The 57,671-nt window shown below is 44.5% G+C and carries 40 protein-coding genes (2 of these 40 running past the window's edge); 11 read left to right on the top strand and 29 right to left on the bottom strand.

What is annotated here, in order from left to right; genetic code table 11:
• The 4 genes in view from glgX to GWR56_RS15420 are tightly spaced (at most 59 nt apart) and all read left to right on the top strand, a layout consistent with a single transcriptional unit that may run on beyond the window.
• A protein-coding gene (gene glgX, locus GWR56_RS15435; RefSeq protein WP_162432118.1) for a glycogen debranching protein GlgX crosses the window boundary here: on the top strand, window positions 1–339 show its final stretch. 1,791 nt of this gene lie to the left of the window's left edge; only the last 339 of its 2,130 coding nucleotides appear in the window; the start codon falls outside the window, past its left edge; the stop codon is at window positions 337–339.
• Entirely contained in the window at window positions 332–2,128 is a 1,797-nt protein-coding gene (treZ, locus tag GWR56_RS15430) for a malto-oligosyltrehalose trehalohydrolase (RefSeq protein ID WP_162432117.1), read from the top strand. The genes glgX and treZ overlap by 8 nt, the downstream gene beginning before the upstream one ends.
• Window positions 2,121–6,068, top strand: coding sequence for a malto-oligosyltrehalose synthase (gene treY / locus GWR56_RS15425; protein ID WP_162432116.1), 3,948 nt, complete (start codon window positions 2,121–2,123; stop codon window positions 6,066–6,068). Before treZ ends, treY begins: the two co-directional genes overlap by 8 nt.
• A 59-nt stretch (window positions 6,069–6,127) precedes the next feature.
• Complete coding sequence (locus GWR56_RS15420) at window positions 6,128–7,186, top strand: PAS domain-containing sensor histidine kinase (RefSeq protein WP_162432115.1); 1,059 nt, start codon at window positions 6,128–6,130, stop codon at window positions 7,184–7,186.
• A 64-nt stretch (window positions 7,187–7,250) separates the two neighbouring features.
• Here the strand turns inward: GWR56_RS15420 and GWR56_RS15415 are convergent, their stop codons facing one another.
• On the bottom strand, window positions 7,251–7,718 hold the full coding sequence (locus GWR56_RS15415; protein ID WP_162432114.1) for a hypothetical protein: 468 nt from the start codon (window positions 7,716–7,718) through the stop codon (window positions 7,251–7,253).
• 224 nt (window positions 7,719–7,942) lie between these two features.
• Here GWR56_RS15415 and GWR56_RS15410 point away from each other — a divergent pair, with 224 nt between their 5' ends.
• The 4 genes from GWR56_RS15410 to GWR56_RS15395 all read left to right on the top strand — a co-directional run bounded on the left by GWR56_RS15410 (window position 7,943) and on the right by GWR56_RS15395 (window position 10,110).
• Window positions 7,943–8,887 (top strand): manganese catalase family protein, encoded by a 945-nt coding sequence (locus GWR56_RS15410; RefSeq protein WP_162432113.1) that lies wholly within the window; start codon window positions 7,943–7,945, stop codon window positions 8,885–8,887.
• Window positions 8,888–9,100: 213 nt separating this feature from the next.
• Window positions 9,101–9,349, top strand: coding sequence for a hypothetical protein (locus GWR56_RS15405; protein WP_162432112.1), 249 nt, complete (start codon window positions 9,101–9,103; stop codon window positions 9,347–9,349).
• Window positions 9,346–9,732, top strand: a complete 387-nt coding sequence (locus GWR56_RS15400) for a YidH family protein (RefSeq protein WP_162432111.1) — start codon at window positions 9,346–9,348, stop codon at window positions 9,730–9,732. The genes GWR56_RS15405 and GWR56_RS15400 overlap by 4 nt, the downstream gene beginning before the upstream one ends.
• Window positions 9,733–9,735: 3 nt before the next feature.
• A complete protein-coding gene (locus GWR56_RS15395; protein ID WP_162432110.1) occupies window positions 9,736–10,110 on the top strand; it encodes a hypothetical protein in 375 nt (124 codons plus the stop codon).
• Window positions 10,111–10,185: 75 nt separating this feature from the next.
• On the opposite strand, the gene GWR56_RS15390 is transcribed toward GWR56_RS15395, so the two are convergent.
• The 4 genes from GWR56_RS15390 to GWR56_RS15375 form a co-directional block, all read right to left on the bottom strand.
• Window positions 10,186–10,956 carry a Ku protein gene (locus tag GWR56_RS15390; protein WP_162432109.1) on the bottom strand — a complete coding sequence of 257 codons (771 nt, stop codon included), beginning with the start codon at window positions 10,954–10,956 and terminating at the stop codon, window positions 10,186–10,188.
• Window positions 10,957–10,968: 12 nt separating this feature from the next.
• Window positions 10,969–11,220: a hypothetical protein gene (locus GWR56_RS15385; protein WP_162432108.1), complete on the bottom strand. Its 252-nt coding sequence runs from the start codon at window positions 11,218–11,220 to the stop codon at window positions 10,969–10,971.
• Window positions 11,221–11,286: 66 nt separating this feature from the next.
• Window positions 11,287–11,874 (bottom strand): alpha-ketoglutarate-dependent dioxygenase AlkB, encoded by a 588-nt coding sequence (locus GWR56_RS15380; protein WP_162432107.1) that lies wholly within the window; start codon window positions 11,872–11,874, stop codon window positions 11,287–11,289.
• Window positions 11,862–12,107 (bottom strand): hypothetical protein, encoded by a 246-nt coding sequence (locus tag GWR56_RS15375; protein WP_162432106.1) that lies wholly within the window; start codon window positions 12,105–12,107, stop codon window positions 11,862–11,864. The genes GWR56_RS15380 and GWR56_RS15375 overlap by 13 nt, the downstream gene beginning before the upstream one ends.
• A gap of 280 nt (window positions 12,108–12,387) precedes the next feature.
• Here GWR56_RS15375 and GWR56_RS15370 point away from each other — a divergent pair, with 280 nt between their 5' ends.
• On the top strand, window positions 12,388–13,425 hold the full coding sequence (locus GWR56_RS15370) for a heme-binding protein (protein WP_162432105.1): 1,038 nt from the start codon (window positions 12,388–12,390) through the stop codon (window positions 13,423–13,425).
• Between the two features lie 53 nt (window positions 13,426–13,478).
• Here GWR56_RS15370 and GWR56_RS15365 read toward each other — a convergent pair whose 3' ends face one another.
• From GWR56_RS15365 to GWR56_RS15350, 4 genes are read right to left on the bottom strand one after another with little or no spacing between them, the layout of a single operon-like run.
• On the bottom strand, window positions 13,479–16,817 hold the full coding sequence (locus GWR56_RS15365) for a DUF5107 domain-containing protein (protein WP_162432104.1): 3,339 nt from the start codon (window positions 16,815–16,817) through the stop codon (window positions 13,479–13,481).
• A gap of 15 nt (window positions 16,818–16,832) precedes the next feature.
• Complete coding sequence (locus tag GWR56_RS15360) at window positions 16,833–18,188, bottom strand: sugar porter family MFS transporter (RefSeq protein WP_162432103.1); 1,356 nt, start codon at window positions 18,186–18,188, stop codon at window positions 16,833–16,835.
• A gap of 15 nt (window positions 18,189–18,203) precedes the next feature.
• Complete coding sequence (locus tag GWR56_RS15355) at window positions 18,204–20,165, bottom strand: glycoside hydrolase family 97 protein (RefSeq protein ID WP_162432102.1); 1,962 nt, start codon at window positions 20,163–20,165, stop codon at window positions 18,204–18,206.
• Window positions 20,162–21,196 (bottom strand): aldose epimerase family protein, encoded by a 1,035-nt coding sequence (locus GWR56_RS15350; RefSeq protein ID WP_162432101.1) that lies wholly within the window; start codon window positions 21,194–21,196, stop codon window positions 20,162–20,164. Before GWR56_RS15350 ends, GWR56_RS15355 begins: the two co-directional genes overlap by 4 nt.
• Window positions 21,197–21,440: 244 nt before the next feature.
• Between GWR56_RS15350 and GWR56_RS15345 the strand changes: the two genes are divergently transcribed.
• Window positions 21,441–22,337 (top strand): AraC family transcriptional regulator, encoded by an 897-nt coding sequence (locus tag GWR56_RS15345; protein WP_162432100.1) that lies wholly within the window; start codon window positions 21,441–21,443, stop codon window positions 22,335–22,337.
• Between the two features lie 50 nt (window positions 22,338–22,387).
• Here GWR56_RS15345 and GWR56_RS15340 read toward each other — a convergent pair whose 3' ends face one another.
• The 19 genes from GWR56_RS15340 to GWR56_RS15250 form a co-directional block, all read right to left on the bottom strand.
• Window positions 22,388–23,602 (bottom strand): DUF4998 domain-containing protein, encoded by a 1,215-nt coding sequence (locus tag GWR56_RS15340; RefSeq protein WP_162432099.1) that lies wholly within the window; start codon window positions 23,600–23,602, stop codon window positions 22,388–22,390.
• Between the two features lie 14 nt (window positions 23,603–23,616).
• Window positions 23,617–24,846 (bottom strand): DUF4959 domain-containing protein, encoded by a 1,230-nt coding sequence (locus GWR56_RS15335; RefSeq protein WP_162432098.1) that lies wholly within the window; start codon window positions 24,844–24,846, stop codon window positions 23,617–23,619.
• A 33-nt stretch (window positions 24,847–24,879) separates the two neighbouring features.
• Window positions 24,880–26,796: a RagB/SusD family nutrient uptake outer membrane protein gene (locus GWR56_RS15330; protein ID WP_162432097.1), complete on the bottom strand. Its 1,917-nt coding sequence runs from the start codon at window positions 26,794–26,796 to the stop codon at window positions 24,880–24,882.
• An 18-nt stretch (window positions 26,797–26,814) separates the two neighbouring features.
• Window positions 26,815–30,102, bottom strand: coding sequence for a TonB-dependent receptor (locus GWR56_RS15325; RefSeq protein WP_238395247.1), 3,288 nt, complete (start codon window positions 30,100–30,102; stop codon window positions 26,815–26,817).
• Window positions 30,103–30,731: 629 nt separating this feature from the next.
• Window positions 30,732–32,621, bottom strand: coding sequence for an alpha-amylase family glycosyl hydrolase (locus tag GWR56_RS15320; protein ID WP_162432096.1), 1,890 nt, complete (start codon window positions 32,619–32,621; stop codon window positions 30,732–30,734).
• A gap of 54 nt (window positions 32,622–32,675) precedes the next feature.
• On the bottom strand, window positions 32,676–34,046 hold the full coding sequence (locus GWR56_RS15315; protein WP_162432095.1) for an MFS transporter: 1,371 nt from the start codon (window positions 34,044–34,046) through the stop codon (window positions 32,676–32,678).
• 33 nt (window positions 34,047–34,079) lie between these two features.
• Window positions 34,080–35,942: an alpha-amylase family protein gene (locus GWR56_RS15310; protein ID WP_238395246.1), complete on the bottom strand. Its 1,863-nt coding sequence runs from the start codon at window positions 35,940–35,942 to the stop codon at window positions 34,080–34,082.
• Window positions 35,939–38,257 (bottom strand): glycoside hydrolase family 65 protein, encoded by a 2,319-nt coding sequence (locus GWR56_RS15305; protein ID WP_162432094.1) that lies wholly within the window; start codon window positions 38,255–38,257, stop codon window positions 35,939–35,941. The genes GWR56_RS15310 and GWR56_RS15305 overlap by 4 nt, the downstream gene beginning before the upstream one ends.
• A 100-nt stretch (window positions 38,258–38,357) precedes the next feature.
• Window positions 38,358–39,038: a beta-phosphoglucomutase gene (gene pgmB, locus GWR56_RS15300; RefSeq protein WP_162432093.1), complete on the bottom strand. Its 681-nt coding sequence runs from the start codon at window positions 39,036–39,038 to the stop codon at window positions 38,358–38,360.
• A gap of 32 nt (window positions 39,039–39,070) precedes the next feature.
• A complete protein-coding gene (locus GWR56_RS15295) occupies window positions 39,071–40,912 on the bottom strand; it encodes a glycoside hydrolase family 13 protein (protein ID WP_162432092.1) in 1,842 nt (613 codons plus the stop codon).
• 209 nt (window positions 40,913–41,121) lie between these two features.
• On the bottom strand, window positions 41,122–42,132 hold the full coding sequence (locus tag GWR56_RS15290; protein WP_162432091.1) for a SusE domain-containing protein: 1,011 nt from the start codon (window positions 42,130–42,132) through the stop codon (window positions 41,122–41,124).
• 16 nt (window positions 42,133–42,148) lie between these two features.
• The gene (locus GWR56_RS15285) at window positions 42,149–43,738 is read right to left on the bottom strand and encodes a RagB/SusD family nutrient uptake outer membrane protein (RefSeq protein ID WP_202925331.1); all 1,590 of its coding nucleotides are present in this window, start codon (window positions 43,736–43,738) and stop codon (window positions 42,149–42,151) included.
• A gap of 11 nt (window positions 43,739–43,749) precedes the next feature.
• The gene (locus tag GWR56_RS15280) at window positions 43,750–46,722 is read right to left on the bottom strand and encodes a TonB-dependent receptor (protein WP_162432090.1); all 2,973 of its coding nucleotides are present in this window, start codon (window positions 46,720–46,722) and stop codon (window positions 43,750–43,752) included.
• 443 nt (window positions 46,723–47,165) lie between these two features.
• Window positions 47,166–48,191 (bottom strand): LacI family DNA-binding transcriptional regulator, encoded by a 1,026-nt coding sequence (locus GWR56_RS15275; RefSeq protein WP_162432089.1) that lies wholly within the window; start codon window positions 48,189–48,191, stop codon window positions 47,166–47,168.
• Between the two features lie 343 nt (window positions 48,192–48,534).
• On the bottom strand, window positions 48,535–51,729 hold the full coding sequence (locus GWR56_RS15270) for an error-prone DNA polymerase (protein ID WP_162432088.1): 3,195 nt from the start codon (window positions 51,727–51,729) through the stop codon (window positions 48,535–48,537).
• 11 nt (window positions 51,730–51,740) lie between these two features.
• Window positions 51,741–53,222 carry a DNA polymerase Y family protein gene (locus tag GWR56_RS15265; protein WP_238395245.1) on the bottom strand — a complete coding sequence of 494 codons (1,482 nt, stop codon included), beginning with the start codon at window positions 53,220–53,222 and terminating at the stop codon, window positions 51,741–51,743.
• A gap of 18 nt (window positions 53,223–53,240) precedes the next feature.
• Window positions 53,241–53,969 (bottom strand): ImuA family protein, encoded by a 729-nt coding sequence (locus GWR56_RS15260; protein ID WP_162432087.1) that lies wholly within the window; start codon window positions 53,967–53,969, stop codon window positions 53,241–53,243.
• A 5-nt stretch (window positions 53,970–53,974) separates the two neighbouring features.
• Window positions 53,975–54,331 carry a hypothetical protein gene (locus tag GWR56_RS15255; RefSeq protein WP_162432086.1) on the bottom strand — a complete coding sequence of 119 codons (357 nt, stop codon included), beginning with the start codon at window positions 54,329–54,331 and terminating at the stop codon, window positions 53,975–53,977.
• A gap of 259 nt (window positions 54,332–54,590) precedes the next feature.
• A complete protein-coding gene (locus GWR56_RS15250) occupies window positions 54,591–55,859 on the bottom strand; it encodes an NRAMP family divalent metal transporter (RefSeq protein ID WP_162432085.1) in 1,269 nt (422 codons plus the stop codon).
• Between the two features lie 197 nt (window positions 55,860–56,056).
• On the opposite strand from GWR56_RS15250, the gene GWR56_RS15245 reads away from it, so the two are divergent.
• A complete protein-coding gene (locus GWR56_RS15245; protein WP_162432084.1) occupies window positions 56,057–56,896 on the top strand; it encodes a universal stress protein in 840 nt (279 codons plus the stop codon).
• Between the two features lie 182 nt (window positions 56,897–57,078).
• Here the strand turns inward: GWR56_RS15245 and GWR56_RS15240 are convergent, their stop codons facing one another.
• Window positions 57,079–57,671: the 3' portion of a DUF3179 domain-containing (seleno)protein gene (locus GWR56_RS15240; protein ID WP_162432083.1), read on the bottom strand. 658 nt of this gene lie beyond the right edge of the window; 593 of the gene's 1,251 nt are visible here — the last part of the coding sequence; its start codon lies off the right edge, out of view; the stop codon is at window positions 57,079–57,081.

The following is a 57,671-nucleotide window of genomic DNA, read 5'->3' as shown; positions in this document are numbered from 1 at the left end:
GATATTGCGTGGTTTTTGCCAGAGGGTGGCGAAATGGAAGATCATAACTGGGACCACGACTTTGCCCGCTCGCTTGGCATTTATTTGAACGGACTGGGCCTGCATTCGATAGATGCCTATGGCGAACACATTAAAGATGATAATTTTTATATCATGTTTAACGCCCATCACGAAGCCATAGAGTACACCTTACCCGGGGTATTGGCCCATAAAACCTGGCAAATAGTTTTGGACACGAACAATGACGAAGTGTTGGAGCAAACCCTAAACAAGGATGAAAAGATAAGTGTTGAAGGGAGATCAGTGGTGGTATTGCGTAACAAACTTTTTAATGAATAACGTAGATAAACCGGAGTTAATGCCGGGTGTCAGCTTCTTAACGGATGGCAGGGCGGCTTTCTTGCTTTGGGCGCCAAAAGCCTATAGCGCTGCTATCGTTTTTGAAGATGGCGGCGAACTTGATTTAACAAAACGAGAAAAAGGTTATTGGACGATAATCACTGATCGGCTAAAACCACACGGCCGTTACCAGGTTCGGTTAAACGGCGAAAAGTTACTGCCCGATCCTGCCTCCAAATCGCAACCCGATGGTGTTCACGGGCCATCGCAGGCTATCGATCTTAACAGCTTTGAATGGAAGGCCGGCCATTCGCCTGCCGTCCCGCTAAAAGAGTACATTATTTATGAATTGCATACGGGCACTTTTAGTGCCGCCGGCACATTTGACGGCATTGAAACCAAACTGGAATATTTAAAAGAGCTGGGCGTAACCGCTATCGAGATCATGCCGGTTGCCCAGTTTCCCGGCGAACGCAACTGGGGTTATGACGGGGCGTTCCCTTACGCGGTGCAAAATTCATATGGGGGTGCCGAAGGTTTAATGAAGCTGGTGGATGCCTGCCATAAGCATGGGCTTGCCGTTATTTTAGATGTAGTGTATAACCACATTGGCCCCGAAGGAAATTACTTTAACGAGTTTGGCCCCTATTTTACAGGGAAGTACAACACCCCCTGGGGCGATGCGATCAATTTTGACGATGCCGGAAGTGATGAAGTGCGGCGGTATTTTGTGCAGAACGCGTTAATGTGGTTCCGCGATTTTAGAATTGATGCCTTGCGTTTGGATGCTGTGCATGCCATAAAAGACTTTGGTCCGAAACATATATTGCAGGAGATCCGCGAGGCGGTAGACGCACTCATGGCCGAAACGGGACGTACGCATTACCTTATCATTGAGTTCGACCTTAATGATAACCGGTTCATCAACCCGGTAAATAAAAATGGGTATGGTATGGATGCGCAGTGGATAGACGAATTTCACCACGCCCTGCGCGTAACAGCGGGCGAAGAACGAAATGGCTATTACTCGGATTTTAAAGGTGTAAAGCACCTGGCCAAAGCCTATCGCGACGCGTATGTCTATGACGGCATTTATTCCTCGGGCCGACAAAAAACCTTTGGCGTTAAAACAGATAACCCCGGCGAGCAATTTGTAGTATTTTCTCAAAACCACGATCATGTAGGCAACCGCATGCTTGGCGAACGCAGCAGCATACTGTTCAGTTTCGAAATGCAAAAACTAATGGCAGCGGCGGTAATGGTAAGCCCTTACTTGCCAATGCTTTTTATGGGTGAGGAATATGGCGAGAAAAACCCGTTTTTATATTTTGTAAGCCATACTGATGAGCAGCTTGTTGAAGCAGTAAGACAAGGGCGCCGGGACGAATTTAAATCGTTCCATTCGGAAGGGGAAACACCAGATCCGCAGGCGGTCGATACATTTGAAAGATCGAAGCTAAATTGGCAAAGCCAGGGCAACACGCAACAGCAAGCCATGCTTCATTACTATAAAAAACTCATAAGGCTTCGTAAGGAGCTTGCCGCGTTGCGCAGTCTTAACCGCGATAACTTATCCGTAAGCTTTAACGAAGAACAACAAACCTTGCAATTGCACCGGTGGGAGGGCAATAACCATGTTTATTGCTTCCTGAACTTCTCAAAGCACGAGCAACCGTTTGACAGGCCCGCCACCGATCTGACGGTTGTTCTGAATTCCCACGGGGATGACCAGGCCCCAAACATGCTTCAACCAGAGTCGATAATAATTTATATCAATAACCATGTTTAACCCGGTTTCAACATATCGTATTCAATTCCATAAAGATTTTACATTTATACATCTGGAGGAGATACTCCCCTATTTAGCCGAATTGGGTATAAAAACAATTTATGCCTCCCCCATATTCAGCGCTGTGCCGGGCAGTACCCACGGTTATGATGGTGTAGACCCGCTTACGATAAACCCCGAGATAGGTACACTTGAACAATTAAAAGCGATCAGCGGTAAATTAAAGCAGTTGGGCATCAGCTGGCTGCAGGATATAGTGCCGAACCATATGGCGTTTCATCACCACAATAAATGGCTGATGGACTTGCTAAAAAACGGGCCATCTTCACCTTACCGCAACTACTTTGACCAGAGCCTGGCAGATGGAAGCTTTTTTGAAGGCCCCATCATGGTACCCTTTTTAGGGGATGACCTGGACACGGTGATTACAAACGGCCAATTAAAGCTCATTGCTGAAGAAAAGGGTATGTATTTTAGTTATGCGGATCAAAAGTGGCCGATCAATACAGCGTCATCTGCCGGGCTTGCAGTTACCGACCTGGAAAAACTAACGACCGATAAAATCAAAGCCATTGCCGACCAGCAGTACTACAGGCTGTGTAGCTGGAAAGAAACGGACCAAACTATCAATTTCAGGCGCTTTTTTACAGTTAACGGCCTTATCTGTATTAATATACAGCACCCCGAGGTATTTGACCATTTCCACAGGTTGATAGCAACGCTGCTGAAAGACGATATCATACAAGGCCTTCGCATCGACCATATTGATGGTTTATATGATCCTGAACAATATCTGCAGCGCCTGCGTAAACTGGCCGGTGACGAAACTTACATCGTTGTAGAAAAAATATTAGAGCCCGGGGAAGAGTTGCCCCCTTGGCCCATACAGGGAACTACGGGGTACGATTTTCTGGCCCAGGTAAATAACCTGTTTACCAACCGTAAAAGCGAAAAAGCGTTCACGCGCTTTTACCAGGACCTTACGGGCAAGAACAAACCCGTACATGAACAGATCAGGGAAAAGAAGGAGCTGATACTGACCACTCACATGAACGGCGAACTGGAAAACCTGACCAACTTTTATTTAACGTTGAAGTTAGGGGAACAGCAAGACCGTGAAGCGGTTAAACAGGCCATTTCAGAATTACTCATTAACTTTCCGGTTTATCGCTTTTACGGCAATAGCTGGCCCCTTTCCGGGGGCGAAATGGAACAAGTAGACCAAATATTACAGGAAGCGAAAAACAACACCGTACAACTTTTTAAGCTGGATGCAGGCGATGACTATAATCAAAGGGCGTTAAAGTTTTACCAGCGCTGCATGCAGTTTAGCGGCCCGCTAATGGCCAAGGGTGTAGAGGATACCCTGATGTACACCTACAATCGCTTCATCGACCATAACGAAGTGGGCGATTCGCCGGATGTATTTGGGTTGCCGGTAGATGAATTTCACACTCTCATGTTGCAACGCCAACTGCAATGGCCCCTGGCGTTAAATGCAACCTCTACACACGATACCAAACGCGGCGAAGATGTAAGGGCACGGCTTAATGTACTCACCGCCCTTAGCGACGAATGGCTTTCCAAAATCACAGAGTGGCAAGGCTTAAATGCGGATATCAAACAAAAGGGCGCTCCTGATAAAAATGATGAATACTTTATTTACCAAACTCTTATCGGCACTTACCCGATGCCGGGGGAGGATAACGGTAATTTCATTACCCGCTTGGAAGAATATTTGGAAAAAACGCTCCGTGAAGCAAAAAGGCATTCAAACTGGGCCGAACCAAATGAAGAGTATGAAAATGGTGTAAAAGCCTTTGTTAGCAGTTTGCTCGACACCAGCCGTTCCTTTTGGAAAAGCTTCACCGGGTTTCATCAAAAAGTGAGCGAACTCGGGATTATCAATTCACTCGGTCAGGTAACCCTTAAATTAACTTGCCCAGGCGTACCCGATATTTATCAGGGTTGCGAACTTTGGGACCTAAGCATGGTAGACCCCGACAACCGCAGGCCTGTAGACTATAAAAAACGACAGCAATTTCTCGGAAAAAACTTAAAAAATTTCAAGAATTTTCAGGAAAAAGAGGTAGACGGGCAGAGCAAAAGCTGGCTGTTGCAAAAGCTCTTAAAATTACGGTCAGCGCTTCCGCAGCTTTTTGAAAAAGGCGATTACCTGCCTCTTACCGTTAGCGGTAAGCATGCCGAGGGCGCCATTGCTTTTGCCAGAATTTACGATGAGGAGTGGGTGGTTACTATTGTCCCCATCCGCCCCCAAACAGACTGGAGCCATACTTATATTCATATACCTTACGAGGCACCGGTATTGGCCAAAAACATCCTTACAGGCAAAACAAGCGTACTAAGCGGCAAAACACAGATACAAAATGTTTTAGATGAGTTGCCGGTAGCGGTGCTGCATTTGGGCAAATCAACAAATAAGCGCAGCGCCGGAGTTTTGCTGCATATTACTTCGCTTCCTTCTAAATTCGGGCTTGGCGATTTTGGACCTGCAGCAAAGGAATTTGCCCATCTGCTTAAAAAGGGCTGCCAGCGTTACTGGCAAATATTACCGCTTAATGCCGTAAGCGCCGCCGATGCTTATTCGCCTTATAGTTCAACGTCAAGCCAGGCGGGTAACGTGTTACTGATCAGCCCTGATGTACTGGCAGAAGACGGCTTATTAACAGCAAACGATCTGAGACAACATGCTCAGCAGGACATAGATTTAGTAGAGTTTGAAAAAGCACAACAAACTAAGGATCAGTTACTCGATATAGCCTGGGAGGTTTACCGCGCCCATCCGCCTGAACTATTAGAAAATGGGTTTAGATCGTTCTGCAGGAATGAAAATTACTGGTTGAACGACTTCGCGCTTTACAGCGTACTTAAGGAACTGTATAACCAGGCCCCCTGGCACACCTGGCCTGAGCAGTACAAAAACCGGGACAACGCTGCACTGACCAAAATAGTTAAAGACGAGGCTGTTAAAATTGAAAAAGTAAAATGGCTGCAGTTCATATTCACCCGGCAATGGCTTAAGCTGAAAGAACTCTGTAATAAGCTGGATATTAAAATATTGGGCGACCTTCCCTTTTATGTTAGTTACGATTCCGCCGATATATGGGCAAACCCAGAGATTTTTAACCTGGATGAGAACCTGAAAATGATAAGCGTGTCCGGCGTGCCACCCGACTATTTTAACCAAAACGGCCAGCGCTGGGGCACCCCTGTATACAACTGGCAGAAGTTAAAAGAACAAGGATACAAATGGTGGATAGATCGAATAGCTAAGAACCTGAAATGGTACGATACGCTGAGGCTGGACCATTTCAGGGCCTTCTCGGCTTATTGGGATGTACCGGCTGATGAAGAAACAGCTATCAACGGCAAATGGTTGGACGGGCCCGGTTCGGATTTTTTTAAAACGATTAATAAAACGTTTACTGATCTGCCTTTTGTTGCGGAGGATCTTGGTGAGATAGATGAACCTGTATACGCGCTTAAAGACCAATTTTGCCTGCCGGGGATGAAGGTTTTACAATTTGCTTTTGGCCACGACATCGCAAAGTCGGGCTATGCACCGCACCATCATACACCAAACAATTTTGTTTATACCGGCACACACGATAATAATACTACTTTGGGATGGTTACAAAATGATGCGGATAAAATCACTTTTAAAACCTTAAAGAAATATACAGGGATAAAAGCCAATAAAAAAAACATCTGTAAAACCCTCATCAGGGCTGCGTTTTCATCGGTTTGTGATACAGCCATTATACCCATGCAAGATTGGCTTAACCTGCCCGAAGACGCAAGGATGAATACTCCCGCCGGCACAGCGGGTAACTGGGCCTGGAAGTTAACAGGCGACTCCTTCGATAATATACCAATCAGAAAAATGAAAGATTGGGCGGTTATGTTCGACAGAATTTAAAGTGAAGAAATGATCGGTGCTAAAATAAAACCCTATGCTATACAATGTGTTACTGATAGATGGAGTCGACTGTTTTTCATGATCTAACAGAAAAGTCATCTGTTGCGAGCTTTGTATTTAATATAAATACCGGGAAGTTTATTTACGCCAACCCGGCTTTTGCGTCCTTAGTAGGCGCCAATTACGATGAACTAACCCCCAATCACCTTTCAGAAATTATTCATCCGGAAGATCGTGTCTACGCACAAAAAGCCCTTGCCGATGTGCTTGGCCACACGTTAGCAAACTACGTTCAGTTGCGGATATTGGTAAATAACGAGATAAAATGGGTAAGGATAACCGCCTCACAGGATGAAGACAAAACCGGTGAAATGTTGCTTTACGGCAATGTGGCAGACATAACTTCGGAGCTGGAAAACCAGCTCAGCTTTGAAAAATATGCAAATAAAAAAGACGCCATTTTAAACATACTTGCGCACGATCTGGCCGGCCCGTTAAGTGTCATCAATATGTTAGGTTCGTCTCTCAGGTCATCGATCCAAGATCCGGCCGACATCACCCAGATAGATAATATAATCAATATTAATACGCAGGCGATCAACTTGATAAGAGAATTCACAGCGCGTGAATTTTTAGAAACAGCCGACATCACGTTAGCAAAAAAACGGGTCAATATCGCGCAGAAAGTCCGGGAATATGTAGAAGAATATCAAAAGTCCATTACCGACATTAAGCGGACATTTAACTTTTTCACCTCGGCGGAAAATATTTTCATAAATGTAGACGAACCAAAGTTCTTTCAGATATTAAACAACTTAACCACAAACGCATTAAAGTTTACAAGAGATAACGGCGTAATAACCGTAAGCGTAATAGATAAAGGCGATGTTGTGCAATTTTCGGTAAAGGATGATGGCATAGGTATCCCCGAAAAATATAAGGATATTTTATTTGATAAATTTACCGATGCAAGCAGAAAAGGGCTGCAAGGGGAACCTACTATTGGATTGGGAATGTATGTTATTAAAAATATTATTGATTGGCATAATGGTACGTTATGGGTAAATAGCACGGAAAATATGGGAACTACTATATTTTTCGAACTCCCTAAAATATAGGTTGCGGGGGTACAAGCTATCTGCTCCTATTACGACCAGTTGGCATATAACTTCCCTGCTTCAACTACCCTAAAATATAGCCGACAACAAGTGCCACAACTATTAACCCCCACCATAAATATTGCAATGTTTCAAGTTTTGATAACCTTTTCTTAAGGTCTGCTATCAGCGCTTCGTTTGATAGCCTAAGGTTTTGCAGGCGCATGTTTTGTTGCTGAAGTTTGGCAAGGGTGCCGCCAACTTCTACCGGTTTTTGCTGCTCCTGATGATAACGGCGTAAAAAGCCACCGCTTTTCAAAAATTTTTCGCCTTTTGGTTTCAGTACCAGCTTTTGCGGCAGATCATAGGGCCCGTGTTCACCGGTGCCTTTCACCAGTCCTTCGCGTATCAATATCTGTATCATAGCAAATGCCGCCGACTCGTCCTGATCAAAAAGTAACATCACCTGATCGCGTGTAAGACTATCCGGTACGCCAAAAGCTTCCAGCAGTGTGTCCAGCATTTCGCACTCATACTCATTCAGATCAGTCATGTGTGCAAATTTCGTAATATTTCCATTAGCTTAATAATTTTCTTAGATAAGCTGTCAGGCGTAAACGCCAGGGCAACATTAAACGGCATATTGTTAGATACAGGAAATGATCGTTGAAGACAAATCCGAAAGATGATTAATTTTTAATTAACTATTTTCAAAAATATGAAACATATAGGCTTTCTTATAAGTTGTACGTATACACCATTTAAAATGAAAAACTTATGTTTCACCACGTAAAAGACCTACAATTTAATGCACGGGTGTCGCGCCCCGACCCCTATTTCGCTAACCTGTTATTAGAGCAATTTGGCGGCGAAAATGGCGAGTTGGCTGCGGCAATGCAATATTTCACCCAGGCTTTTGGCGCTAAAATGCCGCATCCGGATAAATATGATATGCTGATGGATATAGCTACCGAAGAGTTTAGCCACCTGGAAATTGTTGGCGCAACAATTCAAATGCTGCTAAAAGGCGTAAACGGCGAATTAAAAGACGCCGCTGATCAATCAGAGATCATGCAGGTTATGGACGGTAAGGCCGCTAAAGAGAACATTATACACCAAGCACTATCGGCAAACCCGCAATTCGGCATCATCACCGGTGGCGGGGTAACGCCGCGCAATAGCCAGGGTATTCCGTGGTGCGCAAGCTACATCCACTCCAACGGCGATTTAACAGTGGACCTGCGCAGCAACCTGGCTTCAGAGTCGCGTGCTAAACTGGTTTACGAACACCTGATGAAGTTTACCGACGACCCTTACGTGCACGAAAGCTTATCGTTTTTGATGACCCGGGAGGTGGCGCATTATAAGATGTTCGAAGCCGCGCTTAATGATATTCAGCCAAACTTCCCTCCCGGTGTATTGGCATCTGACCCCCGCTTTACGCAGCAATATTTCAATTTGTCTAATGGTGCCACTGTACGTGGCCCATGGAACGAAGGAGAAATGCCTGACATGGGGAAAGAATGGAACTATATTGCTGATCCGCTGGATTATGTGCAGGACACACAAGGTATAACCGCAACGGATAAATCACTTGATAAAGAGCTGAAGCAAGCCCAAAAGCTGGATAAGGAAATGAGTGAGATGCGAAGTACTGAAGTTAAAAACAGCGAGCCTGAGGGTGTTTCGCAATGGAGCAACTACAACGCTCCCAAAAAATAATTTTGTAGTACGTTATGCCAGTATTAACCGGCTTTTAAATGGCAAGGGCCGGGTTTAATTACCCGGCCCTTGCCTATATAGGCTATTGAGCTCACTAAAACCTATGGGCTTGAGTGAAGCGCCAGTGCCCGAACAACAACACTAATTATTAATAGTTCATTGTTACACGAGTGGCGGGCTTGAGCAGGGGACATTACATTTATTGGAGTAGAAATGAAACTTGGAGCACAATTATTAGCATTATTAGCCAAGGTGTATAAACCTTCTAGTATGATTGAGACTACGTTTCAGCGGTATGATATTGCGTTTAAAACTGATGAGCAAGGCAGGCCAATTCTTTTGTATATTGGCAGAAGAGAACCCGGGGGCAAAATAAAAGGGGAACGATTTACCAGGCGACTATTAACTACCGCCGACGGCTTAATTATTAAAGATCACTGGGACAATAAAGGTAAGGCATGATAGATGAAAATAACAAACAAAAAGGCGGTGTTGGCGATCATCTGGCTAACGAGCGCACCTTTCTTGCGTGGATCCGCACAAGCATAGCGTTAATGGGCTTTGGGTTCGTAGTGGTCAAATTCTCGCTTTTTGTTCGGCAGCTTTCGTTAGTGGTTACCGGCCACAATATTACGCCGGTTAAAGGCTTTTCGGGTGTTATAGGGGTTTGCCTTGTAGCTATAGGGGCAGTAGCGGCCATTATTGGTTACCTGCGCTACCGCCGGGTGGAAAAACAGTTGCTCAACCAGGCGTTTCATCCGGAGTCGGGGTTGTTGCTTACACTTACACTGGCCGTTATCGGTGGCAGTTTGCTGCTGTTATACTATCTGTTGCCAAACTTATAGCCAATGAAGAAAAAGAGTTACAAGATAACCTTTAGTTTACAGGAGGGCTATAAACCGGGTGCAAAGGTTCACCGGATCAATTTTGCCGCACGGATAATTAAGGAATGGATGACAGAGCGGTTAGCTGATAAACAGCCGGTGGTTAGCGGTCTTTTACAAGCGGGTACGTTGTTTTTTCCTGCCAAAGATACTGCGAATGGTATGGTTACCGTATCGCCCACGGCGATATTTACCGGCGAGCTTTCTTCACCGGAGGACATTAGCCGCAAAAATAAAGAGGTGAAACAAACCCTGGAATCGCTGGCCATGGTGCTTAAAGAGGGGCTTAAACAAGAATCGGTTTTTATAGTTTACCGTGATACAAATTGGTGCGTGTAACAACACGATAAAAATGGCTAAACAGCCTGATTCGTTCAACCTTTCATTTTAGCGGCCGCGTTCGGTTGAATAATGCTAAGCTCCCTTTTTTACTTGCAAGCTGCTCATTAACTGATCGTACAGGTCATTGCTTTTTGTAGCTTTTGGTTTAAGTTTCTTTATAGTTGGGCGCTTACCTTTTGCCTTAGCTTCAATGATCTTCAACAGCTCGTTATGGTATTCATCCTTATATTTTGAAAGATCGAGCGGTTCGGCGTATTGATTTATCAGGGCCAGCCCCATATCCAGTTCTTTTTTACTAACCGTAATCTTGCTATCCAGATTTAAGTCGCTTTGGTCGCGTATCTGCTGCTGGAAACGAATACGGGTAACTACAATATCTTTTTCAACGGGGTGTACAATACATAAACTTTCTGTACTTCGCAGTACAAATCTGGCTAATCCGGCTTTACCTGATTTTTTCAGGGCCTCTAAAAGCAACGCGTAAGCCTTGTTGTTTTTTGTAGCCGGTTCAGTATAGTACGAAGTTTCGTAATACATAGGATTAACCGAGGTCAGATCTACAAAGCTTTCAATTTCTATAACCTTACTTTTTTCAGGCGCGGCGGCCTCAAAATCAGCGGCCTCTACAATTACATAGTCATCATCATACTTATATCCCTTAACTATTTTATCATAAGGGACTTCTTTCTTTGTATTTTCGTTTACCCGCTGAAATTTGATGTGTGCGTGGTCTCGGCTGTCCAGCATATCCAGGTCCAGCGAAGCTGTTTGCACTGCAGAAAATAATTTGACGGGTATGCTTACGAGTCCAAAGCCAATAGAGCCTGTCCAGATCGATCTCATAATCTAAAAAATTTAGTGATAACGCTGATGAGGATGATGAGCTTCAATCTGATCAGCCAGCAAGTGCAAGATCTCTTCGTCCAGGTTTCCGGGGTTTTGGCAAATGTGAAGGCATTGCTGTGCGTCAGGCTCAAAACTGGCTACAAATTTGCCAGCTTCAAAAATTTTGAATTTACAGCTCATCTCATCATGGTGCAGGTATTCGCCTACTTCAAAATGATGAATTTGCTTGTCCTTACTGATTGTGATCGGATAATTCTCCATAGTTCAATCCTCACACAAATAACTGTTAACATGCATTTTTGTTTTTGCAGGCAAAGCATCGCATGGTTAGATAACAAGCCTGAACGTTAAATTGATACGTGGCCTCATTGTTTTGGCGGATTTGGCTATACGGTGCTCCCACTCCTCCTGCAATCCTGCTTTCATCAACAGGAACGAGCCGTGCTCCAGCCTAACCGAATAATGTTCCTTATGATCTGCCTTTCTACGGATGTCAAAACTACGTACCTGGCCAAAACTTACAGATGCAATAACGGGTTGACTGCCCATAATACTTTCTTTATCACTATGCCAGGCAACTGAATCATTCCCATCCCGGTAATAATTAAGCAGTACGGTATTAAATTTTATGCCCGCCAGGGGTTCAACCACTTTACGGATTTCTTGTAGTTCTGGCGTCCACGGCAGTGTACCCGCAATGCGGTCAGTATCGCCATACCAGCAGGTTAAACGGGGTGTAAGGTATTCTTTGTCCCAAAGTTTTTGCGTAGTTTGCTTCCAGGGCGTTTCCTTTATAAATTTTTCCAGTAAATGGTCGCTTGTTTTACGGTCAATCAGGCACGGCTGGTATTCCAGTAATTCTTTGGGCAAACCCTTACTTTGGCCGGCATAAGTAAAAAAACTTAACTGCTCCATAACACCTCCATATTATGTACAATAAATTTACCCAATTGTTCCTGCTCTATAACGGCTAACTGCTCGCCATCATATATCCAATAACCATCCTGATCAAATAAAATGCGGCCCAGAGAGGTGTCGTCAAAGGCCGTGAATAAGTTGTAAACCAACGATGCATCAGTGCATTTAATATCCTGAATAACTTTTATCACTTCATCAGGTCCGTTCTTCCGTTTGATCCAGGCGTTCATATTACAAAAATAATAACTTTTACCAAAATACTAAAAATATTAGCATAATATTCACCGAGCAACAGTCAATAAATAGTACCATTACCTGCAGGGTTAAATCGCCCTGGCAATATGGCTATAAACACCTTTTTTTCAATCATTTAAATACAATGACAATTACTTAAGTAAATTAGGAACCTAATTCTATGGCATGCCTTCACAATTACTGTTGCCGGCTGTTGGTGTCGCCATACCATTAGTTGTTCTGCTCACAATTTTTTAACCTTAAACTGAACAATAAATGACTGAAAAACTTAACCGGTTTGGCATGGGCGCAAGCTTTGTACCTGCCGAAACCTTAAATGAAATAGACCTTGGGCCTTTAAAACAACTGGTAGGCGAATGGGAAAGCGTTGTATTAACGCAAACTGATGAAAAAGGCGTATCTAAACCACTTGCAAGCGGATGGAATGTTATTTCGGTACCCGGGGTGCCTAAATTTACCTTCGAGGTGATCCCTTATAAAGAAAACCTAAAGTTTTCTACCGTAGCGGTGCATGCCGGTAACCGGGGGCCTGTACTAAACGGAACGCAGTTTGATCAGGAAATATTCGGTTTGTTTTATGAACAGCAGATAGTGAGTATGTGCGATACCGACTTTTGCAACGGCAGGGGCTTTGGAAAAGATACGGTTATACATGCCGAAACCGGCCTTCTGCTTTATGTAAGCAATATAAATGGTGGTTATAATATCGCACGGTTGGGTACTATCCCCCATGGTAACGCCATCCTGGCGCTCGGGAAATCGGCGCAAGCAAACAACCCGGGAACCGATTTCTTTGACGTAATATCTGCTTTGGGCGTAAACCTGGATGGCAGCATACCTGCCATGCTTGGATACAATGACCAAATAAGCGGTATACCGCAATTTGCCGAATTTCAGCAGGTGCACCCCAACACATTTCTGAAATCTACTTTAGATACCATTATTGGCAGCGGTTCTGTTACAGATATGACCGTATTGAGCATGTCTACCAGCCACCCCGACGCAACAGGTGGCATCCTCAATATACCTTTCATACAATCTAATGTGACAGCTACTTCAATGGATGCGACATTTTGGATAGAAAATATTTCAGGTGGCAGCGAACCTGAAATATTACAATATTCGCAGACCATCAACCTGGTATTCCCATCCACAGGTACGGTAACACCTATCATTTGGCCGCATATTACTATTAGCACTTTAAAGCGAATGCAACCACAACCTGAAACAAACGAACCACTAACATTATCTGCCCAGGCGCAGAGCAATACACCTGGCGTACCTCAGTTATAATACAAGCAGCAAGTTTTCAAGCGGTGTGTTACAAACTTGCTTGAACACGCTTGTCATCCGGATACTTCGGTTACGTGGGGAATCATGTTCGTATGTATTTTAGCGCCCAAATGCCCGGCTTCAAGGTCGAGCACTTTTGAAAAGCATGTTTGCGCCAGATTGTATTGTTGTATACCCAAATAACCCAAACCTTGTAAAAAGTGGCAATGCACACGATTACGCATGTTAAGGTCGTCTTCAAATATCAGTAAGTTTGGTAATGACACGGCAAAGTAATCGATCTTCACATCATCATTCATATGCGCCTCGCCATAGCTTATCAGCTTTTTAAATATCCGGTTTGCCCCTTCTGTATCTGCAAGGCTTTTTTTAGCTAACGCCTGATAAAACAATTTATCGGGCTGCTGATCATTATAAAATATGGCGGCTGTTGCTTCTTCTGATCCTACAGCTGCTTTTTCAAAACATATGTTAGCCTGCTGCTTTTGCTGTAATTGTTCATAAGCGCAGCCCAACCAATACAAAATATCATTTTCGCGCGCGCCATACAACTTCCCTTCTCCCAGATTATGCGGATAAGTTTGTGCCTCGATAAGATTTTGTATAGCACCGCTGTACTCCCCTTTTTTGATTTTACTTTTAGCGATCTCTACCAACGCTAATACATATTGGCCAGATACCTTACCTTCCCCTCCCTCCCACGGGTGAAACTGCCGTTGCATGATCAAATCATAAGCCCGTTGGTGCCAACCAGAAAAATTGTATAAAGTTACCCGTTCCAGATACAGGTCGTCCCGCTGCTCTACCAGCTGCAGGTTCGCTTCTAAAAAGTCGAGCCGTGCTTTTGGCGCGCGATTCAGCTTTTTATAAAGCTGATCGAGTTCCATAAGTACGCGTGCATCCGTGGTATCCAAACTAAACGCCTTTTCAAAACAAGTAAGCGCTTTAACTGCGTTATTACGCTTATTATAATATGCTATACCCAGGTTACGAAACACTGTAGGAAACTTATCATCAAGGATTGCAGAGGTTTCCCATGCGGCAATAGCGTCGTCATATTGCAACTTATCGTAAAGCAGGTTACCCAAATAGTACGGCGCCCGGGCATCCGCCGGGTTCACTTGCGACGCTAATTTAAGCACCGTTATATCCTTTAATCGGTCCGGGAAACACAAGTAAGAGTTTGCAGCTGAAGCTTGTTTAAAATAAGCCATTGCCTGGCTGATATTACCCAACTTATAATGAAAATAGCCCAGGTAATAGTAAACCATGGGGTTAGTACTTTCTTCATTTACGGCATGTTGCAATAATTCAGTAGCCTCGCTAAATAAACCTGCAGCAGCATAATCAAGCGCATATTCAATAAAGTTTTGATCATACCCTCTGGAAAGCTTCATCAATTGTTTTAAAATAAGGCCCCTTTGCTCCTCTCTGCCCGTTTCTGCATAGCTGCAGGCTTGTTCAAACACAGCGCCCAGGTTAAACGGATCGCGCTTAAGAGCGGCTGCCGATGTGGTAATGGCTTCTTCAAATTGCTGTAATTTACGATACGCCGCTGACCTTAAAACGTAAGCTTTACTATTATTTGCGTTTCGGTCAATTGAGGCTATAGTATGATCAAGTGCCAGTTGATAATCGTTATTGATAAGGTCGATCTGTGCTACCGAAAAATAACCGCTGTCTTTCCAGGCGTTGCTCCATGTGGCTTTATAAAAAGCTTTATAAGCTTCATTTAACCGCCCCATAAATTTAAGTGCCAACCCAAGATTGTAGTAGCATTCGCCATCGTATGGATTGGGATTTCGCTGTGTGCTGGTGTCTATCGCCATACGAAAATAAGCCTCGCTTTTAGCAAATTGCCCCCGGCGTAAATACCATAGCCCCAAAGCGTTATTATTGCGTATATCCTTAGGATCGCGGCGCAATGCTTCTTCATAATAAGGGACGGCGCCGTAGGTAGCATGGCGGTACTGTTCCAAATGCTGGCCGGTTAAAAACAACTGTTCATTATTTTCAATATCCGCCGGTTGCAGCGCTGGTTTGGCCGGCTGTGGCACCTCGCTCAACTCATTATCTGCAGGATTATACGCTATCAGCATTGTACCCTTATCAGAATATATTTCAACGGCTACTTGCCGTTCATCTACACCATCGGCATTAACTTGTTTCTTATAAACCTTTTCGGGGGTAATGCTCGTTACCTCGTCAAGCAACAGCGTACTTTTATATTTTAATTTAATGCTGATATTATTTTGTATTCCTGTGGCATACACCTTAACATCTATTACATTTTCCAAAACATCAAGCGCTATCAGGATGTCCTTACTGGCATTTTTTATTACACCCAACTCGCGGTAAGGCATAAAATATTGGGTGAAATGCTTTTCCTCATTGGGCATTAGCCAGGTAAAATCGGGCTGGTTATCGGTAAACATCCCTGTCATCAGCTCAATATAAGGTCCGTCCTCGTCGGTAAGGTTCCTGTCCCAGGCCAGGCCAAAATCGCTGTGGCCCCATGTCCACTGCTTTTTCCCGGGTGATACGTGATGATTAGCTACATGCAATAAGCCTGCTTGCGTGTCGTGCTCATACCCACCCACAAAATCGTAATTAGAATTGATGGCCATGTATGAAGTGGGTACCGGTATGTTTTTGTATCGTGATATATCCGTCCCCGGCGAGTAGTCGACCTTGTAATAGGTGCCCGTAGCAATCGGGAAGGTAGAAACATCACGCTTACCGTGGTCAAAAACAGCGTTCACATCCGGGGGGAAAACCGACTGGTAATGGTCGTTAACCTTAACCGCGGGGTTTGCCCACCACAAAAAAGTTTGCGGCAGTGCAGAGCGGTTATACAATTTCGCCTTTATTTCGATGTATGCCTTATCCGGATGTAAGGTGTATCCCGCCATCCCCTTGGTATGGAACATTCGTTCCACTTCGTTAACCAAAACCGTTTTACTGCCATCAGCATTTTCTTCGATCTTGTAGTCAACTGGCTCAAATGTGCTGGGGCGGTGGTGCTGCGGCCAGTTAAATTCTATTCCGCCTGATATCCACGGCCCGGTAAGGCCCACTAATGCCGGCTTTATTACCTGGTTATAATATACAAAATATCTCTGTTTTATTTTATCGTATGCCATTTGGATACGTCCGCCCAATTCAGGTAGTATCAGCACCTTCAGGTATGTATTTTCCAGGTAGAGGCCAATATATTCCTTATCCTCTTTCTCGTCGTAAATTTTTTCGATAACCGGGTTCGGATATACTTTACCGCTGCTGCCCTGGTAAACCCTTTTTTCAAAAAACATGGGGTTCTTATCCGGTTTGCCAATACCATATGTAGGTATAATCACCTTCTCTTCCCAAACGTTCACATACAAATTGTTCATGTATATAATGTTATATTAATGCCTTATTAAATTTTCTTCAAGTTCTTCGAGCGTTTGCCCCTTAGTTTCCTTCACTTTGATTTTTATGAACAAAAACCCTGCGAAACATATCGCCGCATAAAGGTAAAATGGCCCGTAAGCTCCCAGTATTTTCGCCAGTATCGGAAACGTAAATACCAGTATAAAGTATGCTCCCCATAACGATACAATAGCCACTGACGAGGCCACACCCCGAATTTTGTTGGGGAATATCTCTGAGATGAGTACCCACGTTACAGGTGCTAACGATATGGCGTACGTACTAATGGCCAGCAAAACAAATATGGATACCAGACCCGCCGGGAAATGGTTTTGCAGCAGAAAGGCCAGTATGATATATAATACCGATAAACCAACGGACCCATACAGCATTAACGGGCGGCGCCCAAGTTTATCAACCTGCCACATAGCCAGCAGGGTAAATACCAGGTTTACTATACCAATGGCTACCGTTTCAAACAACTGGCGGTTTAAACTGGCTCCTACCGATTCAAATATGGTCGAGGTATAATTAAACACCACATTGATACCGCAAAATTGCTGGAAAACAGCCAGTGTGATACCCACCACAACCGCCGGCCGAACGGCTTTTTCAAACACCATGGCGTATGATTGTTTGGTAGCGCCAACCAACGATTTTTCTACTGCCTTAAAGGTAGCCTCGGCAAATCCGGCCGAACCAATTTTGTTGAGTATGATCTTCGCCTTTTCAGGCTGGCCTGATTTTATAAGCCACCTTGGGCTTTCGGGCAGCCAGGTAACCCCTATTAAAAATATAGCCGAGGGCACTACACCCAATCCAAACATCCACCGCCACGAATCGGCTCCGTGGTCTGCTAAAAAGTAGTTAACCAGGTTGGTCACCAAAATACCGATAACCACCGTAAGTTGATTAATGGCAACATTCCTTCCCCTTACAGCAGCAGGCGATATCTCCGCTATGTACATCGGGCAAAGCATGGATGCCATGCCCACACCAATACCGGCTGCAAACCGCAGTACCAGGAAGTAAGTTAATGTTGGCGAAAACGCTATCCCAATGGATGATACCGCGAAGATAAATGCGGCTATCATGAGTCCCGGTTTACGGCCATACCGATCGGCAATGTTACCTGCAAGCAGGCAGCCTACTATACAGCCCAACGCCAGCGAGCCTGTTAAAAAACCTTCCCACGCGGGTGTAAGGTTAAATTGGGGGCGTAAAAATGGTAGCGCGCCCGAAATTACGGCAAAATCAAACCCAAAAAGATAACCTCCTAATGCCGAGATAAAAGAAATGCCGATAATGTAGCGGCTATTGAATGTAATGGCTTTATCTGATGTTAATGTCATGCTCCTTAAAATTAATTATTTAGTATGCAGATAAACAACTGCTCCGCCACCTTGCATCAATTTCAGGTCAAGCTTATTTTGGCGGTTAATGGTTATGGTTTTGTGTTCGTATTTTGATGCGTTCTTATCGGCATCCGCAGCATCGGTATATATATCAGCAATATAATTGGTATTGGCGGGCAAAAAGGACAGGTCGAGGTTAATATCCCTTGCATCCCAGTTGGTCATGGCGCCTAGATACCAGCTATCACCTTTCTTTTTCGCTATCGCGATATATTCGCCAACGCGGGCATCCAGCACAAGTGTTTCGTCAAAGGTGGTCGGCACCGCCGAGAGATATTTCATAATATCAGGATATTTTTCATACTCGGTTGGCGAATCGCACAGCACACCCAACGGCTGATCAAAAATTACAAACATAGCCAGCTCGTGGCAGCGAGTACCTTGTGTGGAGGGCAACCCTTGGGCAATTGGCTTAAAGTTGCTTTTCGATCTATTACGCATCGATCCCGGGGTATAATCCATCGGGCCGGCCAACATCCTGATAAAAGGAATAAGGGTATGGTGTTCAGGATTGGTAGTATAATCCCACTTAGAACATTCTTGCCCGCGCACGGCCTCGTAGTTTACAATATTAGGATAAGTACGTTCCAATCCGGTTGGCTTGCTGCAGCCATGAAAATCAACCATCAGGTGCCTTTCCGCTGCCTTTTTTGCAATCAATTCGTACCAGCCTATTGCCTGCTGATCGTCGCGGTCAAAAAAATCAACCTTAAAGCCCGCGGCGCCAATATCCTTAATGTAATTTAAACTGGCATCCAGGTCCTTCAGGATCGACGATGCCACACACCACACAAAAACACCTACTTTTTTCTGCTTCGCATGCTGTATAATAGCCCTGATATCCGACCGGCCCGTGGGTTTCCGGACATCATAGTTATCAGACCAACCCGCATCTATCAGTAAATATTCCAGCTTGTTCCTGGCAGCGAAATCAACATAATAGTTATATAATTCTGTACTGCGATGGTTCATACCCGATGGGATCGGCGCCTCCGGCAACAGGGCATCATGCCACCACTCCCAGGCCGCTTTGCCAGGCTTTATCCAATCGGTATTGTGCAAAGCTGAGGGCCGCGAAAGCTTGTAGATCAGCTGATTAGTTAACAACGTCTTGTCATCATCAGTAGCAATAACTACCCGCCAGGGGTAATTTCGCTTACCATCGGTTTTTGCGATAAAATTCATGCGGGTTTGCACAACTGATACAAAATCGCCCCAGCTGCCCATTTTGGCAAACCCGGGGTAAGCCGCCCATTGGCCTTGAAGGCTGCCATTCTTTTTTTGAATGTACATTCCCGGATAATCAAACAGATCTGCTTCGGCCACCACTACTTTCACCCCGTTTGGATAAGCGAATAATGCCGGGGTAATGGCCCGTTTCCCGTCTTTGATCTGGCTGATGGCTTTATATTGAACATACGGCAGTTCCCAGGCAGTGTAATTATCGGTTTCGGCCATAATGGCGGCAGCGGTTGGGCTAATATTAAAAGTAGCCTGCTCATTTACCACCGTTACCGGGTTGGCAAAATTTGTTACAAACCTATAAGCCCCCCCTTCGTTGTAAGCCCGGAGTACCAGTTGATAATCGCCGTTAAAGGTTAAGGTTAACTCGTTATAACAATCATCAATAGTGGCTTGCTTGCCGTTTATCGGGTGTATCAGCTTTTTTACCACCGCTTTTTTGGTGCCGGAAACCTTTGCTGCCATCCCTAATACACGGGTATCAAGCTTCATGGAAATAGCCGACGGCAATACCGCAGCAGTACCTTTATAAGTAACTGCATACGTTATACTGTCGTTTACCTTTAAATCCATTTTCAGGTTATTATCAGGCGATGTTACGGTATAATGCTGCGCAAAGGCACGGCTAATGAATGCGGAAAAAATTAAAAAAGCGAGGATAGGTTTCTTCATAACAAGCCGAACTTGAACCGGATATTTTGGTTATAGGTTTCGCCGGGGCGCAATACCGCCTGCGGAAAATTCTGGTGATTGATACTATCGGGATAATGCTGGCATTCCAGGCAAAGTGCATCAAAAGGTTTTGCCGGCTCGCCGGTATGCGTTGGTGCGGTGCTGGTTAAAAAATCGCCGGTATATAAAAAAATACCCGGGTAATCGGTATAAACCTCTAATGTACGGCCCGATGCACCATCTATTAACCTGGCCGTTGGCGTCATGGTTCCGGCACTGTTATCTTTATCGGTAACGTAGAACAGGTTTAAGCCTTTTATGCCGGCATCGCTAACCTGGAATTTATCGCTTAGCCTGTTATTATTAAAAGCTCTTGGCCCGGCCGGAATAACTGCGCCACTAACGGAATGGTCGGACCACGCGTGCAACACCAGCCCACTATTTATGGTAAGCTCATGATCTTGTATATCATGCTTAAATCCCGAAAGATTAAAATATGCATGATTGGTAAAGTTCGCTATGGTATCTTTATCTGTAGTTGCCTGGTAATTTACCAGCAACTCGTTATCGTCGTTCCAGGTGTAGGTAACCGTTAAAGCAAGGTTACCCGGGAAACCGCCATCGCCATCGGGGCTGGTAATAGCCATTTGAACGCCATTATCCGTAACCGATGATTCGAACACCCGGCAGTTTAATCCACTTTTACCGCCATGGTTACAATTTCCACCATCATTATTATCCAAATGATAAATATGACCATTAATACTAAACTTCGCTCCGCTAATTCGGTTAGCGTAACGCCCGATAGTTGAACCTATATAACAGGTATTGCTAAGATAGCCCTGCAAGCTGGGGAAGCCTACCACTACATGCCCCAAAATGTGCTGCCTGTCGGGCACTACAACAGATACCAGGGTGGCGCCATAATTGGTTAGTTCTACATACGCCCCATTGTTGTTCTGTAACCGATATAAAAATACAGGGACATTATTAAGCTGACCCCAAGAGCGGGACGAAATTTTAACAGCCATAATATATCCGTAGTGTTTTCAATACTTAACAATTAAACAACCATGTTATCATCTCAGCGTGTAAGCAGGCAGATGGGGTTTGGATATTCCCCGCTATTGGTTTTGGTAAACCTACCATGAATTGCCGTTAAAAAAAATGGATAAACTTTAAATTTTGATGGATAATATTATCATTTAACAAATGCCAAAAATATTATTACGCTCTCTTTTAATTAATAACTTAGCAACCGTAAACTGTTCGCTTATGAGTACCCTCGCCGAACCTAAGAAGCGTATAAAGGAAGGCTTTATTGGCCAAAGAATGATTGTTTTGCCACCAAATATAAAACGGGCAATAACAAGCAACGCTTTAATAAAGGATTTTTACCTTACGGCTATAGGCTATTATCCTAAAGCTGCGTATCACGACCGCGAACGGCGCAATGGCAGTAACGAGTATATTTTACTTTATTGCATTGATGGTGAAGGCCATGTTTATTTAAACGGATATGAACACAATCTTAAGCCCAACACCTTTTTTATTATTCCCCATAATGTGGCGCACCGTTACAAAAGTTCTGAAACAAACCCATGGAGTATTTATTGGGTACACTTTAGCGGCCCGAATGCCGGGCTTATCTACAACCGATCGTTAGAGAACAACTTGCCGGTTGTACAGCCGGTGCCTTACGATGCCAGCCGGATAAAATTATATGAACAGATTTACACGGTGCTTGAACACAGTTACCACGAAAAGGAAATGGAGATCGTAAATATCAACTTGCTGCACTTTATTTCGTCGTTAGTTTATTACAAACAAACTAACCCTGTTGATTATGATAACGATTTTGTGAGTAACTCCATCGCGTACATGAAAAAGCACTTGAGCGCGAAAGTGGAGGTTGAGCAGTTAGCCAGGCAGCAAGGTATATCAGCATCACATTACCTGCGGTTGTTTAAACAAAAAACAGGTACCTCGCCTATCAATTATTTCAATTTGCTAAAAATACAGACATCTTGCCAGTACCTGTATTTTACCGATCGAAGTATAAAAGAGATCTGCGCTGATATTGGTTTTGATGATCCTTATTATTTTTCGAGATTATTTTCAAAGCTTATCGGTATATCGCCCTCTAAATACCGTAAAACACATAAGCGATAACAAAAAAGCCCGCGTATTACCGGCGGGCTTTTGTATAATAAAATATTCAATTACTTAACAGGTGCAAACAGTGTTATTTCGAGCGCGTGAAAGTAATTTGTATTACCCCAGGTTTGGAATATTTTAAACCTTATATACCTCACCGGCGCACCTCCCGGCGGAAAAGTAAACGATTCGCCCTGTGCCGCAAAATTCGCATCTTCAGTCGAATTTTGCCCGGTTGGCAACCCCGACGGCTTTACAGAAGTGAAACTGGCAAGCTTTGTCCATCCGCTATAGTCGCCGTTACTGTTCGGATTGTTTGTGCCCCATATTTCAAAAACCTTTGGGTTGCCGTAGTTGTACAAACCCGAAGTTCTTTGCCAAAGTTTTAACCTTGCCAGTTCAGTAGGGTTACCCAGATCTATGGTAAACCAGATGGGGAAGTTTTGACCCGGGGTATGAAAGCCGGGCTCGTTGGTACTTTTATCCCATAGATATGGCAGTTCCCAGCCATAAGCCGAGCTTACATCTGACGGCAGATGGACAGCTGTCATTTTACTCTTGTTAACTTCAGCAATTTCATAAATGATAGGAAAATCATCCGCATCCGGCACAAAAAAATCATCGATGGCGTTTTTTACAGGAACGTAAGTCGACTGATATGTTATGGGCGTACCGAATTTAAGGTCGCTGATCATTACGGAATTGTCTTTTGCGGCAACCGTTTTCTGCCGGGCGGCGCCCGTATTATCGGTATATTTTATAACAGTGCTAACATTATTGCTATCGGCTTTAATAAAGTTGATTGATACCGACCCATCATTGTTGTAAACGTAGGGTTTAGCAGGATCAGGCGGCCTGTTTGAAAGGTTTGCGGCAAAGGCATTACCATACACCCTTACATTATCAATAGATTGACCTATTGACGAATTTCCATCCTTATCCTTAGCTATCAGCTTAAAGCTATATACATATTCCTTTAAGTTGGGGATAACCACACTGATACTGTCAGCAGGGTTTTGGGTAGTTGCCGGCACTATTGTTGAATCCATACCGTTATTCCATTTTACCACGTAATTAGATATGGTAGGATCAGGACTTGGGTGCCACACCAGTTCTACGCGTAAATTACCGGGATAATAATGCAGATTTGACGCCAGCCCGGGATACACATTCTCTTTATTTTTAAGAAAATCGGATTTATAATCCTGATCGTACCTTTTACAGCCCATCAAAGCGAGGCCCATGAACAGAACTATGATAATATTATTTGGTTGTTTCATTTTGATACTTGTTACTACAATGGGTTACCGTATAAGGATATTTCGAGAGCATTTACATAATCAAGCCCGCCCCAGGTTTCGGTACACATAAACCTGATGTATTTGGTAGCCGGTGCCGATATTGGTATCTTAAAATTAACCCCTTCAGACACGAACTTCTGGTCGGCAGCGTTTGCCTGATTAGGCGGTAAACCCGAGGGCGGGTTAGGGAATACGAAATTACCCATATTTACCCAATCGCCTACCACAGTGCCTGGTGCCGAATTTTTGGGCAGTTCTGCATCGGCCGGGTTATCTTTATCTGTGCCCCATAAGGTCATTTTCTTGATATTTTGATAAGCGTACACGCCGCCATTTATCCTTTCCCAAAGCACAAAGCGGCTAAGCTTAGCATTTACACCCAATTTAAATGTACACTGCATACGCGGAGCCGATAACGTGTGCCACCCGGGTTCGCCGGTATTGCCGTCAAAAAAATACTGCAGTTCCCAGCCATAACCAATAGGGCTGTCGCTTGGCTGGCGGTATACCGAAAACTTGCTTTTGTCGAGCATGGTCTCGAAAAGCGGCGTAAGGGTTTTATATATAGTATCAGACATGTTTCCAAACCTGTCGGTTGTATACACTCCAAACTTTCTTTCTGTGGCATCATAGCCACGCACCGAAAAATTAACCGTATCGGTACTTATGTATTGCGGCATCTCTTCTATGTATTTTTTTGCTGCTTCGTCATAAGCTATAACGTGTACAGCTATGGGCGCCTTATCGGGATTAAGTGTATAAAAATTAGCGCCGCCAAAATCAGCGGTGATATCAATGCTTGTATTTATGCGTTGATAATTTGGCGTTAGCGGGTTAACCTTTACTACAACAGGATCTGACTTAACGTTGGCACGACTAACTGCATACAGGGTAACCTCATACTCCTGGGCACGGGCAAAACCATCTGCTACAATGGTATCTACATAGTAGCTGGCCTTTGTTTCGCGGGTACGGGTGTCGTTTATTTTATAGCTTGCCAAAACGTACAACAGGTTCTTTGAATTCGGCAGTTTATAGGTTATACGGGCACTACCATTCAGGTTATCTACATGTACATCGGTAACAATGCCCGGTTTGGTTTTATCGTCAGATATCACACCAATGTTAGGCTCGCTTTTTTTACACGAGAGGCCAAGCATGATAAGCATCCCTGCTATTATGCTTACGAAAGCTATGCCCCTTAGTTTATTTATATTCTTCATATAATTCAATTTTGTTTTACCGGATATGTTATCCTACCAGTAAGGGTTTTGTGTAAGATTATCGTTTATAATAATACTGTTGGTACTAATAGGCCATAAGTAATCGCGTATGCTAAAAACGGGTTGATAAACCGTTTGCGGTCGATAAAAATTAACCGGGTTCGATTCATAAATATTCCAGCCCTGTACAGGTTTGCTTAAAACATCCTGCAACTCTTTCCATCTCCGTAAATCCCATCCACTCTGGCCTTCAAAGCAAAGCTCAATCCTGCGTTCCTGATGAATTATTTGACGCAATCCATCCTTGCTGTTAGGCTTTGCAGCGTTTTTTGCATACAACGACCAAGCTTCCTGCACTCCTTTCAGCCCGGCCCTTGCGCGCACTTTATCAATATAAGTATAAACCTCCGCCGAAGGCCCTTCGGCCTCGTTTAAAGTTTCGGCATACAGCAGGTACAGCCCCGCCAGGCGTATCAACGGTAATTTATAATCAGCCGTAGTGAATACATTGTCGTAAACAGTAAGGTAGTTGGCCAGCTTTTTTGGCCAGTAGGCCGTAGCATTGGTAGCATATAAACTTTTAGGTCCCGCAAGTGCTTCGGGGCCGCGCGCCTGGATGTAATAAGCGTCGCTTTCGTTTATTTTCCCATTGCCAAACCACACCCCACCATCAAATCCTATATTAGCATAAAACCTTCTCTCGCGACGAAAATGCAACTTAACCGTAGTGTAACCCGATTTGATGTAAGATGCATCGGCATCGCCGGCTACCTGCAGGTTATACCTGTTACTATAATCCCAGGTTTTATCTTCATTAATTGGTACGCCGTTATCCGTATAATACAGGTCAGTTGTACCGATCGGAACGGAAAAGTTTGAAGGCGCAGACGACGCCAGGCCGGTGGCCGCGCTCGTAAATCTCGGCACCGTAAAGTTTTGATACGGGAAACCATAGTTTAATGCCCATATCAGTTCGGGATTCTGTTCCCATCTATCCGTAATAAGGCCTTGTAATTTAAGCACCTCCTTCATTTTATCAGAAACGTTACCTACGCTTGCCGCCGGTACTTTGTTGTATAATTGCAGGCCTTGCGCTTCGCATTCCATTATGGCTTCTTTACAGGCATTCGCCGCTTTTTTCCACAAGGTCTCATCGTATGTTGTCGAGAACAGGTTTTTCCCATCTTTATCTTTAAATCCGGCATAGTCGGGATTGCCGTTAAACAACGGGCTTGCCTGTGTAGCCATAATCTCGGCTTTAAAGGCCATGGCTATAAATTTTGTTATGCGCCCGTACTCAAGCGTTTGGTTTTCAATAGCCGCTGGTAAATCTGGTATCGCTTCATCCATTAAGGATAGTACGTAACTGAATCCCTCATCTACCGATGATCTTTTACGTTTTATGGCGTCGGCTGAAGCATCAATGGGATTGTTATCCTTTATCAATACGATAGGCCCGTACATCCTTATCAGATAATAATGGTAAAATGCTTTCAGGAATTTTGTTTCGGCAATCCACCTCTTCTTTTCGCTTTCGCTAAGATCAATGGGTTTATCGATATTTTCAAGCATAATATTGCACCGCCTGATGGCCTGATAAATAGCGGGTATGCCATGACCGCCGTCACCATCCCAATAGTTAAGGCTTGGGCCCGAGGCTGTTTGTAAACCCTTGGGCAGGTTAAAGCCCGATTCTTCAAAAAAATGAAAATCTGTGGGGTTGGTGTAAACAATTTCTGTAGAGTAAACAAACCCCGGGCTTTTTACCACCTCGTTCAGGTGCTGCATAGTTGAGTAGCAGGTAAAAAGATAATCCTCGGTTTCGTTACGGTTCCTGAAAGTGTAATCAAGTGTAGCTACGTTATCAGGTACTATGTCCAGATACTTTTTGCACGACTGGCCCAGTAAACAAACCATGGTCAGTGCAATTATTTTAATATATGATCTCATATCGGTTACCTTTAATCGTTATAAATTGGCTAAAATACCCAGGTTAAATACTTTTTGTATCGGATACGCAAACCCGTTCCCTCCAAGTTCCGGATCCCACATCTTGAAAGGGCTCCAGGTTAACAGGTTTAAGCCATTAAAATAGATGCGCAAACTTTTAAGTTTCATTGATTTTGATAATCGAGATGGCAGTGTGTACCCAATCTCGGCCTGTTTAAGCCTCATAAAGCTACCATCCCTAAGCCACCATGTACTTGGCTGCAGGTTGTTGGTTACCGAGTTGCGCGTGGTACCCAACCTGGGGTAAAGCGCGTAAAGATTTTGATTTTCTTCAGACCAGTGGTCGTTTGCAAAATCAGAAAGCACCTGGGTATTACCGTATATGTAAGCCTCGTCGCTTGGTATGAACGGGCTCACCTTATTTGGGTTGATAAAGAATGATACCCTGGCTTGCCCCTGAAAGAAGGCGGATATATCAAACCCTTTATAAACAGTTGAGAAACCGAAACCATAAACAATTTCGGGCGTCGTCGGGTAACCGATAAACGCCTGGTCGAGGTAATCTATTTTACCATCGTTATTTAAATCCCGGTACTTAATATCACCGCCGCGTGGTAAATTGGCCGAACTGCTGCTGGCATCAAATATCTGTGTTGGGGAATTGCGCGCTTCCTGATCGTCAACAAATAGACGCTCGGCAATGTAACCATATCCGCGACTTATTGGCTGGCCGATAAAATGCCTCCATGATTCAGCGTAGTTAGGCTCAAGCAGATATTCGTACTTATTGGTTGAGTAAGTAAAGTTGCCCCTGATTGATGCCGACAGGTCCTTGCTGAATATCTGCTTATAGTCAAGCGATAGATCCACCCCTTTCGAATTAACTTTACCCAGGTTAGAACTGATACCTGCCTCTAAACCTTCTGATGACGGAATACGCGTGCCATCAAGGCTTTGCAAAATATCATAGCGGTGGTTTTTGTAAAACTCTGCAATGATATTAAAGTTCCTAAACAGCGTTGCTTCTATTGCAATATTGGTTTGCCGTGATGTTTCCCAGGTAACATTAGGATTTTCATAATTCCGTATTACTACCCCTTTGCGTTCGTATTGATTGTTTATACCAAACTGGGCATAGTTTCCGCCATCGTTCAGCAACACGTCCGATTGGTAGAAAAACCTTTGTGAGCCTATAGCGTCGTTACCCACTAAACCGTAGCTAGCACGTATTTTAAGCCTGTCGACAAAGCTAACATTCCAAAACGATTCGTTTGATGCCACCCAGGAGGCACCGATAGTTGGGAAAAAACCATACCTGTGCTGAACATTAAATCTTTCGGAACCGTTTAGCCCAAAATTTAATTCAGTAAAATACTTGCTCTTATACGAATATGTTAAACGGCCGGCCAACCCCAAGTTACGATAAGGAAGCGAATATTGTAATGTGGTAGTATTGGTACGTGGGTCAATGGCGCTTGAATATACCGTTTGCTGGGCAGTACCAATAAGTGTTGAACTGATGTTATGATCGCCAAATGCCTTATTATATTCTAAAGCGGTTTGCAGATACATAAATGTGTTGGCGTTAGGCTCGCTGCGGTTATACTGCAGATATTCAGTTGCTCCTGAACGGCCTGATGCTGCCGGTTGATTATTTATCCAGTTAAGTTTATAGTCCTCGCTTGTTTTGTCAATTGAATAATAAAAAGGGTTGTAAGCAAGTTGCGACTGAAAATACGAATAGCGGTTTGTGCTAAAGATGCTTTTAAACTTCAATCCATCGGTAATGAACCTTAGGTCCTGATTGAGTTCAAATTGAGCAGACATCCTCGATTCTGACGAATTTTTATGTCCCCGTAATAAATTAGCGTAAGGATTGTTATAAAGCACGCTGTTATCATTGTTTGAGGTTGCAGTAGCTACGTTACCAAACAAAATATGCTGGGCGTTGGCATTAGCCGCATCGGGCTCAAAATAAGCCGGAAATAGCACAGGGCTGGTGTGTATCGCTACATTGTATAAATCAGAAGCGAAAGAACCATCGGTTGTAACGGGGCCATTATACTCGTTAAACAGCCCGGACAACCTGACAACCACTTCGGTAGTAGGCGTTACGTTAACATTAACATTGGCACGTAACTGATAGTTCCTGAATTTAACATTGTTATTATTGTTGTTGCGGATATCTTCGTTTAAAACACCGTTGTCCAAATTATAAGCACCGGCTATATAATAGCGCGCGGCCTTACCACCACCGCTTATATTAAGATTATTACGTTGTGTGCTGGCCCGTTTTTTAAACAACAGGCCCAGCCAGTCTACCGCCGGGTACAAATACGGGTTGTATCCGGGGGCTTTGTCCAGCGTAGCCTTAACCCCGTTAATATCAGTTTGGGTAAAAGGCAGCGGCAACCGCGGGTCTCGGGTTAACGATGCCTCGTTATACAAGGTCATGTATTGTATTGGATCAACCAAATTAAGTGTTTGGGTTGACTGCGAGGTGGAATATTCAGACCTGAAGCTGACATTTACAGGCCCCTCTTTCCCCTCTTTTGTGCTTACCAAAATAACACCGTTTGCGCCCCGCGCACCATATAAAGCTGTAGCGCTGGCATCTTTCAGGATCGAAAAACTTGCTATATCATCAACATTAAGTCGTGCAAGGTCATTGGCCGACAGTTCCACGTTATCAATCAATATAAGTGGGTCGCGTTTATAACCAAAGGTTGTTACCCCCCTTATGAAAAACTGCGCGTTATCCTGCCCTGGTTGCCCGCTGGGCTGATACGCGATAACGCCTGCAGCCTGGCCAGCTAAGGCGCTGGTGAGGTTACTCGCCGGTATTTTAAGTTCGGCAGGCTTAACAGAAGTAACCGAGCCTACAATAGCCTCCTTTCGTTCTTTTTTACCAAAGGCTGTAATAACTACCTCGTCGGTTATTAGTTTCTGCTCCTTAAGAACAATCGTAAGCGATCTGTTTTCGGACGTTACGGTTACCTGCTGCGCAACGAAGCCGACAAAAGAAATACGGAGCACTGTTCCAGGCGTTACGTCTAAAACAAAACGGCCGTTCTCATCGGCGGATGTCGCAACATTTTTTATACCTTCTGCAACAATACTGGCACCAGGTAATTTAATACCAAGGGTATCAGTAACCTTACCCGTTACGGTAATTTTTGATTGTGACCAGGCATTACTAAATACCAACATCAGCAACAGCAGCATTGCCAGCCCCGTTACCGGCATACCGGCATAACGATTATTGCTTTTTGCAGGTATTTCACTGTATGTAAAGTTTAGCTTCATAAAATTAGGTTCATATATATTATCGTGTTAATTGGTTCGTATTAGTTACCGTATAAGCATTTTGGGCTGCTGTGTAAGCATAGGTATGTCCCTGCAGTTATTTTTGTTAACTACTAAATCATTCACCCCGAATGTCAGTGTTATGTTTCCCTGCTTTTTAAAATGATAGCCTATATTATCATTTATCGTTGCAGGTATGATAGATTTTCAGGCAATTATAACCTAAGTATATTGCCCGTACGAATACAGCACTTGTTGGCTTGTAATGCAGCGTAATTTTCGTTCATGCTTATCAGGGTTTAAACTTTACAATTGGTATTGTAAATGTATAGGGCGGTGCCAAAATTAAAAATGGATAAAACCTATAAAAAGATGGATAATATTATCAATAAGATATATAGCTATTAAATATATCCGGCTATATTTAACATACACAGCCACTACACTACACCCGTATCAATAAAGCGTTAACCGTGGAATTAGAAATACATTTGTGTAACAGTATCCGTTAGCGAAGTGAACGGCCATTACAGAGTTACTTGAACGGTTGTCAAGTAAGGGTTAATACAGTAAAAATAATGATAGTGTAACCCCACTTATCAGTAGAGGTTACACTACCCTACTCGATACTATTTTAGCGCCACTTTAGTGAATATATGATATTCACCGGGTGCCAATGTTGCATTATAATTGTTTGAAGATAAGGTTACGCTGCCGTTGCCCGAAGCATCTATCCATGAACCTGAACTTCCAAAATCAATGTTTGCGGTTTGGCCCACAACATCAAAGTTTCCCACTACCACAACGGTGTTACCGGCATCAGTTAGTTTAATATATTTTACAGCATTGGTTAAGTTATAAGTGGAGCTTGTGGTGCTGAATATGGCGTTATTCCTTTTTAGCTTAATAAACTTCGCGTAAGCGTCGTAAAGCGCTTTTCTCTGCGGGTCGGCATAGTATTCCCACTTAATAGGCTTATCACCCGTACGGCCGTTAAAATCGATGCTGGTATCATATCCCAGTTCACCAAACTGCCAAACCATTTTGGGCCCGGGCACGCTAAATAAAAACGCCGCGGCAAGTTCCTCGCGTTTAAGCGATGTAGCCAGATTATTTTTGATAACATAGCTTCCCGACGCGTTACCATAAGATATATTTTTGAAGTTCAACCGCTCTTCGTCATGGCTTTCACCGTAGGTTACCAGGTTCTCTGAGCCCGAAAATCCATGCCTGCCATAAAATGCCCATGAAAAATCAGAATTGCCTAACCAGCCCATAGTAGCCTCGTTCAGGTTGTAATTTACATTATTCCAAAGCATCATGCCTTCGCCGGCCAACACCTGCTCTTCTGATTCTTCTGCAAAATGCTCCAAAATCACGTAAAAATTATTGGGATCGATGCTTTTAATATAATTGTTGTAATCCTTCCATATCGCTATCCTGCCGGCATCATATTTTCTAAATCCCTCGTCATCTACTGATGCGGTTTGTGTGAAACCTTTCGACAGGTCGAACCTATACCCATCTATGTGATACTGCTGCATCCAAAATTTCATCACGTTCTTTGCGAAATATTTTGTAGCCGCACTTTCGTGATTAAAATCATATCCAACATTAAACGGATGTTTGGGGTCAACATTAAACCACGGGCTTTCCGCGGTGGGCTTAGCGCCGTCAAAATACAGTTGTACCATGGGCGACTGGCCAAACGAGTGGTTCAGAACCATATCCATTATTACTGCTATGCCTTTACCGTGGCACTCATCAATAAAATTTTGCAGCGCCACTTTAGTACCATAATATTTATCTGGTGCAAAATAAAACGACGGGTTATATCCCCAGCTTAGGTTGCCTTCAAATTCAGTTACCGGCATTAGCTCTATAGCATTTATGCCCAGGGCGCTAAGGTAATCAAGCTTTTGCAGCGTAGAAGCGTAAGTATGCTCGCTGGTAAAGTCGCGAATAAGTAATTCGTAAATCACCAGGTTATTTTTCTCCGGGCGCTTAAACGATGTGTTTTTCCAGGTATAGATTGTCTGGTCGGCCTGCATTACGCTTACTATACCGGTTGTTTTACCAGTTGGGTAAGCTTTTAGGTTTGGGTACACAGTCGCTGTTATATAGGGATCGTTTGCCGGGTCCAGAACTTTTTCGCAGTAAGGGTCGGCAACTTTTAGTTTACCATCAACTAAAAACTGATAGGCATACTCCTTTTTCGGATCCAGATTATTTACCTGTACCCACCAGGTATTGCCGTCGCTGGTTTTTTCCATCGCGTTTGCCGTTGCAGACCAGTTATTGAATTCGCCGATCAACGATACCGACTTTTTGCCGGGCGCATACAGGGTCACTATTGCCGACGTGCCGTTATTTATAAAGGCGACTCCATCCTTTGCCCCCGCCGGAAGATTGGTTGAAGGCGGATCTACAATAGGATCCGGCCCTTTTTCAATACCCGACTTTTTGCAGGCAGAGCCTAAAGCAGTTATAAACAGCAATATGTAAATTACTTTTTTCATGTTCTTATAATCATAGCGCTGTTTTAACAGGCTTGTAAATAGTCAATTATGTGTTTAAAGCGATCTGTTTTCTTCTATCTCCAGTCTTGAAGTGAGCACCGCGTCGGTGTTTTTCGGTTCCTTTATCAGTATATAACATAATACTGCTGCTAGTATCATTAATACCCCGCCAAGTTGAACTGCAAGGATCCTGTCGTTATTTAAAATGTTTTTCATGAGCCACCCAAACCCTAACGAAGCAATTATCTCAGGTAAAACAATAAAGAAATTAAAGATGCCCATATAAACACCTATTTTATCTTTAGGTAACGATCCGCTTAACATGGCATACGGCATAGAAAGTATACTGGCCCAGGCAATGCCAACGCCCGTCATGCATAAAAAAAGCATGTTCTTATCATGAACCCACGCTACGCTAATGATACCTAAAGCGCCGCAGGCAAGGCATAAAGCATGTGTTGCCTTGCGGCCCAGCAAATCGGCTATTTTGGGCAAAATAAGGGCAAATAAAAATGTTACCACACTGTAATAAGCAAGCGTTAAACTGCCAAAATCGGCACCCGCAGCATACACCGGGTCGCTTGCATCCTTACCACCGAAAACGTTAACTGCTACGGCTGTGGTGTAATAAAACCACAATAAAAACAAGCCGGGCCAGGTAAAAAACTGAATAAGCGATACTATTTTCATCCGGCGTGGCATATCAGCCAAAGCGCCAAAAATTTCTTTTATTCCACCGGCCAAGCCAGTTTTATTTTTTGTTTTGTCTTTATCTGCATCTTGCGGCGGATATTCTTTACTCGTAAAAATGGTCCATAACACCGATGCGAAAAAGAAAAACGCGCCTATATAAAATGATAGCTTTACGTTTTCGGGGATATTACCTTTTTCGGCTGTATTGGTTAAATGAAAAACGTTATTCATCAGCCATGGTAACGATGACGCTATACTACCACCCAAACCTATCATCATGCTTTGCATAATAAAACCGCGGTTAACCTGGCTATCAGGCAGCTTATCGGTAACAAAAGCACGGAAAGGTTCCATCGTTATATTGCCGAAAACATCAAGCACCCAAAGCAAGCCGGCTGCCATCCACAAAGCGCTGCTATGTGGCATAAATATCAAGGCGATGCTGCTCACAAGCGCCCCTACAAAAAAGTAAGGCCTTCTGCGGCCCCATGTAGGGTGCCAGGTACGGTCGCTTAGGTAACCGATGACAGGCTGTACCAGCAGACCTGTTAACGGCGCTGCCAAAAAAAGCAGGGGAACCTGGTCCGGGTTGGCACCCAGATTTTCATAGATACGTGCCATATTAGCACGCTGCAAATCCCAGCCAAACTGGATGCCAAAGAAACCCACACTCATATTAATGATCTGCGTAATGGTTAATTTGGGGTTTTCAAATACACTCTTTAGGGTCATCTTCTCTGGTTTATTTCTTGTCGCTTTCGGCGTTTAAAATGCTATGATCTGTGCCGATACCGGTTTCACTTTAATGGCAATGCCGCCGCCTTTTACAGGATTTAATTGTTTACCTGTTAACAGATCAACAGCTGCTGCAGTTGGTTTCAGTTTCAATATATCCGCCGGGATTTCAATAGCTGTATCAAGTGTATGCGCGCGGTCAAAATTGGCCACGATAAGCAAACGCTGTTTTGCCGTATAACGGATAAACGCGAACATGCGGTTATCTGCGCCGGAGTTTATAGGCACTTCGCAAACTTTACCACTAACAATTGCGTTGCTTTGTGTGGCAATGTTGAGCAGCCGTTTATAATAAGCCCTGAGGGTTCGCCCGGCCGCGCTCAAGTGTTTACCGTCAAAAGCGCCATTATTCATCCATTGCTGATGATTAGGCACACCCCAATAATCAAATATTGTAGTACGGTTATCTTCGCCGCCAAACCCCTCAACGCCCTTGCCGGGTTCTCCTACTTCCTGGCCAAAATACAGCATCACCGGACCGCCGCTCAACGTTGCGGAAACAACCATTGCGGGTAAGGCCAGTTCGGCGCGGCCTGCAAATCCTGCCGAGGCAATACGTTCCTCATCATGATTTTCGAGAAAGCGGAGCATATGGTCGCCCAGATGGTCGGTTTGATCTTGTAACGACTGCCTGATATCTTTAACATCTGCCGATGGTTCGTTTTTGATCAGCCTTTTAAGGCCATCGTAAAGCCCAACTTTATCATATAAATAATCAAACTTACCTACGGTCAAATACTGTTCATAGGCCGCGGGGTTGTAAGCCTCGCCGATAAATATCAAGGAAGGATGCGTTTTTTTTACCTGCGGGATAACCCAGCTCCAAAACTCCACGGGCACCATTTCGGCCACATCACAACGAAAACCGTCAACGCCTTTGTTTGCCCAGTAATTTAAAATATCACGCATTTTCAGCCATACCTGCGGAATGGGATCGAAATATTTTTTTTCGCCGTTTTGGTAATCAACACCATAATTCAGTTTTATAGTTTCATACCAATCGTCAATCTTAGGCTGCGCGTTAAAAACATTATTGCCGGTTACTTTGGCGGGATCTTCGTTGAACTTTCCATCCTGTAATACCGAAATAGCGCTTTGCTTATGTTTAGTTTCTGGCACCAAAAAATGCTGGCCGGGCAAATAGTAATAATCGTTTTTTGTACTGAAGCTTTTGGTCAGGTCGTCCCCTGCACCAAAATCTGTCACGGAATCCGGTTTTGCGTATGAATGATATTCGCGCGCAACGTGATTAGGGACAAAATCAATCAATACTTTTAAGTTTTTGGCGTGCGTGCGTTTTATCAGCGCTTCAAACTCCTTCATCCGGTTTTTCACATTAACCGCCAGGTCGGGGTCAACGTCGTAATAATCGCGAATGGCATATGGCGACCCAGCGCGGCCTTTAACCACATCTGCATCGTTTACCTTAATACCGTATGCGCTGTAATCGGTGAGGCTTGCATGAGCCAGTACACCAGTGTACCATACGTAGTTAACATGAAGTTCTTTTAAACCATCCAGCGCTCGGCCGGTAATGTCGTTAAACTTCCCACAACCATTTTGACTGATGGTACCGTATGGAATATTCGCCGTTTTTTTATTGCCAAACAACCGTGACAACAACTGGTATATTACCACCTTTTGTTTAGGCGGTGCCGTAGTTTGTGACCGGCCGATGGCTGAAAACGACATCAGCAATATGATAACTAAAAAACAATCTAAGCGCCGCACGGTGGTAAACGTAATCCCGCGGGCTACTTTGCAGAAAGCTGCCCCCGCTATTAAGCTTTGGCGTTTATTCATTCCGTAATTGTTTTTATACTTGTTTATCATGCTAATTCCTTGTAAGTTGCTTCTAACAGGCTGTAGCCGGCCAATGTAAATTGCTGGTTCTTTACCGTTATTTCAAGGTTGATAGCGGTGTTGTTTTTTATGCTGATCTCACTTTCGGTTATTTTAACATTCAATACAGTACCCCTGAAACCTATAGTGAATGAAAAAGACTGCCACTTGCCCGGTAAAAACGGGTTAAACTGCAGTTTCCCATCCCGTACGCGCATTCCGGCAAAACCTTCTACCACACTCATCCAGGTTCCGGCCATTGAGGTTATATGCAGGCCGTCTTCGGTATCGTTATTATAATCATCCAAATCAAGGCGGGCGGTGCGTAAATAAAACTCATATGCGCGTGCTTCATCATTTAAGCGGGCCGCCAGTATGCTGTGCACGCAGGGCGAAAGCGAACTTTCATGAACTGTGCGCGGTTCATAAAAATCAAAATTGCGTTTTATGGTGTCGGTATCGTATTCATCTTCAAAAAAATACAGCCCCTGCAATACATCCGCCTGCTTAATATAGCATGATCTCAGTATCCTATCCCAGCTCCACTTTTGATTGATAGGCCGCTGGCTGGCTGGCAAATCCTTAACCAGTATCTGTTCCTTATCTAAATAGCCATCCTGTTGCAGAAATATTCCTTTTTCATCGTCAACCGGGTAATACATTTTATCGATAATTTGAGCCCAGTCGTTAAATTCGTTTTCGCCCAGGCTTAATTTATTTATCAGCGCCAGGTATTTTTCGGGCTGCGCGGCTTCAACAATTCCCGCGGCTTCGATAGCATATTTCATGCACCAGGCGGCCAACAAGTTGGTGTACCAGTTGTTGTTTACATTGTTTTCGTACTCATTGGGCCCGGTAACACCTAAAATCACATACTGCTTTTTAGCATCGCTCCAGTTTACACGCTGTTTCCAAAAACGGGCTATGCCAACCAATACTTCCAGGCCGTAATCGTATAAATAGCTTTCGTCGCCGGTGTAACGTATGTAGTTAAAAATCGCGTAAGCTATTGCGCCGTTCCGGTGTATTTCCTCAAAAGTGATTTCCCATTCGTTATGGCACTCTTCGCCATTAATGGTAACCATCGGGTATAGGGCAGCGCCTTTATCAAAACCAAGTTTGGCAGCGTTTTCAATTGCTTTATCCAATTGTTTATACCGATATATTAAAAGGTTTTTGCTCACCTGCTGAGGCGCCGTAGCCAGGTAAAATGGTACGCAGTATGCCTCGGTATCCCAGTAGGTAGAGCCACCGTATTTTTCGCCGGTAAAGCCTTTTGGGCCTATATTCAGCCGGCTATCCTTACCCGTGTACGTTTGAAAAAGCTGGAAAATATTAAAACGGATGGCCTGCTGCGCTGCGACGTCGCCCTCAATTACGATATCACTTTCCTCCCACTTAGCCGCCCATGCTTCTGCCTGCTGTTGCAAAAGCACATCAAAGCCTTTCTGGGCCGCCGCTTTGACCACAGCCTGCGTTTGCTGTAAAATATCTGCTTTGGTATGGTTTTCTGATGAAAGATTGGCGGCGATCTTCACCAGCGTTATCTCTTCCCCGGCGCTTACATCTAACGTAAATTGATGCCCTACGTATTTGTCTTTAATTATATGCTCTGGCGCGATATCCTCGCTTGTGCCGTTACGGTAAACTTCGATGCTGCTTCCTGTGCAAACTTCGAATCCGGTTTTTTTGGTGCGTAGTGTTAAAAACGCTTCGGTGCCGCTGATTTTATCATTTACAGCTTCCCAAAACTTTTCATCGTAGTTGCTGTCTTGATTCTTTACATCACCGTCAATAAAGGGCAGTAAGGTTAATTTACCGTCAAAATTCAGCGGGGTAACGGTATACCGGATAGCGCCCACCTCATCGTCAACAATGCTGCAAAAGCGCGTTGATGTTACCTTTAGTGTTTTCCCGCTTTTTAGCGTAGCAGTAAAGGAGCGTTCCAAATAGCCCGCGTGCATATTTAAAACACGTTTAAAATCTGTAACGCTGCAAGTGGCCAGGTCAAGTGTTTCATCGTCTATCTTTACCTCGATGCCTATCCAGTTTGCGGCGTTAAGCACCTTGGCAAAATATTCAGGGTACCCGTTTTTCCACCAGCCGACGCGTGTTTTATCGGGATAGTAAATACCTGCCACGTAATTTCCGGGGAGCGTTTCACCCGTATAAGTTTCCTCAAAATTGGCGCGCTGGCCCATACGGCCATTACCCAAACTGAAAATACTCTCTGATATTTTGTTCAGATGCGGATCAAAGCCCTCTTCAATTATATTCCACTCGTGTGGCTTAATATAGTTCTTCATGTTGTATTCGTACTGTGTTGATTGATAGAGGTATCGGTTAATGCGTTTACCTTTTTCACACAAGTATATCAATTAGTTGATTATTGCCTTCTTTTTTTGGCTACAATCGCTTTAAATCTTGTGATGTTAATTTGTCCAAGCCGCTCACCACCATATCAGCACGGGTGAGCACGTTTTTATTTCCAATACCAATAGCTTTCATGCCGCCCCTTTTCGCAGCTTCGATACCTGCAACCGCATCTTCAAAAACAACACACTGATTTGGTGCCACACCTAACAGTTCTGCACCCTTTAAAAACACTTCAGGATCAGGTTTTGAGGCAGATACCAGGTTACCGTCAACGATGGCATCAAAAAAATGGGCAAGGTTAGTCTTCTCGAGTATGATCCCAGAGTTTTTACTGGCAGATCCTAAAGCCACCAGATACCCATCTTTGCGTACAGATGTCAAAAAATCCACCGTGCCGGCCAATACCTCAGCAGGCGTCATATGGCTGATCATATCTACGTACCAGTTATTTTTCAGGGTAGCCAGTTCCAGTTTCTCGGCTTCCGATTTTTCTACATTGCCCCATGCCAGTATCCGGTTAAGGCTCTCTGCCCTGCTGATGCCCTTCAGGTGCTCGTTCTGCTCTTCGGTAAAATCAAACCCAAGTGAATTTGCCAGGCGTTTCCATGCTTTGTAATGATAAACTGCGGTATCTACCAACACACCATCCAGGTCAAAAAGGCAAGCTTTAATACTGGCTGCTGTGTTTGTTGGGTTAACTGTATTCTGCATTTTATATTTGGTTCCTCAATCCGCGAAAATCTTTAATTTAATTCAAGTACCATCGCCGTCTTCGCAGGCACTTTTATTTCTTTCAATGCTATGGTTTCGTTAGTAACGATATTTTTGGCGGATGTACATTCCTTTATGCGCTCGCTAAATCTGTCGGTGGCTAAATTCTTGTCATCATCCGTTGCATTTAAGATCACCATAACGGTTCCTTTGGCGGCTGTATTATAGCGGAAATAAACGTACAGATCGTTCTGCGGTACGTATTGCATCAGTTTACCTGTTTGCAGCGCAGGACTGGTTTTACGATAGTTTGCCAGTTTCTTCACAAAGTTAAAGGCCTCGTTCTCTTTATCTGTACGGCCCTCTGCAGCAAATTTATTTTTCCTGTCACCTTCCCAGCCGCCCGGAAAATCCGACCGTACCAAACCATCGGGGTTCGAATAGTTTTTCATTAAAATCTCGGTACCGTAATACATTTCGGGTACACCACGCATAGTTAATAAAAGCGTCATTCCCTCTTTATACTTGCTAAAGTCTTCGTTCACCATCGAATAAAAACGGCTCATGTCATGGTTATCCAAAAAAATGCAATTGGTATTTGGATCTTTATATAAAAAATCATGAGCGAGGGTAGCATATATACGGTTTACACCGTCTATCCAACCGCTCTTTCCATTCAATCCTTCGTATATCGCGTCTTTTAAAACCGCGTCTGTTACGCCCTGTAAATGGGTATCAAAGCCCCTGTTAACCGTATTGCCGCCTGTAAAAAAGGCCTGGTTAGCCGCAGCGGTAACTAATGTTTCGCCAAATACAGAAAGGTGCGGAAACTCGGCTTTTAGTTTAATAGCCCAGTCGGCCATGTAAGCGGGGTCATTATATGGGTATGTATCCAGGCGAAGCCCGTCAATACCTGCGTATTCAATCCACCATATGTGGTTTTGTGTAAGGTAGTTTTGAACATACGGGTTCCTTTGGTTCATATCAGGCATAGACGGAACAAACCAACCGTCGATCATTTGCTTACGATCGGCAGCTGATGCATGCGGGTCCATAATGGTTTGGTCGCGGTAGCTGGAGTTTGTGAACTTTGGCCACTGGTTTACCCACGATCTCATGGGCATATCTTTATAAAACCAATGCCCGGTGCCTATATGGTTGTGCACAACGTCCTTGATCACCTTCAACCCTTTTGCATGGCACGCTTCAACATATTTTTTATAAAGCTCGTTGGTGCCGTAACGCGGATCTATCTTGTAGTGATCAGTTACAGCATACCCATGATATGATGCCATTGGCATATCGTTCTCTACCTCAGGTGTCATCCAAACGGCTGTTACACCCAGGTCTTTCAAGTAATCAAGATGATTCATTACACCTTGTATATCGCCGCCATGGCGCGAGTACATGCTGTCGCGGTGTAATCCGGTCTCAGTTAAACCGGCAACCACATCATTGTTTTTATCACCGTTTGAAAACCGATCAGGCATCAACAGGTAAATAAAATCTTTATTAGTTACGCCTTGTATCCGGTTAGGGCTTTTATCACGGTTCCTTAACTCGTAGATGTAGGTTTGCTTTTTACCGGCTGCTACAAAGTTTATACGAAACTTTCCTGCCTTAGCCGACGGCGATATTGCCAGATCTAAAAACAGGTAGTTGGGATTTTCGACCTTGTTTACCTTAACCAACTTAACACCGGGGTAATTTAACGACACTGCGTTGGAGGCAACGTTTTTGCCATGCACCAATAATTGCAACTTGGGGTTATGCATCCCGGTAAACCAAAACATTGGCTCGATACGTTCCAGCTTTTGGGCGAAAATATTTAAACTGGTAATAAGGGCGGTTAACAGGAGGAAAAGTTTTTTCATGATAGATATTTTTAGCTAACGAACAGCTAACTTATTCAATTATGCCGGGCTATTTAATTAATAATGCTGGTACAAATTACTCAATTTCAATCAGTTCAGGTAATTTATGTGGCCAACCCGTGGGGTTTAACAGCTGCAGATTTATAGGCAGCTAAATTAAAAATCACAGTCCTGCCAAAGACAAGTTTAGCAGGACTGTAATGTTCAAATTAATTTTTAACAATTGTGTAGGTATTCTCGGTAACGTTTAAAGTAACCGTATAATTACCGGCAGTTGAAACTGCTATATTATCGCCGCCCGGCGTTAATGTGCCATTACTGCCGCCAAGGTTAACATCCCACTTGTTGTCCTGTCTGAATTTTATTGCGCCTGCCTTCAAGTCGAGGGTAATCTTCCACGTACCTTTACCGTCATTCACAAACTTCATGTCGGTATCATTATCCCAGCCTCCCGGGGTGGCATCACCAATAATGCCCCAACTTTTAACATCGGCAATTGTCCATGTTTTAGCATTTACATCAACCGTTAACTGCTTTAAGCCTTCGGTACCTGCATTGAAATTACCGCCCGAAGTGCTGATGGTGCCGCCGCCGGCATCGCCGTAGGCTACATCCCACGCTTTCGCAGGGGTAACTTTAAACTCCAGATTACCGGCGGTATAAGCAATAACGCCTGTATAAATTCCGTTACTTGTGGCCGAAACCAAGCTGTCAGCTGTTTTCGGGTCCCATCCCTGGTACGCTCCCGGAACATATATCCACGAGGTTGCCTGGAAAGGGGTAGCATGCAAAGTAATGACGTTTGAATACGTTATGGCATTTGCAGCAGCGCCAGATTTAAGCCTTACTTCCACTTCGGTCGGGCTGCCTATCTGGGCACCCAGGGCCAGCAGCATGGCGTTAAACTGGTTAACTGTTGGCGAATAGGTGCCTGTAGCAACAACCATCTCTTTAGCCTTGGCAAAATTGTTGCCTTTAATATCAATTTGTAAAGTAGATGTTACCGGCACCTGGTACCCTGTAACCGTTGGCTTAGGGAAAGAAATGGTAAATGCTTCTTTAGCTCCGTTAGCCTGGTTTAATGCCACATCAGTGGTTGATGCGGTAAGTGCGCCTGCCGGACTCACCCCGGCTACAACACGTGTTTCTTCCTTTTTGCATGACCAAAGCGAAATGGTCATTAACCCAATCAGGAACGATTTGAAAAATATTGATTTCATCTTTTTTATGTTAAGATTAATAGCCTTTGTTTTGAACCAGATTTGGATTGGCGATCAGGTCGGCAGCTGGGATCGGATATAAATTTCTATATTCCGGAACACTCGTACCCGATTTGGTGCCGCCTTTATATGGCCACAGATAGCTTGAACCTGTAAACTTGCCATATCTTACCAGGTCGGTACGGCGGTGGCCTTCCCAGTACAATTCGCGTCCGCGCTCATCCAGGTAGAAATCTTTTGTCAAGGCCGACAAGGAAACGTTGCCCGATGCATCGCCATAGGCGCGCTGGCGTAATTGGTTTACATAGATCAACGCTTGCGCTGCAGTACCGCCGCTGCCACCGCGTGCAACAGCCTCTCCGTAAATAAGATATTGCTCAGCTAAACGGAATATAGCAAAATCAAGCGAGGCGTAGGTGCCGCCTAATGAAGGAGCAGTAACACCGGTTGAAGAAATGTTTTTAAATTTGGTAACGCGTAAGCCATCGGTAAATGTAGCGATGTCATCAACTTCGGCTTTAGCGCCGAAGAATGAGCCGCGTTTATCCTTATTGCCATTAGGGTCAGGGAATAACGCAGGCAGGTTTTGGCGCGTTCTGTTACCGCCCCAGCCGCCAGAAGGTACACCAAACGATGCTGGGTTCATATCTGCGTTAATAGCGGCGTTGATAAGGTAAGTAGTACCGCCGTTGTTTGTGCCCTTAACACCATCGTAGTTAATGGTCAGGATGTTTTCTTTATTATTTACGTTATTATCTGTTAAAAACAGGTCTTTGTAGTTTTGCTTCAGTTCGTATCCGCTGCTTATCACCTTACTTGCATATTTGATAGCTTCGGTATATTTTGCGGTGCCGGTATATACTTCAGCGTTGAGATATAAGCGTGCCAGTAGTGCCCAGTCAGCACCCTTATCAGCGCGGCCATATTCATTTGCACGAGGCTCGGCAAGGTCGCCTTCAATGGCGGTCAGTTCCGATTCAACGTATTTAAATAACTCTGCTCTTGTAGTTTGCTTTGGCGGATTTTTACCGATCTCGTCTTTTTCTGTTACAAACGGCGGGTTGCCAAAGGCATCTAAAAGTACCCAGTACTGGTAAGCGCGTAAAAAACGGGCTTCGGCACGGTAGCGCTGAACATCTGCAGCATCAGCGCCGGTTATATTGCGGCTTGTCAGTTTTTCAGGAGTACTTTCGCGAAGGAACTCGTTGCAGAAAGTGATCTGCAGGATACTGCGCGAATACAAACCGCGGATAAACTGGTTATCAAGCGACCAGGTAGAATTATCAAGCTCAGGGATACCTGTATCGCCCCATGAACAAACAGCCTCATCGGTAGTTAATTCCTGCAGCATCCAGAATAACCTTAAAAAATCGGCGAAGCCTGAGTTTAATCCGCCCACATCGCTTCCGTCGGCTCCCGAAGGGCCTGTTAAACCGTAAGTAGCGTATAATTTAACCAGGGCTTGTTTATAGCCGGCCGGAGTGGCGTATACCGTTGATGCGGTTACATCATTAGTGGGTTTCAGATCAAGATCGCCCTTTTTACATGAATTTATCGACAGCAGTAAAATAACCGATGCCAACATTGTTTTATATAAATTTCTCATTGTTATTGTTATTAAAAACTAACATTTAAACCTAAAGTGAATGTACGCGGCCTTGGGTATAAATTGTAATCGATACCAGATACCAGTTCAGGATCAAGCCCTTTGTAATTGCTCACCACAAAAACGTTCTGGCAGTTGGCCGATACCCTCAAGTTTGTTTTGCTCGATTTAATGATTCTTCCAAAATCGTACGATACACCAAAATTATCCATTTTTAAGAACGACGCGTTTTTGACATAATAATCGCTCATGTACTGGTTGTTTTGGAAGTTAGTGAACAGGATATCTGTGCCTGCGTTATTTATTAAACCGCTTGGGCTTAAAATATTTGAGCGGATACCAAAGTTCGACGAAACGTTATCATAAACGTAATTACCTAAATTGGCCCTCAGCACGGTGCTAACTGTCCATTTTTTATAGGTAAAGGCGGTATTAAAGCCCATTGTAATATTTGGGTCTGGTGCTTTATAAAAGTACTGATCGGCCGTATTGATCACACCATTGTTGTCGCGGTCGGCATAAACGCCTTCCAGTGGCTTGCCATTGTCGTCGTAAACTTGTTGGTACACAAAGAACGAACCCGGTACCTGGTTAACAGCGTTGTATTTAAGCGTAACACCTGTACCACCGGCAATATCGCCCGCTCCTACTTTTGATCCCGGATCGGGGTTCAACGTAAGGTTGGTTACTTTTCGTTTATTATAAGCAATGTTAAAGCCTAAGTTCCAGGTAATATCCTTGTTTCGGATAGCTACATAGTTCAGGCTTCCTTCTACACCCCTTACCTCCATATTACCAACGTTTGTTGTCAATAGGTTGCTGAAGTTTATACCCACCGGTATGTTAATAGTGCTTAAAAGATCTTTGGTTTTTTTATAATACACATCAACACTTCCGTACAGTTTGCCGTTTAAAATACCGTAATCTAAACCGGCGTTGTAGGTGGTAGTAGTTTCCCAACGCAAATCAGGGTCGTAAGCGGCAGGGCTGTAATAGTTATAAAACTCATCGCCTATTTGGTACTGGCCCTGGTTAGTGTTAGCATAGTATTTTGAAAGATAATCGTAGTTGCCTATACCATCCTTGTTACCGGTTTCACCGTAGCTTAACCTTAATTTAAGGTCAGAGAGAACTTTACTATCTTTCAGGAAATCCTCGCTGATGGCCCTCCACGTAAAACCAACCGAGGGGAAGTAACCCCAACGGTTATCAGCTGAGAATTTTGACGAAGCATCCGCACGCATGGTACCCTGTAATATATACTTATCGTTATAAGTATAGGTAAACCTGCCGTAGTACGATAATAACTTATTCTGCTGCACAGCAAATGGGAAAACCGGTGTGGTTAAAACATCACCTAAAGCATTGTAAGAGTTATAATAAAAATCGGTGGTTGCATCATCATAATACCCGTAACCGGCGGTTACATCAAAACGGCTTTTTATGCTGGCCACATCATGCGCATAGTTCAGGTAAAACTCCGAAAATTTATTGGTCTCGGTATTTTTCCGTTTAGTTGATGATCCTTTTGTTGAATAGCTTTGGGCAGCATACTCCGGAATAAATGTTCCGCCATATCCTTTAGATATATCGTAACCTACGTTTAAGTTAGCATGCAATTCGGGCAGGAAATGGAAAGAATAATCTAACCGGGCATTGCCAAAGCTCCTTTGCGCGTTACCATGGTTGTTTTGTAGTTTTATTAAACCAACAGGGTTACGCGGCGCGTTAGGGTTAGGTACAGCTCCTGCAATCCATTCGTAGTAATTACCAAATGCGTTATCGGCATTAACAGGTTGGGTTGGGTCAAACTGGATAGCGTTACCTATCGCATTATCATTAGGATATTGCGAACTGCTTAGCGACCCTTTCACACTCAGGTCAACCTTTAAGTGATTAGTAAAAAATTTCGGCGAAAGCGTGATAGCACCCGTTCCCCTTCTCAGTTTGCTGGTTATCAGTACACCTTCCTGGTTAAGGTAACCAAACGATACACGGTATGGGATTCCTTTAACAGAACCTGCGATACTTAAGTTGTTATCTGTTGAAAATGCGGGCTGGTAAATTTCGTCTTGCCAGTCGGTATTAGATGAACCTAACAGGTCGCTGTATTTTTTACCATCGTTATAAGTGGCGTTTGGCTGGTTATTTACATAATCCCTGATTTGCCCCGCCGAAAGCACATTTACTTTTCTGGCAACGGTAGCAATAGAGTTATTTGTGCTGAAATTAATAACTGCGGCACCTGAACCGGCTTTTTTAGTAGTAATAAGCACTACCCCGTTTGATGCCCTTGAACCGTAAATAGCAGTTGCATTGGCATCCTTTAAAACAGTAAAGGTTTCGATATCGTTCGGGTTAATCAATGATAGCGGGCTCGGCGCGTTGCCAATTGAATTACCGCTGAATGGCACACCATCCACAACGATCAGTGGGTCGTTACTGGCGTTTAAAGACGCCCCACCGCGGATACGGATAACACTACCCGACCCAGGCGCGCCACTGTTTGATACAATGTTTACGCCGGCTACCTTACCCTGTATCAATTGCTCAGGGGTGGTGATGGTACCTTTCTGGAAATCTTTTGAAGATACCGTAGTGATAGAGCCCGTGAGGTTTTTCTTTTCGGCGCTACCGTAACCGATAACTACAACCTCGTTTAGTTTTTGTGCATCAGGCAACAACTGAAAATTAACGGTAGTGTTACCGGCAACACTCACGGTTTTATCTAAAGTTGTAAAACCAACAAAGCTTGCGGATAAGGTAACAGAACCTCCCGAAACGTTGGTAAGGGTGAAATTACCGTTCACATCGGTTGCGATGCTCCTGGTTGTTCCTTTTATTAAAATGGTGGCCCCGGGTAAGGGCTGACCGGTTTCATCAAGCACTTTTCCAGACACGGATCCGGTTTGTGCTTGTACTGTTAATGCCGCAAAAATAAGTAGCATTAAAAGCCCCTGTTTTAGCAGGTAAAATACTTTCATGTGGGTACTTGGTTAAGTATAAAAATTGGTTTGAAATTTTGTGATTTACACGAAGGCTTAATTTACGGCGGTAAATTATATTTCAAAATTTATTTAAAAAATAATTTTTTTTGGCCACCATCTTTAAGTATTTGCTGGTAAAAAGCGATATAAAAAAACGACCTAAGTTATCAAGCTTTATTACTTAAACTACTTATTATCAAGTTAATATGGATTACAATATTGTTATATTAACGTATAATTTACACTAAGTACATTTTAAACACATTTTTCGGGAACGTTCCCGAGATTCGACTGAAATTCTGAGCGATTTTTCGGGAACGTTCCCGAAATTTTGCCGAAATTCTGCGTATTTTACACTAAGTGGTCAAAAAAATTCCCGAAAAAGACCTTTGGAAAAATTTGAAAAAACTCAAAAAAATTTGAATAATTTACCGCTTTTTTCAGGTGGTTTTTGACGACAACGCGGTGGATCTGCGCTCGATAATTTTTGACTGAAGAACCAGTTCGCGGGTGCTATTTTTTCCGGTTTCGGCATTCAATATCCTGAACAACATTTGTGCGGCCTCCATCCCTATCTCACTTGCGGGTTGGGTAATAGTTGTTAAAGAAGGATTAAGCAGGGGCGCTATCTCAAGGCTCGAGAAGCTGATCACCTTTACGTCATCAGGGATCTTAATGTTCAGGTCCTGGCAGGCATAATAAGTGGCAAACGCAAGACGCTCCACGGAGGCGAATATACCATCGGGCTTAAACTGGATTAAAGCATTTTTAATAATGCCGCTATTTTCTTCATAATCGTTACTGCAATCAATTACAAGGTCTTCGTTAAACGCTATGTGGTGTTTTTGCAGCGCATTAATATAGCCCTGCATACGCGTTTTACCAATAGATAAACTTTTGTTTACCACTAAATAAGCAATACGCTTACATCCCTGCTGTATTAAATGCTCGGTTGCCGAAAAGCTGCTGTCGTAGTCATTGGTAATTACACGCGGCGTTTCAATATCATCGTATATCCTGTCGAAAAACACCAATGGCAGCCTTTTATCGCCAAAATCGTTCAAGTAATTGTGGTCATTCGCCTCGCCGGAAACCGACATAATAATACCATCAGCCCGGCCATTATGCAGGTGACGGATGAAATTGACTTCCTTTTTATAATCGTCATCAGTCACGTAGATCAAAATATGATACCCGTTTTCCCGGGCAATCCTTTCGATACCATGAATGGCCTGCGAAAAGTAGTTATTGGCCAATTCGGGAACAATAACTGCAATGGTTTTACTTTTTTGCTCGCGTAAGTTACTGGCGTAGTGATTAGGCTGGTAATTTAGCTCCTTAGCTTTTAATAAGATGCGTTCCTTTGTACTTACACTAATCTCCTTGTTGTCTCGGAACGCCCTGGAAATTGTAGATGTAGATAAATTTAAGGCCTCGGCTAATTTCTTAATGTTTATGCTATCCATTTAGTTTGAAAACCCTATCTATCTTATAATAATATTATTATATAGCGCTGTGATTGCGCCTTAAGTGCCCCATCCTGGCGTTATTATATCCCGGAAGCGCCTGTTGTATAATATCTGCAATATTAAAAAAGGGCCGCCATTTCTTTATTAAAAAGTTCAGATATATTATCAACCGTGGCTTTTACGCAAATTAAGGCAGCATTGATACAGTATGTGCAAACTATTTTCAGCGTTAACCAGTGGGCCGTACGCTGACTTAAAGGTAGTAAAAGGAATATCGTTTTGGGCAAAAAGCCTTAATCTTTATTCTTAAAGAGGCTGTTGGGCTTATTTTATAACGTGGTCAATGGAAATTCCTGCCTTTGTGAAATGCGCCCTCCGGGGTCGAACGTTTATCATAATCATGGGGTTTAGTGGTCTCATCCCCTTTAGCGAGTGTTTGTGGTAAGGGATCGCCGCCGGCCTGGTTTAAAGTGTTGAGCAATGGGGTGAGGTTGAAACACTGGCGGACAACAAGATGGGTAACACCGTTGGCGATCTGCAATTTGCCAAAAACCATAAGAAGTTTAGACTGGACGATCTCTTTACGGTATCGGTCAAAAAGCTGCTGCCATACCACAAGGTTGGCCGAGCCGGTCTCGTCCTCCATGGTCATAAATAATACGCCTTTTGCTGTGCCAGGGCGCTGGCGAACGGTAATAAGGCCGGCAAGGCGGACAAAATCGCCATCTTTATAGCGTTGGATATCGCTTATCCGGATGTTTTGAAACCTGGTTAGTTCGTTTCTGATCAAACCAACAGGATGATCTTTAAGTGACAGGCCGGTGGTGATGTAATCCTGCACAACATGCTCGCCTTTTGTCATCAGCGGCAGCGGTATGTTTTCTTCCAGAGTGGTTTCGGATAACTGGCCATCAAAGAGGCCGATGGGCCGGTCGGCAAGCGCCGAAACTTCCCAAAGGGCTGTACGCCGGTCAGCACCCATAGAGCGGAAGGCATCGGCGGCTGCCAGCTTTTCGAGAGCGGCCTCCGGAACACCTGCGGCACGTAACTGATCGATATGTACATATCCCTGGTTACGCATGGCGGTGAGGGTAAGCATATCCTCTTCCCTGAGCCCCTTGGATTGGCGGAAACCGAGGCGAACGGCATATTTGCCATTCCCTTTTAGTTCCAGGGTGTTATCCCATTCAGAATAGTTAACATCTATGGGCAGTACCTGTACACCATGGTTCCTGGCATCCTGAACAATCTGTGCGGGCTGGTAAAAGCCCATAGGCTGGCTGTTTAACAAGGCAGCACAGAATACATCAGGATAATGATATTTTAACCAGGACGAGATGTAAACAAGCAAGGCAAAACTGGCAGCATGACTTTCGGGAAAGCCATACCCTTCAAAACCCTGGAGCTGTTTAAAGATACGTTTTGCAAACTCTTCTTCGTACCCTCTTTTGGTCATACCATCTACCAGCTTCTTTTCATAAATATGCAGTTTACCATTGGCTTTAAAGGATGCCATACTCCTTCTTAGCTGGTCGGCTTCAGCAGGAGTAAAATCGGCAGCAACGATGGCTATTTCCATGGCCTGTTCTTGAAAAAGCGGTACGCCGAGCGTACGTTTCAGTATTTCTTCCAGTTCGGGTTTGGGATATTCAGGCAATTCTTCGTTGTTTCTTCTTCTGAGGTATGGGTGCACCATATCGCCCTGTATGGGGCCTGGGCGTACAATGGCTACCTCGATCACCAGGTCGTAAAACTCTTTAGGCTTTAGGCGGGGCAGCATAGACATTTGCGCACGGCTTTCGATCTGGAAAACGCCGATGGTATCGGCCCGGCAGATCATTTCATACACTTCGCTATCATCCTGCGGGACGTTAGCCAGGGTAAGCTGTTTGCCGTAATATTTAAGCACCATATCAAACGCTTTGCGGATCATGGTGAGCATGCCAAGGCCGAGTACGTCTACTTTCAGGATACCCAGATCTTCCAGGTCGTCTTTATTCCATTCTACTTGTGTGCGATTCTCCATGCGGGCGTTAAGCACGGGGCAAAGGTCAGATAAGTTACCTTCAGTGATCACGAAGCCGCCGGTATGCTGGCCAAGCTGGCGGGGAAAACCAATAAGCTGGCAGGTGAGTTCAAGTACTTTGTGGATTAGCGGATCGTGGGGATTAAGGCCTTGTTCCCTTAAGCGTTTTTCATCAAATCCTTCTTCATAAAAATCCCAGATGGTGGCCCCTATTCTTTTGATGGTATCTTCTGAAAGGCCCATGGCCTTGCCTACGTCGCGGATGGCCCCTTTATGTCTTTCCTGAGTAACAGTAGCCACGATAGCAGCACGGTGACGGCCGTAATCGTTATAGATGAACTGGATGATCTCTTCCCTGCGCTCGTGTTCAAAATCCACATCAATATCAGGCCATTCGTCCCGGGCATCAGACATGAAGCGGGAAAACAACAGGCGCGATTTGGCAGGGTTAACGGCGGTAATGCCCAGGCAAAAGCAAACGGTAGAATTTGCGGCAGATCCCCGGCCCTGGTGCAATATGCCCCAGTCTTCGGCCTGCTGCGTATAACGGTATACGCGTAAAAAATACCATGCAAGTTTGCGTCTTTCAATAAAATCGAGCTCGAACGCTATCTGCTTTTTATGCTTTTCGGGTACGGGGTCTCCAAAACGTTCTTTTGCACCTTCCCAGGTTAAACTGGCCAGGCGCTGCTGCGAACTCATACCCCCCACAGATTTTTCTTCGGGTTCAAGGTATTTGAGCTCGTCAAGCGAAAAGCTACAATTTTTGGCTATGAAATTGGCGTTGGCTATCGCTTGGGGATATTGCCGGAAAAGGCGGTAAATTTCTTTTTTAGACTTGAGGCAGCGCTCGGCATTAGCATGCAAGCGATAGCCTGCGGTATGGATGGTGCATTTTTCGCGGATGCAGGTTAACACATCCTGCAATTCGCGGCGTTCGGGTATATGGTAATACGCATCGCAGGTAGCAATTAAGGGAATACCTGTTTCCTGCAGGCGAAACAGTCGCTTTGCATCCTGGCCCTGGTAATGAAAAGAAGCTGCCAGGTAAAGTGATTGGCCAAATTGCTGTTTGTATTCGGCCAGATCGCTCAGAAACGAGTCTTCGAACCGAAACTGGCAATTAAGGCGTTCGGGGGGTACAGCCGCAAAAATCATCCCTTGTTTGTGGCTGTAAACATCTGCTTTTCTAAGTTCACATTGCCCCTTTTCGGTTCTAAGGTTACCGAGGGTAAGCAAAGCCGATAAACGTGCGTAAGCCTGATGGTCGGTAGGATAAGCCAGCAGGCTCGTTCCGTCGGTAAGGTCAAGGCGGCAGGCGGGTATAAACTTTAATTCAAGTTGTTTTGCTTCCATATGGGCGCGTACAATGCCAGCCATTGAATTACGGTCGGTAATGGCAATGGCTGAGTAACCGAGCGCTACTGCCTGAGCAACAAGTTCATGAGGATGTGCCCCGCCGCGCAGGAAGCTGAAATTAGACGTCGTTTGTAATTCTGCGTAATCCATAGGTTATCTTTTCATGCAAAATAGCCATGCAGGTACCATCGGGCGTCGCTGCCGTCATAGTGCCCCGAACGGAATACCCAATAGCGGTTGCCTTCACTGTCTTCTATGCTGTAATAATCGCGGTGCAGGCCCTGGTCGTGCCACCACTCGCGCCCAATGCGTTCGGGGCCATCGGCTTTGACGATGATGTGTCGTTTATTTTTGTAAGTAAATACTTTGGGCGGGTGGTCTGGTACGAGCGCCATAACTTCAATAGGTTCGGGTGTGTGCAACAAGCGTATCGGTCTGGGCAGTTCGGGCCAGTGGTTTTGGGGCTGCTCGGTTAAACATTTGGCGAGCTTTACCGAACGTTCGGGCCAGTGGTTTTCTGAAGGCAGGAATCGCTGTATAGCATCAGCCCCTACCTTGCCGGCAATCCGGTCAAGAAGTTCGGCCAGCGCAATATCCTCCAGGCCTTTGGCTTCGGCCCATAATTGTTCCTGCGGGGCTTCCATATCCTCGGTACGCGTAGCTTCAAGTATAAATAGCTCTATGCCTAATGCGGGCTCTATCTTGCTGATCTGTAACTGAAATAGCTTTTTAAGGTGCGATATACTGTGCGAACCCCTGGTAGTACTTATAGCGGCCTGTACTTTTTTACCATCTATTCGGTAGCATTTAAGAATGGCCTTCCGAACGCCTTTACCTTCGGCTTTCAAGCGTGTGCAGAGCGTTTCGAGCAGCCTTTCAACAGCTATTTCTATGCCCTGGGCGGTACAAATGGGTTCAAGGCAAGGAAGCCGTTCGGTATAAGGTACCGGTGGTTGCAAAGGTTTAAGAAATTCCTCTACATGCCCAAGGGCTTGCCCGATACGGTTAAGCAACCCCTGCCCAAAGCGGCGGCGCAGTACGGAATTTTGTAATTGCAGTAAAGGCGCTATAGTGCGGAACCCGAGTTTTTGTAGGCGGTCAAGAACTTCGGGTTCGAGGCGCAGGGCTGCAGGGGGCAGGCTGGCAATAGCATTGGCTTGCTCCCGGCAGGGCACAATGGGGTTGATTTTTGCAAACCGGGCCACCGCCCAGGCAGCACCTATAGTATCGGCAATTGCGGCCCTTGCATCAAAACCGTTTTCCCGGAGCTTAAGGACGATTTCTTTGAGGTAATTGCGTTCGCCGCCCCAAAGGTAAGTGCAACCGGAAATATCAAGGAACAGGCCGTTTGGAAAGTCGAGGCTTACTATAGGCGTATATCGTATACAACCAAGGCCAAGCAGGTGCAGGAGGTTCGCGGTTTGCCCGGGCAGTTCATCCATGACTACCAGGTCAGCGGTTGCCGCGCGGGCATCGGCAACGGCCATACCGGTAAAAACGCCTTCCCTTTCAGCATTTTGGCTTGCGGCGGTAATGATGATGCGGTTTTTTTGGGATGAGGCAATAACAAAAGGCAGTTCTTTAAGATCGGGACGCCGCCGCGCCATACCGTCCGTCATCAAATGCCGGAACCAAATCGCCATAAAGCGCTTTTGCATCATTCAACCTACCTTCCTTTCTTCTCTGATTTGCGGGGCCTGCGATGGTACATTAATAAAGCCACCGTCCATCCATTGTAGTATCCAGCTGCCTGTATGCCCGTTACGCACTTTAAGCAAGTCTGCCTGCCACCGTAAAAAGCCAAGGCCCGGCAAGCCTTGCGGAAGGGCGCTGGGCAGTGGCCTGATCTGCCAGCGTGCTGCGCACGCCGTAGAACTAAGGTTGCCTTTAGCGTTGCGCAGTACAAAGCCGGTAACCCTGCTATGCTCTACAGCACGCTGAAAGCGCTGCGATTGTTTGAAATCCATATTCTGCAGTTCGCAAACAACAGCGGTAAGGCCGGGGCATTTCAGGGCTTCTTCGGTTACCCAAAGGGTATCAGCATCGTTTTGCAGGCTGATAAAGATGACCTGGTGCGGAGCGACACCAAATGTTTTCAGGGCGGGGGGAAATAAGCGACGGGAACGGGCAATCCATATACATACGCCGCCCTGCTGCATTAGCAGCGAAATAATACCGGTAACCAGCCCGCCGGTGGCAGCAGCCTGTTCTGTATTAGCGCAAATCAATTCATGTACGCTGCATTTTGGGAACACACCATTAGGAAAGGCACTTTCGAGCGGGCCCAAACCAAGGGTATCCTTTCTGCCCATCTCAGGGGGCTTATAGCCTTCCCACTGCAAAATCTGCCGCTGCAGGCGCTGGATGATATGTTGGTGTGCCGGTGCCATCTTTTTTAGTTTAACATTGATGCGCGGATCTGCGCGGCGGACAGACCGGGATAGGCCGGCAGGATATACACCGAATGGTTATCTATATTGTTATCAAAAGCACTTATTTTTATTGGAAATGCGCTGTGGTACTTACAGCCGCAGCCTTTGCGAGGCCGCCCAACCTCAACATAACTAAAATAAAAACCTGGTTCGGGTTTATGATAGCCATAACACCTGCCTTCAACAGGTATAATTAAGGTTAAAATATCAATATCGAATTGCAGCGTTTTAAGCATGGACCGGCTTACGGACGATACATCGTCCATCTGTATCCGTGCAAGGTACCGGGGCAGTTCAATATCAATATTAAATCTCCGCATAGCAAAATCACTACAAACATAATACTAAAAATATTAGCAAATAATAAAATGTTTATAATTTTTTGCATTGGGTATGGAAAGCGATTTAAGACAGCAGCCGTACCGGCATACTAAGCGGAATTAAAACACGAACAAAACTGCTTTAGCAACTCGTAACCAAAGACGGAAAGCATACCGTGATAAACTATATTTAATAAGAAGGTGAGTGACGGATCTCTTAAACCATACGCGCCTTCTCCGGCAGCAGGGAACAAATGGCTCATGAAGTAAACTGCAGGTACAACATGGCTACCGCTGCGGCAGCCATTAGTATAAAGGTTAGTCCGCCCAGCATGTTAGACCAACGCCCGTTAACATACGGCCCCATTACCGATCTGTTGTTACTGATATGCAGGACAACCAAAACGATGACCGGCGCTGTAAGACCATAAAGTATAGCAGCATAAAGCAGGCCTTCAACAGGATTGATGCCGATAAGATTAAGCAGCACGCCAATCAGCAACGAAACAATGATGACCCCATAAAATGGCTTTGCCTGGAAAAATTTCTTGTCAAGCCCCTGCTTCCAGTTGAAGGTTTCCGCAAACATATAAGATAACGACCCGCTAAGTACCGGGATGGCAAGGAAACCTGTACCAATAATACCAGTTGCAAACAGCCAGTAAGCTTTATCGCCGGCAATGGGCCGTAGGGCGGTGGCCGCTTGTTCTACCGTTTCTATCTGGTGAATACCGTGAGGATAAAGCACGCTGCCACAGGTAAGGATGATGAAAAACATAACCACGTTTGAAAAAAGCATGCCCAAATCAACGTCTTTTCGCATTTTAGTGATCATCCGTTTATCAACCATTAACGTTGCGCCACGCTGTTGCACATCTTCGGCTTCCATGGTGGCCTGCCAAAAAAACAGGTAGGGCGAAATGGTGGTACCCAATATAGCTACAAGTGCATTAACATAATCTTTACTCCAGTTAACATGAGGGATAATTGTCGACCTGAACACGAGCGGCCAGTTCACATCAGTGAAAAACGGGACAGCTATATAAACCAGCAGGCTGATGCAAAACCATTTGAGTATGCCTGCAACCTTTTGATAGGGAAAGATGATAATAGATACCAAAATAAGCACCGTAAAAACTATACTGAAAGCAAATGCCGGTACCGCCGGCACAATCAGGTTAGCGGCCGCCCCCATACCGGCAATATCTGCGCCGATATTTAAAATGATCGCAGGGAATGAAAACAGGATCATTACCCAGAGTATCCATTTAGGGTAATGATTCCGGAGTGTCGAGGTCAAGCCTTTTGTGGTTACCAACCCGATGCGCGCGCACATTTCCTGAATGGCGGCCATGAGCGGAAACGTGACCAACGCTGTCCAGAGTGCAGTAAATCCAAACTGAGCGCCAACCTGGGAATAGGTGGCAATACCCGAAGGATCGTCATCACTTGCCCCCGTCACCAATCCGGGGCCTAAGGTTTTTAACCCGGCGGTCAGTTTTCGTACATACTTATTCGATTTATTCATTTGCGTGGGCATTTAAAGATAAGGGAAGGTTTGATCGTAAACAAATACATTTGGGTTGATAAAACGGGCATGGTGTATCACACCACTACCGTGCACTTAAAGAACCGGCATTAAGCGTAATACAAGGATGATCTTTGTCATTTTACATTCTGATTGGTGTCACGGTATGTGAACCTGGAAAAAAGGAACTTAGAGCCATGGAAAAGATACTTGTAACAACTGATATGTCTTCAAACTCGAAGTCTGCTGTACGGTTAGCCATTAAGCAGGCTGTAGCCAGAGGCGCGGAACTGGACATTTTATACGTATATTATTTAATAAAGCCCTTTAACTGGACCCCATTGGCATTTGATGTATATAGTGCTGAGTATAAAAAGAAAACTTTCAAGGAATTATCCTCGTTTTTCAAACGCATTTTGCATGAGGCCGGAGACCCGTCCGTATCCTATAAATTGGTACTTGTGAGCGATATCAACACTACGGAAGGAATTATCAGTTATGCCCTGGAAAACAATTGTTCGTTCATTTGCATTGCTACGCGGGGAGCAGGGAATATCAAAAAATTGTTTGGCACACACACCAGCAAGCTTATCGGTAAGTCGCCGGTACCAGTGCTTGCGGTACCCAGCAATTACCGCCTCCGGCCGCTTCATAAAATTCTGTATGCAAGTGATATTACCGACTACGAACGCGAACTAAAACAGGTGGTGGCATTTGCCAGGCCGATCGGTGCAATGATCCGGCTTTTGCATATCAGGCAGTCTTACGAGTTTACGCTGGACCCGGACATCGTATCACCATCTCTGAAAAAGCGGCTCAATTACGATATTGATATTTTGACCACGGAAAGGGAAGTCTCGAACACCCTTTTGGACGATATAGGCACGGTGTTAAAAAAAGTTAAGCCAGATATACTTGTTTTATTTACCCGCCAGCACAGGTCCCTTACAGATAAGTTGATTTCTTCGTCGAATGCTAAAAATTCTTCCTTTGAAAGCAAGATACCTTTATTAACTTTCCCTAAAGTGGCTGATTAGTGCTGACGAGTACTTACAAGCAGGATGTGCCAATGCGTAACACTTTGGATTCGATACAACGCATCTGACATCACATCAGTTGCAGCATTGGGCCGCTTCGGGGAAACGGGCAAGGGATTTATTTCGCGTAGTAACTCATTCGAGACATTATGTTGTAAACAAAGTTTGGTTGAGCGTCATCGTTATTCCCAGAAAGATGTATTGGGATGAAATTGCCTCCATGAATGCCAGTATTCCTGATATGATTGCACTTTGGTTAGCCGGTTCCCCTTGAGGACGCCAGATGTTGATAGGCCATCCCAATCCCATAATGAAGCCGTTTCCTTGTCGGTTAGCTGCCCTGATTTATTAAGGTCAAAATGCAATACTTTGCCATTTACAGATCTGTTAAAGCTGTGGTAGGTAACACTATCCTTTTCTAATATCAGCAACAGGTTGGCCTGGTTAAAATCATCGTTCAAAAGCTGCTTCTTAAACAAGCGCCGCCAATCGTAAGCTTTTGCCTGCCCGTTTACAACCAGGCCAACCACCCAACTCTTCCGCATAAGCGAGTCTTTATTCTTTAATGTGCTGTCTTTATCTACAGCTTGCAACCTGTCGTAATTTTTAAGTTCGTTATAGCCATCCGTATAATGATGGTCCGGCTGCAGTATTAGCGAGCCGGGATGCTTATTGATCCATGCTGCCAATGTAGATTGTTCGTATGGTAGCTCCTGCAACCGGCTGCCTTTCAGCCGGCCAACCGCTGCCTTGCCATTAGCCTGGTACCACCACG

The sequence above is a fragment of the Mucilaginibacter sp. 14171R-50 genome (genome assembly GCF_010093045.1).
GTDB lineage: Bacteria > Bacteroidota > Bacteroidia > Sphingobacteriales > Sphingobacteriaceae > Mucilaginibacter.
This window is presented reverse-complemented; position numbering and strand designations above follow the sequence as displayed.

Excerpts from the sequence above, each read along its gene's own strand:
- GWR56_RS15410 (WP_162432113.1), top strand. The coding sequence starts at position 7,943 with ATGTTTCACCACGTAAAAGACCTACAATTTAATGCACGGGTGTCGCGC.
- GWR56_RS15370 (WP_162432105.1), top strand. The coding sequence starts at position 12,388 with ATGACTGAAAAACTTAACCGGTTTGGCATGGGCGCAAGCTTTGTACCT.
- GWR56_RS15405 (WP_162432112.1), top strand. The coding sequence starts at position 9,101 with ATGAAACTTGGAGCACAATTATTAGCATTATTAGCCAAGGTGTATAAA.
- GWR56_RS15255 (WP_162432086.1), bottom strand. The coding sequence starts at position 54,331 with ATGCGGAGATTTAATATTGATATTGAACTGCCCCGGTACCTTGCACGG.
- GWR56_RS15350 (WP_162432101.1), bottom strand. The coding sequence starts at position 21,196 with ATGGCTGTTAAAATTTCGTCCCGCTCTTGGGGTCAGCTTAATAATGTC.
- GWR56_RS15420 (WP_162432115.1), top strand. The coding sequence starts at position 6,128 with ATGGAGTCGACTGTTTTTCATGATCTAACAGAAAAGTCATCTGTTGCG.
- GWR56_RS15305 (WP_162432094.1), bottom strand. The coding sequence starts at position 38,257 with ATGAAGAACTATATTAAGCCACACGAGTGGAATATAATTGAAGAGGGC.
- treZ (WP_162432117.1), top strand. The coding sequence starts at position 332 with ATGAATAACGTAGATAAACCGGAGTTAATGCCGGGTGTCAGCTTCTTA.
- GWR56_RS15260 (WP_162432087.1), bottom strand. The coding sequence starts at position 53,969 with ATGGCACCGGCACACCAACATATCATCCAGCGCCTGCAGCGGCAGATT.
- GWR56_RS15245 (WP_162432084.1), top strand. The coding sequence starts at position 56,057 with ATGGAAAAGATACTTGTAACAACTGATATGTCTTCAAACTCGAAGTCT.
- GWR56_RS15325 (WP_238395247.1), bottom strand. The coding sequence starts at position 30,102 with ATGAAGCTAAACTTTACATACAGTGAAATACCTGCAAAAAGCAATAAT.
- GWR56_RS15335 (WP_162432098.1), bottom strand. The coding sequence starts at position 24,846 with ATGAAGAATATAAATAAACTAAGGGGCATAGCTTTCGTAAGCATAATA.
- pgmB (WP_162432093.1), bottom strand. The coding sequence starts at position 39,038 with ATGCAGAATACAGTTAACCCAACAAACACAGCAGCCAGTATTAAAGCT.
- GWR56_RS15320 (WP_162432096.1), bottom strand. The coding sequence starts at position 32,621 with ATGAAAAAAGTAATTTACATATTGCTGTTTATAACTGCTTTAGGCTCT.
- GWR56_RS15270 (WP_162432088.1), bottom strand. The coding sequence starts at position 51,729 with ATGGATTACGCAGAATTACAAACGACGTCTAATTTCAGCTTCCTGCGC.
- GWR56_RS15330 (WP_162432097.1), bottom strand. The coding sequence starts at position 26,796 with ATGAGATCATATATTAAAATAATTGCACTGACCATGGTTTGTTTACTG.
- GWR56_RS15315 (WP_162432095.1), bottom strand. The coding sequence starts at position 34,046 with ATGACCCTAAAGAGTGTATTTGAAAACCCCAAATTAACCATTACGCAG.
- GWR56_RS15280 (WP_162432090.1), bottom strand. The coding sequence starts at position 46,722 with ATGAAAGTATTTTACCTGCTAAAACAGGGGCTTTTAATGCTACTTATT.
- GWR56_RS15400 (WP_162432111.1), top strand. The coding sequence starts at position 9,346 with ATGATAGATGAAAATAACAAACAAAAAGGCGGTGTTGGCGATCATCTG.
- GWR56_RS15360 (WP_162432103.1), bottom strand. The coding sequence starts at position 18,188 with ATGACATTAACATCAGATAAAGCCATTACATTCAATAGCCGCTACATT.
- GWR56_RS15295 (WP_162432092.1), bottom strand. The coding sequence starts at position 40,912 with ATGAAAAAACTTTTCCTCCTGTTAACCGCCCTTATTACCAGTTTAAAT.
- GWR56_RS15390 (WP_162432109.1), bottom strand. The coding sequence starts at position 10,956 with ATGAGATCGATCTGGACAGGCTCTATTGGCTTTGGACTCGTAAGCATA.
- GWR56_RS15285 (WP_202925331.1), bottom strand. The coding sequence starts at position 43,738 with ATGAGAAATTTATATAAAACAATGTTGGCATCGGTTATTTTACTGCTG.
- GWR56_RS15380 (WP_162432107.1), bottom strand. The coding sequence starts at position 11,874 with ATGGAGCAGTTAAGTTTTTTTACTTATGCCGGCCAAAGTAAGGGTTTG.
- GWR56_RS15290 (WP_162432091.1), bottom strand. The coding sequence starts at position 42,132 with ATGAAATCAATATTTTTCAAATCGTTCCTGATTGGGTTAATGACCATT.
- GWR56_RS15345 (WP_162432100.1), top strand. The coding sequence starts at position 21,441 with ATGAGTACCCTCGCCGAACCTAAGAAGCGTATAAAGGAAGGCTTTATT.
- GWR56_RS15415 (WP_162432114.1), bottom strand. The coding sequence starts at position 7,718 with ATGACTGATCTGAATGAGTATGAGTGCGAAATGCTGGACACACTGCTG.
- treY (WP_162432116.1), top strand. The coding sequence starts at position 2,121 with ATGTTTAACCCGGTTTCAACATATCGTATTCAATTCCATAAAGATTTT.
- GWR56_RS15385 (WP_162432108.1), bottom strand. The coding sequence starts at position 11,220 with ATGGAGAATTATCCGATCACAATCAGTAAGGACAAGCAAATTCATCAT.
- GWR56_RS15340 (WP_162432099.1), bottom strand. The coding sequence starts at position 23,602 with ATGAAACAACCAAATAATATTATCATAGTTCTGTTCATGGGCCTCGCT.
- GWR56_RS15375 (WP_162432106.1), bottom strand. The coding sequence starts at position 12,107 with ATGAACGCCTGGATCAAACGGAAGAACGGACCTGATGAAGTGATAAAA.
- GWR56_RS15310 (WP_238395246.1), bottom strand. The coding sequence starts at position 35,942 with ATGATAAACAAGTATAAAAACAATTACGGAATGAATAAACGCCAAAGC.
- GWR56_RS15395 (WP_162432110.1), top strand. The coding sequence starts at position 9,736 with ATGAAGAAAAAGAGTTACAAGATAACCTTTAGTTTACAGGAGGGCTAT.
- GWR56_RS15275 (WP_162432089.1), bottom strand. The coding sequence starts at position 48,191 with ATGGATAGCATAAACATTAAGAAATTAGCCGAGGCCTTAAATTTATCT.
- GWR56_RS15250 (WP_162432085.1), bottom strand. The coding sequence starts at position 55,859 with ATGAATAAATCGAATAAGTATGTACGAAAACTGACCGCCGGGTTAAAA.
- GWR56_RS15355 (WP_162432102.1), bottom strand. The coding sequence starts at position 20,165 with ATGAAGAAACCTATCCTCGCTTTTTTAATTTTTTCCGCATTCATTAGC.
- GWR56_RS15265 (WP_238395245.1), bottom strand. The coding sequence starts at position 53,222 with ATGGCGATTTGGTTCCGGCATTTGATGACGGACGGTATGGCGCGGCGG.
- GWR56_RS15365 (WP_162432104.1), bottom strand. The coding sequence starts at position 16,817 with ATGAACAATTTGTATGTGAACGTTTGGGAAGAGAAGGTGATTATACCT.